This is a genomic window from Polaribacter sp. Z014, assembly GCF_023555435.1.
Taxonomy (GTDB): Bacteria; Bacteroidota; Bacteroidia; order Flavobacteriales; family Flavobacteriaceae; genus Polaribacter.
In genome coordinates, this window is sequence record NZ_JALCZP010000019.1 from 1 (window position 1) to 57,671 (window position 57,671).

The 57,671-nt window shown below is 31.4% G+C and carries 40 protein-coding genes and 2 riboswitches (1 of these 42 running past the window's edge); of the genes, 4 read left to right on the forward strand and 36 right to left on the reverse strand.

The window, feature by feature from the left end:
• Positions 1-128: 128 nt before the first annotated feature.
• The 18 genes from MPF19_RS15510 to MPF19_RS15595 all read right to left on the reverse strand — a co-directional run bounded on the left by MPF19_RS15510 (position 129) and on the right by MPF19_RS15595 (position 17,453).
• Positions 129-1,046 carry a DUF58 domain-containing protein gene (locus MPF19_RS15510; RefSeq protein WP_502925193.1) on the reverse strand — a complete coding sequence of 306 codons (918 nt, stop codon included), beginning with the start codon at positions 1,044-1,046 and terminating at the stop codon, positions 129-131.
• A 71-nt stretch (positions 1,047-1,117) separates the two neighbouring features.
• Positions 1,118-1,435: a thioredoxin gene (gene trxA, locus MPF19_RS15515; RefSeq protein WP_165733121.1), complete on the reverse strand. Its 318-nt coding sequence runs from the start codon at positions 1,433-1,435 to the stop codon at positions 1,118-1,120.
• 210 nt (positions 1,436-1,645) lie between these two features.
• Complete coding sequence (metF, locus tag MPF19_RS15520) at positions 1,646-2,602, reverse strand: methylenetetrahydrofolate reductase [NAD(P)H] (protein ID WP_203391735.1); 957 nt, start codon at positions 2,600-2,602, stop codon at positions 1,646-1,648.
• A 364-nt stretch (positions 2,603-2,966) separates the two neighbouring features.
• Positions 2,967-3,209, reverse strand: coding sequence for a hypothetical protein (locus MPF19_RS15525; protein ID WP_249989055.1), 243 nt, complete (start codon positions 3,207-3,209; stop codon positions 2,967-2,969).
• Positions 3,210-3,250: 41 nt separating this feature from the next.
• A complete protein-coding gene (gene metH, locus MPF19_RS15530; RefSeq protein ID WP_249989057.1) occupies positions 3,251-5,926 on the reverse strand; it encodes a methionine synthase in 2,676 nt (891 codons plus the stop codon).
• On the reverse strand, positions 5,923-6,195 hold the full coding sequence (locus MPF19_RS15535; RefSeq protein ID WP_249989058.1) for an antibiotic biosynthesis monooxygenase family protein: 273 nt from the start codon (positions 6,193-6,195) through the stop codon (positions 5,923-5,925). The genes metH and MPF19_RS15535 overlap by 4 nt, the downstream gene beginning before the upstream one ends.
• Before the next feature lie 63 nt (positions 6,196-6,258).
• Complete coding sequence (locus MPF19_RS15540) at positions 6,259-7,260, reverse strand: homocysteine S-methyltransferase family protein (RefSeq protein ID WP_249989067.1); 1,002 nt, start codon at positions 7,258-7,260, stop codon at positions 6,259-6,261.
• 51 nt (positions 7,261-7,311) lie between these two features.
• A riboswitch (SAM riboswitch) is annotated at positions 7,312-7,437 on the reverse strand.
• A 61-nt stretch (positions 7,438-7,498) separates the two neighbouring features.
• The gene (gene cysM / locus MPF19_RS15545) at positions 7,499-8,386 is read right to left on the reverse strand and encodes a cysteine synthase CysM (protein WP_249989069.1); all 888 of its coding nucleotides are present in this window, start codon (positions 8,384-8,386) and stop codon (positions 7,499-7,501) included.
• A gap of 1 nt (position 8,387) precedes the next feature.
• A complete protein-coding gene (gene epsC / locus MPF19_RS15550) occupies positions 8,388-9,146 on the reverse strand; it encodes a serine O-acetyltransferase EpsC (RefSeq protein WP_249989071.1) in 759 nt (252 codons plus the stop codon).
• Positions 9,147-9,155: 9 nt separating this feature from the next.
• On the reverse strand, positions 9,156-9,488 hold the full coding sequence (locus MPF19_RS15555; RefSeq protein WP_203391727.1) for a 2Fe-2S iron-sulfur cluster-binding protein: 333 nt from the start codon (positions 9,486-9,488) through the stop codon (positions 9,156-9,158).
• Between the two features lie 168 nt (positions 9,489-9,656).
• Positions 9,657-10,712 carry an NAD(P)/FAD-dependent oxidoreductase gene (locus MPF19_RS15560; RefSeq protein WP_249989073.1) on the reverse strand — a complete coding sequence of 352 codons (1,056 nt, stop codon included), beginning with the start codon at positions 10,710-10,712 and terminating at the stop codon, positions 9,657-9,659.
• A 74-nt stretch (positions 10,713-10,786) separates the two neighbouring features.
• Entirely contained in the window at positions 10,787-11,362 is a 576-nt protein-coding gene (locus MPF19_RS15565) for a precorrin-2 dehydrogenase/sirohydrochlorin ferrochelatase family protein (protein WP_249989075.1), read from the reverse strand.
• 4 nt (positions 11,363-11,366) lie between these two features.
• The gene (cobA, locus tag MPF19_RS15570; RefSeq protein ID WP_249989077.1) at positions 11,367-12,137 is read right to left on the reverse strand and encodes a uroporphyrinogen-III C-methyltransferase; all 771 of its coding nucleotides are present in this window, start codon (positions 12,135-12,137) and stop codon (positions 11,367-11,369) included.
• Positions 12,138-12,153: 16 nt separating this feature from the next.
• The gene (locus MPF19_RS15575; protein WP_249989080.1) at positions 12,154-14,247 is read right to left on the reverse strand and encodes a ferredoxin-like domain-containing protein; all 2,094 of its coding nucleotides are present in this window, start codon (positions 14,245-14,247) and stop codon (positions 12,154-12,156) included.
• A 49-nt stretch (positions 14,248-14,296) separates the two neighbouring features.
• Positions 14,297-15,544, reverse strand: coding sequence for a sulfate adenylyltransferase subunit 1 (locus MPF19_RS15580; RefSeq protein ID WP_249989081.1), 1,248 nt, complete (start codon positions 15,542-15,544; stop codon positions 14,297-14,299).
• A 115-nt stretch (positions 15,545-15,659) separates the two neighbouring features.
• Positions 15,660-16,565 (reverse strand): sulfate adenylyltransferase subunit CysD, encoded by a 906-nt coding sequence (gene cysD / locus MPF19_RS15585; RefSeq protein ID WP_249989083.1) that lies wholly within the window; start codon positions 16,563-16,565, stop codon positions 15,660-15,662.
• 10 nt (positions 16,566-16,575) lie between these two features.
• The gene (locus tag MPF19_RS15590; RefSeq protein WP_249989085.1) at positions 16,576-17,190 is read right to left on the reverse strand and encodes a phosphoadenosine phosphosulfate reductase domain-containing protein; all 615 of its coding nucleotides are present in this window, start codon (positions 17,188-17,190) and stop codon (positions 16,576-16,578) included.
• The gene (locus tag MPF19_RS15595) at positions 17,190-17,453 is read right to left on the reverse strand and encodes a DUF2061 domain-containing protein (protein WP_203391719.1); all 264 of its coding nucleotides are present in this window, start codon (positions 17,451-17,453) and stop codon (positions 17,190-17,192) included. The genes MPF19_RS15590 and MPF19_RS15595 overlap by 1 nt, the downstream gene beginning before the upstream one ends.
• Before the next feature lie 656 nt (positions 17,454-18,109).
• On the opposite strand from MPF19_RS15595, the gene MPF19_RS15600 reads away from it, so the two are divergent.
• The gene (locus MPF19_RS15600; RefSeq protein ID WP_249989087.1) at positions 18,110-20,356 is read left to right on the forward strand and encodes an FG-GAP repeat domain-containing protein; all 2,247 of its coding nucleotides are present in this window, start codon (positions 18,110-18,112) and stop codon (positions 20,354-20,356) included.
• A 254-nt stretch (positions 20,357-20,610) separates the two neighbouring features.
• Here MPF19_RS15600 and MPF19_RS15605 read toward each other — a convergent pair whose 3' ends face one another.
• A complete protein-coding gene (locus MPF19_RS15605; RefSeq protein WP_203391717.1) occupies positions 20,611-21,027 on the reverse strand; it encodes an RrF2 family transcriptional regulator in 417 nt (138 codons plus the stop codon).
• Positions 21,028-21,243: 216 nt separating this feature from the next.
• Between MPF19_RS15605 and MPF19_RS15610 the strand changes: the two genes are divergently transcribed.
• Together MPF19_RS15610 and MPF19_RS15615 are read left to right on the forward strand one after the other, a co-directional pair.
• Positions 21,244-23,163 carry a T9SS type A sorting domain-containing protein gene (locus MPF19_RS15610; protein WP_249989089.1) on the forward strand — a complete coding sequence of 640 codons (1,920 nt, stop codon included), beginning with the start codon at positions 21,244-21,246 and terminating at the stop codon, positions 23,161-23,163.
• Between the two features lie 13 nt (positions 23,164-23,176).
• The gene (locus MPF19_RS15615; protein ID WP_249989091.1) at positions 23,177-25,000 is read left to right on the forward strand and encodes a hypothetical protein; all 1,824 of its coding nucleotides are present in this window, start codon (positions 23,177-23,179) and stop codon (positions 24,998-25,000) included.
• 74 nt (positions 25,001-25,074) lie between these two features.
• On the opposite strand, the gene MPF19_RS15620 is transcribed toward MPF19_RS15615, so the two are convergent.
• From MPF19_RS15620 to MPF19_RS15635, 4 genes are all read right to left on the reverse strand, one after another.
• Complete coding sequence (locus MPF19_RS15620; protein ID WP_249989093.1) at positions 25,075-26,274, reverse strand: polysaccharide lyase family 7 protein; 1,200 nt, start codon at positions 26,272-26,274, stop codon at positions 25,075-25,077.
• A gap of 137 nt (positions 26,275-26,411) precedes the next feature.
• Complete coding sequence (locus MPF19_RS15625) at positions 26,412-27,581, reverse strand: O-succinylhomoserine sulfhydrylase (protein ID WP_249989095.1); 1,170 nt, start codon at positions 27,579-27,581, stop codon at positions 26,412-26,414.
• A 166-nt stretch (positions 27,582-27,747) separates the two neighbouring features.
• On the reverse strand, positions 27,748-31,152 hold the full coding sequence (thrA, locus tag MPF19_RS15630) for a bifunctional aspartate kinase/homoserine dehydrogenase I (protein WP_249989097.1): 3,405 nt from the start codon (positions 31,150-31,152) through the stop codon (positions 27,748-27,750).
• A 55-nt stretch (positions 31,153-31,207) separates the two neighbouring features.
• On the reverse strand, positions 31,208-32,482 hold the full coding sequence (locus tag MPF19_RS15635; RefSeq protein ID WP_249989099.1) for an O-acetylhomoserine aminocarboxypropyltransferase/cysteine synthase family protein: 1,275 nt from the start codon (positions 32,480-32,482) through the stop codon (positions 31,208-31,210).
• A 124-nt stretch (positions 32,483-32,606) separates the two neighbouring features.
• Positions 32,607-32,730: riboswitch (SAM riboswitch) on the reverse strand.
• 451 nt (positions 32,731-33,181) lie between these two features.
• Here MPF19_RS15635 and metK point away from each other — a divergent pair.
• A complete protein-coding gene (metK, locus tag MPF19_RS15640) occupies positions 33,182-34,438 on the forward strand; it encodes a methionine adenosyltransferase (protein WP_203391711.1) in 1,257 nt (418 codons plus the stop codon).
• Positions 34,439-34,647: 209 nt separating this feature from the next.
• Here metK and MPF19_RS15645 read toward each other — a convergent pair whose 3' ends face one another.
• The 13 genes from MPF19_RS15645 to MPF19_RS15710 all read right to left on the reverse strand — a co-directional run.
• Entirely contained in the window at positions 34,648-35,412 is a 765-nt protein-coding gene (locus MPF19_RS15645) for an SDR family NAD(P)-dependent oxidoreductase (protein ID WP_249989101.1), read from the reverse strand.
• A gap of 66 nt (positions 35,413-35,478) precedes the next feature.
• Complete coding sequence (locus MPF19_RS15650; protein WP_203391709.1) at positions 35,479-36,762, reverse strand: MFS transporter; 1,284 nt, start codon at positions 36,760-36,762, stop codon at positions 35,479-35,481.
• A 156-nt stretch (positions 36,763-36,918) separates the two neighbouring features.
• Positions 36,919-37,623, reverse strand: coding sequence for a FadR/GntR family transcriptional regulator (locus tag MPF19_RS15655; RefSeq protein WP_203391708.1), 705 nt, complete (start codon positions 37,621-37,623; stop codon positions 36,919-36,921).
• 162 nt (positions 37,624-37,785) lie between these two features.
• The gene (locus MPF19_RS15660) at positions 37,786-39,363 is read right to left on the reverse strand and encodes a RagB/SusD family nutrient uptake outer membrane protein (RefSeq protein WP_203391707.1); all 1,578 of its coding nucleotides are present in this window, start codon (positions 39,361-39,363) and stop codon (positions 37,786-37,788) included.
• Between the two features lie 23 nt (positions 39,364-39,386).
• A complete protein-coding gene (locus MPF19_RS15665; RefSeq protein ID WP_203391706.1) occupies positions 39,387-42,416 on the reverse strand; it encodes a SusC/RagA family TonB-linked outer membrane protein in 3,030 nt (1,009 codons plus the stop codon).
• A 662-nt stretch (positions 42,417-43,078) separates the two neighbouring features.
• Positions 43,079-44,578: a PKD domain-containing protein gene (locus MPF19_RS19355; protein ID WP_284041558.1), complete on the reverse strand. Its 1,500-nt coding sequence runs from the start codon at positions 44,576-44,578 to the stop codon at positions 43,079-43,081.
• A 21-nt stretch (positions 44,579-44,599) separates the two neighbouring features.
• Positions 44,600-45,775, reverse strand: coding sequence for a PKD domain-containing protein (locus MPF19_RS15680; RefSeq protein ID WP_249989103.1), 1,176 nt, complete (start codon positions 45,773-45,775; stop codon positions 44,600-44,602).
• A 13-nt stretch (positions 45,776-45,788) separates the two neighbouring features.
• Positions 45,789-47,360: a RagB/SusD family nutrient uptake outer membrane protein gene (locus MPF19_RS15685; RefSeq protein ID WP_249989105.1), complete on the reverse strand. Its 1,572-nt coding sequence runs from the start codon at positions 47,358-47,360 to the stop codon at positions 45,789-45,791.
• Positions 47,361-47,366: 6 nt separating this feature from the next.
• Positions 47,367-50,594, reverse strand: a complete 3,228-nt coding sequence (locus MPF19_RS15690) for a SusC/RagA family TonB-linked outer membrane protein (protein ID WP_249989107.1) — start codon at positions 50,592-50,594, stop codon at positions 47,367-47,369.
• 136 nt (positions 50,595-50,730) lie between these two features.
• Positions 50,731-51,105, reverse strand: coding sequence for a cupin domain-containing protein (locus MPF19_RS15695; RefSeq protein WP_203391702.1), 375 nt, complete (start codon positions 51,103-51,105; stop codon positions 50,731-50,733).
• Between the two features lie 23 nt (positions 51,106-51,128).
• Positions 51,129-53,396, reverse strand: coding sequence for an alginate lyase family protein (locus tag MPF19_RS15700; RefSeq protein WP_249989109.1), 2,268 nt, complete (start codon positions 53,394-53,396; stop codon positions 51,129-51,131).
• A gap of 420 nt (positions 53,397-53,816) precedes the next feature.
• The gene (locus MPF19_RS15705; protein ID WP_249989111.1) at positions 53,817-56,030 is read right to left on the reverse strand and encodes a heparinase II/III family protein; all 2,214 of its coding nucleotides are present in this window, start codon (positions 56,028-56,030) and stop codon (positions 53,817-53,819) included.
• Positions 56,031-56,115: 85 nt separating this feature from the next.
• Positions 56,116-57,671, reverse strand: partial view of a chondroitinase-B domain-containing protein gene (locus tag MPF19_RS15710; RefSeq protein ID WP_249989113.1) — the 3' portion only. 757 nt of this gene lie beyond the right edge of the window; the window shows 1,556 of its 2,313 coding nt (coding positions 758-2,313); the start codon falls outside the window, past its right edge — the gene reads right to left on this strand; the stop codon is at positions 56,116-56,118.

Consider the following 57,671-nt stretch of genomic DNA (forward strand, 5'->3'; position numbering starts at 1 on the left):
GGGACTCGAACCCGCGACCCCCTGCGTGACAGGCAGGTATTCTAACCAGCTGAACTACCAGACCGTTGCTTTAAGCGGTTGCAAATATAACATCTATTTTTAAATACACAAACATAAAATGAAAAAAATTATTTATTTTTTCTTCTACTAATTAAATAGGCGGTTAAAATGGCGTTATACCCTTTATGTATGTCTACAGGTATATAATCAATCTTATACTGTAAACATTTATTTTTCAACTCGTTAAAATAACTCCCAACTAATTCCGTGTACTTTTCTCTAATATTTTCGGCATACACATTAATCTCCTCCCCCGTTTCAACATCTACAAACTTTTTCGGAGCATTGTCAAAATTGAAGTTAAATTCTGTTTCACCATCATAAGTATGAAACAAAACAACCTCATGTTTGTTAAATTTAAGGTGTTTTAGCGCTTCAAACAGTACTTCATGATCTTTATTTGGCTGAAACATATCGGTAAAAACAAAAATTAAAGAGCGTCTGTGTATTTTCTCCGCAATTTCATGCAAATACTTATACGTCTCTGTTGTAGATTTAGAATCTGAAACCATCAATTGCTCTAATTGATGTAATAACATCTTTCTATGGCGTTCACTACCCTTTTCTGGAGCATAGTATTCATAAGTATCCGAATAAACACTTAAACCAACAGCATCTCGCTGTCTTTTTAAAATTTCCATTAAAGATGCTGCTGCAACCGCAGAGAAACCTACTTTATTTAAATTCTCTACTGTCTGCTTTTTTACTATAGGATAATGCATAGAAGCAGAATTATCTATAATAATATGGCACCTTAAATTGGTTTCTTCTTCATATTTCTTTGTGTACAACTTTTCTGTCTTTGCAAACAACTTCCAATCTATATGGCGCGTACTTTCTCCTTTATTGTATAATTTATGCTCTGAAAACTCTACCGAAAACCCATGAAACGGACTTTTATGAATTCCGGTAATAAACCCTTCTACTACTTGTTTTGCAAGTATGTCTAAGTTTTTTATTTCTGATTTAACTTCTGAAAGATCTATCATAAGTATCTAAAATAAAAAAAGGTTTGACATTAGCCAAACCTTTTACGTTATCTTTTGTAAATTGATACTTATATAGCAGCATCAATTTTACCTGTATAAACATTTTTAGGTGCAACACCTACTTGTTTGTCTACTACTTCTCCGTTTTTAAAGATTAAAACAGTTGGTATGTTACGTACCCCGTATTTTGCTGCAAATTCTTGGTTAGCATCCACATCTACTTTACCTACAACAGCTTTCCCTTCATACTCAGTATGAATTTCATCAACAATTGGTCCTACCATTCTACATGGTCCACACCAAGCTGCCCAAAAATCTACTAATACTGGTTTGTCAGATTTTAATACTAATTCGTCAAAGTTTGCGTCTGTTATTTCTAATGCCATTTTTTATATTTTTAAATTGTTATTTCTGTATTGAGTTACAAAAGTAATCATTTTATTTACTTACTTGTTTTCTAAAAAATTACTTTTTCTTATTTGTCTATAAATAGTTGTTATGCTTACAAATAAAAAAGAGGGACACTAATTTCACTGATGCTTACAAATTACAAAAAACTTCACTTCTTTTTAAACGTATATTCGTGGAATTCGTATCTAAAATAACTTCGATGCAATTGCATGTATATTATCACTCTTACCCATAGAGTAATAGTGTAAAAATGGCACACCAGCTTCTTTTAACTCTTTAGATTGCTGAATTGCAAACTCAATACCAACCTGTCTTACGGCTTTATTATCTTTACAACTTTCTACAGCATCAATTAAATCTTCTGGCAAATCTATTTTAAAAACCTGAGGTAAAATTTGTAAATGTCTTTTTACTGCAAGTGGCTTAATTCCTGGTATAATTGGCACTGTAATGCCTATTTCTCTCGCTTTTTTAACAAACTCAAAATATTTATTATTATCAAAAAACATTTGAGTTACCACATAATCTGCTCCCGCATCTACCTTTTGCTTTAAACGTTTTAAATCTGTATTTAAAGACGGTGATTCCATGTGTTTTTCTGGATATCCTGCAACACCTACACAAAAATCATAATTATGCTCTACCAGAATATCATCATGCAAGTACTTTCCTTTATTTAAATCAGATATTTGCTGTACCAAATCACTTGCAAAAGCATTACCACCTTCAGTTGCTTTAAAATAAGACTCATCTTTTCTAGCATCTCCTCTTAAGGCAACTACGTTATCCAAACCTAAATAATGACAATCTACCAAAACATATTCTGTTTCTTCTTTAGTAAAACCTCCACACAATAAATGCGGAATAGCATCTACCTGATACTTATGCATAATAGACGCACAAATACCCACGGTTCCCGGTCGCATTCTGGTAATTCTCTTGTCTAAAAGTCCGTTTCCTTTGTTTACATAAACATACTCCTCTCTAGACGTAGTAACATCTATAAAAGGCGGATTAAACTCCATTAATGGATCTATATTATTATATAAATCTTGAATGTTTTTTCCTTTCTGTGGCGGAATTACCTCAAAAGAAAATAATGTTTTTCCGTTCGCTTTTTTAATATGATCTGTAACTTTCATAGAACCTAAATCCTAAAGAGGATTTTTATTTAATTAATTATAATATTTTTTTGGGCGTTACCACAAGGGTCGCGCTTTACACTATATCTTTTTGTTGAAAAACAAAAAGGATGCCGTTTCAATCGCTAACGCAAAACCTACTCTTGCGTTAAAATAGAACTGTTAATAATACTTTTTTCTGAATATTTTCTACCCTTTTAAAGTTTGGCTAAATCCAATATTCCTTTCATTAATTTTAACACAGGCTAAAGCCCGTGCCAATTCAACAATAAAAAACAACTCATTTCTTTATCCAAATTTATTTTCACCAACACTCTTTCTAACCAATTGGCATCCATCTGAGTGTCCCTTCCCTTCGGGAAGGTTAGGATGGGCTATTTAGCTGCTTTTTTACATCTTCGTAATCTTCTTTGTATTCCCAATATATATACCTACCATCAACATAATCTGTTAAGACATATTTTTCGCTTAAAGATTTAATTCTAGAAACAGCAATTAATTTTTTACCAAATTTCTCTGCTGTAACCTGAGTCATGATCTCCTTGTTATTTTTATCATAACCATGAGAAATAACATAATTTCCTAAATGTAATTCTATAAACTCCATATATACTCTATTTGTAAGAATAGTCCTGAAAGGGTTAATTATTATTCTTCTGCTAAAATAGGATGCAACCATTTTCTAGCTTTCTCCTTTGTAATTCCTTTTCTTGTTGAATAATCTGTTACTTGATCATCTGTAATTTTACCCAAACCAAAATATTTCGATTCTTTATTAGCAAAATAATATCCAGAAACCGCAGCTCCAGGCCACATAGCCATACTTTCTGTTAAAGTAACACCTATCTTTTCTTCAACTTTAAGTAAATCCCAAATGGTTTCTTTTTCTAAATGATCTGGACACGCAGGATATCCTGGTGCAGGACGAATTCCGTTATAACTTTCCTTTATTAAATCGTCGTTTGTTAAACCTTCATTCGTATCAGACCCCCAATGCTTGGTTCTAACTTGTTTATGCAAGTATTCTGCCATAGCTTCTGCAAAACGATCTGCAATTGCTTGCGCCATAATTGCATTGTAATCGTCTTCTTTTGCTCTATAACTTTCTGCTAATTCTTGTGCTCCAAAAATACCGACACAAAATGCGCCCATATAATCTGTTCTACCAGTTTCTTTTGGGGCTATAAAATCTGCCAAAGCATGATTCGGAATCCCTTCTCTTTTCTTTAATTGCTGACGTAAAGTTCTAAAAATAAATTCTTCTCCTCCTTTTTTCTTTACAGAAATATCATCGTCATTAATAGTGTTTGCTTCAAACAAACCAAAAATTGCTTTTGGTTTTAACAATTGCTTCGCAATAATTTCTTTAATCATTGCTTGTGCTTCTTCATACATAATTGTTGCTTGCTCACCAACAACTTTATCTGTTAAAATAGCTGGAAATTTACCATGTAAATCCCAACTTCTAAAAAACGGACTCCAATCTATAAAAGGTACTAATTCTTTTAAACTTAACTGTTCTAAAGTCTGAATTCCTAATTCATTAGGTTTTACAATCTTAGAAGTTTCCCAATCAATTTTATATTTACGCTTGCGTGCCTCTTCTATAGAAATATATGATTTTTCTTTCCCTCGTTTTAAAAACTTAGTTCTAAATTCATCATAATCTTTCTTCATTTTAGCAACGTACTCATGTGATGTTTTCTTATTTAATAAATCGCCAACAACAGTTACTGCTCTAGAAGCATCATTTACATGCACAACCGCATTGGTATATTGCGTATCTATCTTAACCGCTGTATGCGCTTTAGAAGTTGTTGCACCACCAATTAACAATGGCAATACAAAATTCTGACGTTGCATTTCTTTTGCCAAATACACCATTTCATCTAAAGAAGGTGTTATTAAACCAGACAAACCAATAGCATCTACACGCTCGCTAATTGCCATTTCAATAATCTTTTCTGGCGGAACCATGACTCCTAAATCTACAATTTCGTAGTTATTACAAGCCAAAACAACGCTTACAATATTTTTACCAATATCATGCACATCTCCTTTTACAGTTGCCATTAAAATTTTACCAACAGGCTCTTGCTTGTCTCCTTTTTCGGCTTCAATAAAGGGATTTAAATAACCTACCGCTTTTTTCATTACACGTGCAGATTTTACTACTTGTGGCAAAAACATTTTTCCTGCTCCAAATAAGTCTCCAACCACATTCATACCAATCATTAAATGACCTTCAATCACTTCAATAGGTGAGGTTGCTTCTTGCCTTGCTGTTTCTATATCTTCTAAAATAAAAGCGTCGATTCCTTTTACTAAAGCATGTGTAATTCTATCTTGTAAAGGGTTTTCTCTCCAAGATAAATCTACGGTTTTTTCTACTTTAGAACCTTTTACAGTATCAGCAAAATCTAATAAACGTTCTGTTGCATCTTCTCTTCTATCAAGAATTACATCTTCTACACGTTCTAATAAATCTTTCGGAATATTATCGTACACTTCTAAAAGTGCAGGATTTACAATCCCCATATTCATACCTGCTTGAATAGCATAATACAAGAAAACTGAATGCATCGCTTCACGAACACCATCATTTCCTCTAAAAGAAAACGACACGTTACTTACACCTCCACTAACACTTGCGTTTGGTAAATTTTGTCTTACCCAACGGGTTGCTTCAATAAAATCGATAGCATTTCTTCTGTGCTCATCCATTCCTGTTGCAACAGGAAATATATTTAAATCGAAAATGATATCCTCACTAGGAAAACCAACCTCATCCACTAAAATATCATACGATTTTTTAGCAATTTCAATTCTACGATCATAGTTATCTGCCTGTCCTTCTGCATCAAAAGCCATTACAATTACAGCAGCGCCATAACGTTTTATTTGTTTTGCTTCCCAAACAAACTTTTCTTTTCCTTCTTTTAGTGAAATTGAATTTACAACGCATTTTCCTTGCACAACCTGTAGACCTGCTTCTATGATTTCCCATTTAGAGCTATCAATCATAATTGGAACTCTACAAATATCTGGCTCTGCAGCAATTAAATTTAGAAAACGCACCATGGCTTGTTTTCCATCAATTAAACCATCATCAAAATTAATGTCGATAATTTGTGCGCCGCCATCTACTTGATGTCTTGCAATGTCTAAGGCTTCATCAAATTGCTCGTTTTTTATCAATCGTAAAAACTTACGAGAACCTGCAACATTTGTACGCTCACCTACGTTTATAAAATTGCTGTTTTCATTCAAGACTAGAGGTTCTAATCCTGATAAACGCATATATTTTGTTTGTTTTACTTTCATATGTAATGTTCTACTGTAGGAAAAGGATCATAAAAATGATGTAATAATTCTTTATATTCATCAGATTTTCTAAACCCGATTTCGTGATCTTCAATTGTTTCCCAATTTACAAGTAAGATATATTTATCTTTTTGCTCTACACATTTTTTCAACTGATGAGAAACATATCCTTTTTTAGAAGAAATGATACTTTCTGCTTTCTCAAAACTAGCTTCAAAATCTTTAGACAGACCTTTCTTTATGTTTAAAACGGCTACTTCTAAAATCACCCTACTTATAATTTATTTTTAATAATTCTGCTTACGCAGGATTGATCTTTTTTTTATTTAAAACTATTTATTTACTACAAATTCTCTTGGTTTATATTTTGCTGCAATTTTAGCAATCTCGCTTATATGAGCAGGACTTGTACCACAACATCCACCAATAATATTGATTAAATCTTTCTTTAAATACTCCTCTATTTGCTCACCCATTTCTTCTGCAGTTTCATCGTACTCACCAAAAGCATTTGGCAATCCTGCATTTGGATGTGCAGAAATAGCAAAATCTGTTTTACTAGCAATAGCTTGTAAGTGCGGTTGTAATAAATTGGCTCCTAAGGCACAATTAAATCCTACAGATAATAATGGAATATGAGACACAGAGATTAAAAAAGCTTCTGCTGTTTGCCCAGATAAAGTTCTACCTGAAGCATCTGTAATCGTACCACTTAACATGGTTGGAATTTCAATATTACGTTCGTCTTTTACTTCTTCAATGGCAAATAAAGCTGCTTTTGCATTTAAAGTATCAAAAACCGTTTCTACAAGAAGTAAATCTACACCACCATCTATTAAAGCTTCTACTTGTTGTTTGTATGCAATTCTTAATTCATCAAAAGTAACGGCTCTATAACCAGGATCATTTACATCTGGAGACATGCTTGCCGTTCTATTTGTTGGACCAATAGAACCTGCTACAAAACGAGGTTTGTGTGGTTCTTTTGCTGTAAACTCATCGGCAACTTCTTTGGCAATTTTTGCAGATTGATAATTTAGTTCATAGACCAAATCTTCCATCTGATAATCTGCCATGGCAATTGTAGTACCAGAAAAAGTATTGGTTTCTATAATATCTGCACCAGCCTCAAAATATTTACCATGAATGGTTTTAATAGCTTCTGGTTGCGTAATAGATAATAAGTCGTTATTACCTTGTAAAGGTGTTGGATAGTCTTTAAAACGTTCTCCTCTAAAATCTTCTTCTGTAAATTTATAGGCTTGTAGCATGGTACCCATTGCACCATCTAAAACCAAAATTCTTTCTTGTAAAGCTTTATATATATTTGACATTCCTGAAAATTATTTTTTGCGTTATCAGGAAAAGAAGAATTGATACTTTTTCCGTTATCTCTCTGAGAGGTTCTGAAACTAGTTCAGAAAGAATCAGTAGAAATTAGCACCTTCTTTAAAGTTAAAGGGTTGCCAAGGCTTCCTCGGGTCTAATCCCTCAACCTTTCTTGATAACAATATTAAATAAATGAACTAAATTACGTTACAAAGTAACGAACTTTTTTCTTGTTTTTATAATTTATTCGTAGATATCTGATGATAAATAACGGTCTCCCCTATCGCAAATAATAGCAACAATAACACCTTTATCTATAGAATTAGCTACTTTTAAAGCGGTTGCAACAGATCCTCCAGAACTCATTCCTGCAAAGATGCCTTCTTCTTTTGCTAAACGAATGGTCATTTCTTTTGCTTCTTCTTCACTTACTTCAAATATTTGATCTATTTTTTTTCGTTTAAAAATAGCTGGCATATATTCTTCAGACCATTTTCTAATTCCAGGTATTTTAGCACCATCTTTAGGTTGTGCTCCTATAATGGTGATGTTTTCGTTTTGTGATTTTAAATAATCAGAAACTCCTGTAATGGTTCCAGTAGTTCCCATGGCAGAAACAAAATGAGTTACTTCCCCTTCTGTATCTCTCCAAATTTCTGGTCCCGTTGTATTAAAATGTGCTTTCGGATTATCAAAATTATCAAATTGATTTAAGCGAAAATATCCTTTTTTATATTTCAATTTTAACGCATAGTCAATAGCTCCTTCCATCCCTTTATCCGCAGGAGTTAGAATTACTTTTGCACCATAAGCACGCATTGTTTTAACTCTTTCTATTGTAGAATTTTCTGGCATTGTAAGCACCATATTTACACCTAAAACTTTTGCCATTAAAGCCAATGCAATACCAGTGTTACCACTAGTTGCTTCTACCAAAGTATCTCCTTTTCTTATATTTTTTCTTTTGATAGCCTCAGAAATCATATAATAAGCAGCTCTATCTTTTACACTTCCACCAGGATTATTACCTTCTAGCTTTAACAATAAAGTTACCCCTTCTTTTTTAAAGATGTTTTGCACTTCTACAAGTGGTGTGTTTCCAACAAAATCTATGATACTTTTGGTCTTCATCTTAATTTCTTTTTTGAAAAATATTATTTTCTGATTGCACGGTTACCACCGAATTTTCTGGAACTGATTCCATAATACAAACATTGGCTCCAATTACAGAGTTTTTTCCTATTACCACGTCTCCACCTAATATGGTAGCATTTGCGTAAATAACAACACCACTTTCTATAGTGGGATGTCTTTTGGTAGATGCTAAACTTTTCTTTACTTGAATTCCGCCTAAAGTTACTCCTTGAAAAATCTGAACATTATCTTTAATAACAGTCGTTTCTCCAATAACAATACCCGTTGCGTGATCTATAAAAAACGAATCTCCAATTTCTGCTCCTGGGTGAATATCTGTACCGGTTTTACTGTGTGCAAATTCACTCATTATTCTTGGAAAAACAGGAATACCTTGCTTTAATAATTGGTGACTTAAACGATATACAGCAATTGCGTAAAAACCTGGATATGCTAAGTAAATTTCTTCTAAACTTTTAGCAGCAGGATCATTTTTTTCTGCAGCAGTAGCATCTAAATCTAATTTCTGACGGATAGTAACAAAAGAACTTTCAAAATCATTCCAAAAATCTTCTCCATTTTCAACAGATAATCTTTCTAAAATTTTTAAAAACTTCAATCTTGTTTCTGCTCCACTTTCAGACAAATGACGTTCATCAAACAAGTTATTAATTAACTGTTTGGTGAAAATTTCTACGGCATCTCTTAAACACATGCTGTAGTTTTTAAATGTAACTATTTGTGCTGTTTCTTTCATTCTTGCCTTTTACATTTCTGGTGCTAAAGTAACTTCTAACCCTTCCATTGCTGGCGTCATTTGTATCTGACAACCCAATCTACTATTATCTTCTACATTAAATGCCTCTGCTAACATAGCGTCTTCATCATCTGACATTTCTGGTAATTCGTTATCTGAATTTACATAACACTGACAAGAAGCACACATAGCCATTCCGCCACAAATACCAATAGTTCCTTCTTCTGCTAATTCGTAAGAACGAACTACTTCCATAAGGTTCATTGCCATGTCTGTAGGTGCTACAACTTCATGCATTACACCATTTCTATCAGTTATTTTAATGTTTATATCTACGCTCATTTTACATTTTTTACCAACGCCAAAAGTAATGAATTTGGTTGATTAGACCTCAAAGGTTTTAAAAAGCTTTGAGGTCTTTGTTAATCTCTTTATTAATATTGTCTGCTAAATTAAGTAAACCTAACAATTATCTCTCTACAAGGTTTTTAAAATCCTGCCGATGAATGATTAATTTATCGCTTTTACAACTGCTTTTGGAGCTTCTTTTTTAGTTCCGTCAAATCCTTCTACACCACCAACGGTTGTGTATTTCATTACATATTTTTTATCTGGAAAAATTCTTTGATATGCACTCTGGCACATTAAAGTAGCTTCGTGGAACCCACATAAAATCAATTTTAATTTTCCTGGATAGGTGTTTACATCACCAATAGCATAGATTCCTGGAATATTTGTTTGATAGTCTAAAGCGTTATTTACTTTAATTGCATTTTTTTCAATCTCTAATCCCCAATTACCAATTGGACCTAATTTTGGAGACAAACCAAATAAAGGAATAAAATGATCTGTATCTACAATAAAAGCATCTTCACCTTTTTTCTCAACAGCAACACCTATTACTTTATCTGTACCGATAATTCCTTTTACTTCCGCAGGAGTTATCATTCTAATTTTTCCTAAATTCTTTAATTCTTGTACTTTTTCTACAGAATCTAAAGCGCCTCTAAATTCATTTCTTCTGTGAATTAAAGTTACTTCAGACGCTACGTCTGATAAGAAAACAGCCCAATCTAAAGCAGAATCTCCACCTCCAGAAATTACTACTTTTTTGTCTCTGTAAAATTCTGGTTCTTTTATAATATACTCAACACCTTTATCTTCAAAATCTGCGATGTTAGGTATCAATGGTTTTCTTGGTTCAAAAGAACCTAAACCACCTGCAATAGCAACAATTTTAGCATGGTGTTTTGTTCCTTTATTTGTAGTAACAATAAAAGTACCATCATCTTGCTTATCTATCGTTTCCGCTCTTTCACCTAAGGTAAAACCAGGCTCAAATTGCTTTGTTTGTTCTATTAATTTATGTGTTAAATCTCCTGCTAAAATTTCTGGATATGCAGGAATATCATAAATTGGTTTCTTAGGATAAATCTCAGAACATTGCCCACCAGGTTGTGGTAATGCATCAATTAAATGACATTTTAATTTTAATAAACCAGCTTCAAAAACTGTGAATAACCCCGTTGGTCCTGCTCCAATAATAAGTATGTCTGTTGTAATCATAATTTAAAATTTGCTTTTTACTCTTGGCTTTTAGCTTTTCGCTAAAAGCGAATTGCCAAAGGCTAATAGCCCTTTTATTTCTCTACCAAACTCTTTGTAAATTCGTTTAGCTTTTCTACTTTTTCCTCAAAGTTTCCTTTGATTGTTTTTCTATATTCGTTTAAATTCTTAACTAAATCATCTACGTTTTCAGGAATTACATCCTCAAAAAACTGACGTAATCTTTTGGCTGTTGTTGGCGATTTTCCGTTGGTAGAAATGGCTACTTTTACATTTCCTTTGGTAACAATGCCACCCATATAAAAATCGCAATATGGCGGATTATCAGCTACATTAACCAATTTAGCTTCTGCTCTGCAATCTTTCCATACCTGCACATTAACTTCAGGAACATCTGTTGTGGCCACCACCATATGTCTTCCATGTAAATAACGTTTATCATACACGTCTTTAACAAGGGTTACACATCCTTTTTTTGCCAGTTTTACAGTACCTTCTCTAAACATCGGAGACACCATAGTAACATGTGCATCTGGACTCGATTTTAATAAGAAAGTCAATTTTTCTTCTGCAACTAAACCACCTCCAACAATTAATACTTGTAAGTTTTTCGTTTTTAAAAAAATAGGGTATAAATTATTTCTTTCCATAAACCTATCCTTTTAACACGTTTGCATACTGTTCTTGAATATCTAAGATTCTTTGACGATGTTTTACAACTTCACCTAAAACAATAATTGCAGGATTTTTTAAATCATTTTCTTCTACTATTTTTTCTATGGTATCAACCGTACCAATTCCTAATTTTTCTCTTGGTGTAGTTCCTCTTTGAATAATAGCAACAGGTAAATTATTTTTACCTTCTGCTTGAAATAATTTTACAATTTGAGGCAGTTTACTCATCCCCATTAAAACCACAATAGTTGCGTTAGACTTTGCAGCCAACTCAATATCATTAGAAATTTTATGATCTTTTGTGGTTCCTGTAATTACCCAAAAACTTTCTGCACTACCGCGTTTTGTTAATGGAATATTTTGATAAGCAGCTACTGCCAACGAAGATGAAATTCCTGGAACAACAGCTGTTTCTATACCAAAACTAGCAGCATATTCCATTTCCTCTGCACCTCTACCAAAAATAAATGGATCTCCACCTTTTAAGCGTACTACATGTCCGTTAGATTTTGCTCGCTCAACAATTAACTCATTAATTTGTTCTTGCTGATAAGTATAACACCCTCTACGTTTTCCTACAAAAACTTGTTCAGCTTCTGGGTTTATATACTCTAATAATTCTTCATTCACCAAAGCATCGTATAATACTACATCAGCAGCTTTTAAAACCTTAATAGCTTTTACTGTGATTAAGTCTATGTCTCCAGGACCGGCACCTACAACCGTTAATTTTGGTGTTTTTAAACTCATTTTATTCTTTTATAACTTACTCTGCAACTGCAGTTTCAGCATTTCTATAAGCTCTTACTTTCTGTAAAAACGTATTTGCATCGCTAATATACTTCTTTGCAAATTCTTCTGTTGGAGCAAACTTATTAATTTGATAAATTAAATCTGCAAAAGAACCTCCTAAATCTATTTTTTCTGAAGAAATAAATACTTCATCAAATTGAGAGATGATACTTGCATGCGTATTTGTTTTCTTATCTGCCGCTAATAATGATGCTTTAGCTGAGTTTACAATAGATTGGTATGCATAGTAAATAGCTCCTGAATATACTTTGTTTTCAAAAGCTTCATTTGCATTTTCAATTTTTTCATCACTTTCTAAAAATAAAGTCGCAATTAAATCGATAACAACACCTGCACATTCTCCAATACCAATTTCTTTTAGATACTTCTCTTCTTCTCCCCAATCGATAAAATCTTCTTGAGTTAAATTAGTAACATCTTGCAAATCGTTTAATAAATCATAAAAATAACGTTCTCCGGTAACTTTATAATATTCTACAAAAGATTTTCCATTAGCATTTGCTTCAAAATCATTAAAGATTCTGCGTAATGCTTCTGGACCTCTTTTACTTGGCACTTTTACTACTTTATCTGCAAATAATGCATTTCCGTTTCCTAAATTTCCTCCACCTAATAAAACTTGTAACGCTGGCGCCACTAATTTATCTGGAGTTCTAACCGTCATTCCTTGAAAACCAATGTTTGCCATATTGTGCTGCCCACAAGCATTCATACAACCACTAATTTTTATAACTAGATCTTCGTTTTTTAAATACTGAGGATATTCTGCTTTTATAACTCGCTCTAATTCGTCTGCAATACCAGTACTACTTGCAATACCTAAGTTACATGTGTCAGTTCCAGGACAAGCAGTAATATCTACTGCCTTATTATAACCTGCTTCTACAAAACCTAATTTTTCTAATTCTTGATAGAAAAATGGTACTAAATCTTCTTTTACAAAAGGAATAACAATATTCTGACGCAAGGTTAAACGAACTTCACCTGCTGCATATGCATCAACTAAATCTGCTAATAAACGAGCTTTATCTGTATAAAAATCTCCTAATAAAACTTTAATTCCAATTGCAACATAACCTGCTTGCTTCTGAGGAATTAAGTTGGTAGATTTCCATAAATCAAATGCTTCTTGATTTTTTATTGCTACTTGTGGAGCATCAACTGAAACTGGAGTTGACGCAACATAACCATCAGCATCTATTGCAATCGATTTAAATTCAATGGCATTTTGTTCTTCTTCAATTAAATTTTTAAAAGCTTCTAAACCGATATCTTTTAGTAAGAATTTCATTCTTGCTTTGGCTCTACTTTTACGTTCACCATAACGATCAAAAACTCTTAAAATACCTTCCATTACTGGAATAATTTTATCTGAAGGCAAAAACTCATATAAAGTTTCTGCATGTCTAGGCTGAGAACCTAATCCTCCTGCAACCATCACTTTAAAACCTCTAACTCCGTTTTCTATTTTAGCAATATATCCGATATCATGTAAATAGGATAGGCCTGTATCTTCATCCGAAGAAGAAAAAGAAACCTTAAATTTACGTCCCATTTCTTGACAAATAGGGTTACGTAAAAAGAATTTAAAAACAGCATCTGCGTACGGAGAAACATCAAAAGGCTCGTTTACATCAATACCAGCAGTTTCTGAGGCAGTTACATTTCTTACAACATTACCACATGCTTCACGTATAGTAACTTCATCTTTTTCTAATTCTGCCCATAATTCTGGCGTTCTCTGTAAATCTACATAGTGAATTTGAATATCTTGACGCGTTGTAATATGTAATCTTCCTCTAGAATACTCGTCTGAAACTTCAGAAATTCTGCGTAATTGATTACTCATTACTTTACCATAAGGCAATTTAATACGAATCATTTGTACGCCTTCTTGACGCTGACCGTAAACACCTCTTGCTAAACGTAAACTTCTAAATTTCTCTTCGTCTATTTCTAGATTATTGAATTTTGCAATTTTATCTGCTAAATCAATAATATCTCTTTCTACAACTTGGTTTTCTATTTCTGTTCTAAAACTTTGCATGATTTAATATTGATGGTTGGTAATGGCTGCTAGTTGGTTGGTAATTGGTTTATTTTATAAAACCTACACCTACTGTATTGTTGCTTTTTGGATCTATTAAAATAAATGATCCATTTGATTTGTTATTCTTATAAGAGTCAAAAGCTAATGGTTTACTTAACTTTAATTGTATGTCTCCTATTTGATTTAATACCAATTCTGATGGATTTTCTTCAATACCAGAAAAATCAGTTTTTATAATACTAGACAATTGTGTAATTTTTGCTTGTGCATCATTTACACCATGTTTTATATAATATTTTTGTGAAGCTTTTAAAGGCTCTTTATCCATCCAACAGATAGTTGCTGTTAATTCTTTAGCAATTGTTGGTTCTTCATTTACTTTTACCAACATATCTCCTCTACTTACATTTACGTTATCTTCTAACGTAATTGTAACAGAACTTCCTCTTTTTGCTTCTTGAAATTCTTTATCGAAAAAATTAATTGTTTTAATCTTAGATTTTGTTTGCGATGGTAACACAGCAACTTCATCTCCAACCGCTAAATCTCCTCCGTAAAGTTTACCCGCATATCCTCTAAAATCATGGTATTCTTCTGTTTTAGGTCTGATAACTGTTTGCACAGGAAAACGAGTTTGAGAAGCATCATTTATATCTTCTACATCTAATCTTTCTAAGTGATGCATTAAAGTTTCTCCTTTATACCAAGGTGTATTTTCAGATTTATGTACAACATTATCTCCCTGTAAAGCAGACATTGGTATAAATGTTAAATTCTGACCTTTATATTCACTTTTACTTGCTAAATATTCAATCTCAGCTTTAATGGTGTTGTATTTTTCTTCAGAAAAATCAACTAAATCCATTTTATTAATAGCAATTACAACGTCTTTAATTCTCAATAAATTATTGATAAAAAAGTGTCTGTATGTTTGTTCTATAACTCCGTTTCTTGCATCAATTAAAACAATAGAAGCTTGTGCGGTTGAAGCACCAGTAACCATGTTTCTTGTATATTCTATATGCCCTGGAGTATCTGCTATAATAAAACTTTTACTTGGTGTAGAAAAATAGATATGTGCTACATCAATAGTAATTCCTTGTTCACGTTCTGCAACTAAACCATCGGTTGCTAAAGAAAAATCTAAATAGTCAAAACCACGTTGTCTACTTTTTTCTTCTATTGCTTCTAACTTATCGTCTGTTAATGATTTTGTATCGTATAAAATACGACCAATTAAGGTACTCTTACCATCATCTACACTACCTGCTGTTGCTATTTTTAGTACTTTCATTTTTTTTGAGCTGTTGGCTTTTCGCTTATTCGCTTTTCGCCGAGTTTTACATTCTTTTATCTATACTTATGGCTAATTGCCAAAAGCGAAATGCGGAAAATTGTTTTACAATTTTCTAAAAATACCCTTGTTGTTTACGTTTCTCCATTGCTGCTTCAGAACGTTTATCATCTATTCTTGCACCTCTTTCTGAAATGGAAGAATCTCTAATTTCTTCTACAACTTTTGCAATATCGACTGCGTCGGATAAAACTGCCGCTGTACAACTCATATCTCCTACAGTTCTAAAACGAACCATTCTTTCTTCTACAACTTCTTCTTCATCTCTAAAAACAACAGCATCATCTGCAGACCAGATCATTCCGTCTCTTACAAATATTTTTCTTTTATGTGCAAAATAGATAGAAGGAATTTCGATATCTTCTTGCTCTATATAAGACCAAACATCTAATTCTGTCCAGTTAGAAATTGGAAAAACACGTACATTCTGTCCTAAATCTATACGTCCGTTTAACATATCGAAAACTTCTGGACGTTGGTTTTTTTCATCCCACTGACCAAAATCATCTCTTACAGAAAAAATTCTTTCTTTAGCTCTTGCTTTTTCTTCATCTCTTCTTGCTCCACCAATACATGCATCAAAACCAAACTCTTCTATGGCATCTAATAAAGTTTCTGTTTGCAACATATTTCTACTGGCATATCTACCAGTTTCTTCTTTTACTCTACCAGAATCTATATTGTCTTGTACATTTCTTACAATTAACTCAACACCTAATTCTTTAGCCAAACGATCTCTAAACTCTATCGTTTCAGGAAAATTATGACCTGTATCGATGTGCATTAAAGGGAAAGGAATTTTTGCTGGATAAAATGCTTTTTGCGCTAAACGCACTAAAGTTATACTATCTTTTCCTCCAGAGAATAATAAAACAGGCTTTTCGAACTGCGCTACTACTTCTCTAAAAATATAAATTGCTTCACTTTCTAAAGCATCTACTTGTATTGTTGTATTACTCATAATTATCTTTTTAGATGTGTAAACCACATTCTCTGTTACTTTCTACTTTTGTTGGATCGAAATATGTAAACTCGTTTGGTAAATTTTGTTCTACTAAATAAGCATCTAATTGTTCATCTGTCCAATTATAAAAAGGACTCACTTTTACAATTCCATCCTTACTTACAGAAACAACATCGATACTATTTCTAAATGCAGTTTGACCTTTTCTTAAGTTTGTAAACCAAACATCTGGTTGATGCTCTTTCATAGCTCTAGAAAATGGCTCTAACTTAACTTGCTCTGTAAACAAAACATGTTTTGGATCCTCTACCGAAGGAACTCCTAAAACAACATTTCTGTGAGCAGCAGTTTGTTTTGGTGTATATAAATGAATGTTTAAATTCAGTTTTTTAATGATTTCTTCCGCATGTTTATACGTCTGCATCGTATTGTAACCAGTGTCGCACCAAATTACTTTAATGTCTTTTTGCACATCCGTAACCGCTTTTAAAATTGCAACTTCATATGGTCTGAAGTTGGTAGTAATTACTGGATTTTTTGCAAAAGAAATAGCCCAAGCTATAATTTCTGCTGGACTTTTACCTTTTAATTCTCCGTTTATTTGTTCTAAGTCTAAACTCATTACTTTCCCCATTTTACTTTATTCCATACTCGCTCGTGTAAGAAGTATAAAACTAATTTTGTTAAAAAATCTACCGAAGCAATTGATGCTGCTAACGTAAACTCACCAGTTACATAATAAGATACCACTAAAGTATCTACAGTACCAACAACCCTCCAGCTTAGTGCTTTTAGCACACTTCGTAAAGGTTTTTCAGAAGACTTATCTTCTTCAAAACCTTTACTCTGTGCTTTTTTGCTAAAAATGATTTGGTCTAAAATCATAAAAAAAATTAATTCAAATAATTATCCTACTGCTTTAGTAGGGTATGCAAACATACTTCAAAACTTTCTAATAGGTCGAGAAAAATTGTTAATAATTTCTAAAACCCTACATAATTAGTAGATTAATAAAAAAAAGGTAAAAAATTTAAAGATATTTCACTACTACAAGGTTGTAGTACTAATATATTTTTAAAACACTTTAAAAACATATCATTTACCAAGTGAATTTTAAAATTATAATTATCCCATAAACCTTAAAAAGTAATGAATCACAGTATCAATTATAAAAAAACCAAGAAACCTATTTAGAATTTAAAAAACTGTTATAAGCAGTAAGAGTAACAGCATAATATATCATCCTATACATCTACAAAAAACAGTTGGCATTCATTGAGGAAAACCAATAATCGAATAAACTCTACAGATAATTAAATGACACTTTATAAACATTTACTAAAAAATACATTTGAATAAGCAGGGGAAAAACTTATTAAAAAAGGAGGAAAACACCGTTGTTATAAATTTAAAATAATCTTTAATTAGCAACTATGAAAAATCAAAATACTTCCAAATTGAAAAAACTGTTTTCTATCATCACCTTATGTTTTATGTTTTTTAATCAACATTCATTTGCACAAGACATTAAAGTGCAGCTCATGAGAGTAACTAACAGCAAAAATAATGATCACAGTAAACTACCTTATTGGAGAGATTCTGGTGTTAGCAAAACTGGCAGACAAGATACCTATATCTCAATAATAAGTGAACCTGCAAAAGACAAGGTTAAGAGAGTTGTTTTTATCGCTGCTGGTCAACAAAGCGATGACCCAACGGGTAGTGATGGATTAACCACGGGTAATTACGGAAATGGATACACAAATGTACTTACAGGACAACCAAACAATTATAAAGAAGGTCTTAGACATAGCGATAACTTAGAAACTACAAGTAACTTAAATAACTTATCATTAGCTTCTAAACTCATCAAATCAGGAGAATTCCCAGAAGAATCAACACTTTTTGTATTAGCTTTTGACGCAAGACTTGGTTACTTCCAATCCGAGAATGAAACAAAGCGCAGAGAGACTGCGTTCTTTAATTTACTAACTTCAAAATTTAACCCTTCAAATGTGGAAGTCATTGTCTTGTCGGGGCAAAGTAGAGGTGGTGCACTTGCATTTCGACTTGGCAGCCGTTTAAGAAGTAATTCCACCTACACTAATATACCATTAATTGTGCAAGGTTATGATCCTGTAGCCGCAAACCCCGTATTGGCAAAAACTCCAAATTTACTATTCAAACTTCCTAACCTGATATTTAAAAGACAAATTGAAGAATATCTTCCTATTAATAGCAAAAATGACAAACTTAAAAACCCTAACGATTATAACAATAAATATTGTTGGAAAGTAAATATGGATGTAACATTTCCAACAGAAAAAAGAGATAATTTAAAAGTGTATATTGTTCATTCTGGAGACAAAGTTAGTGGAATTATAAGCGAAAGTATTCGTGCATTTGCATGGAAAGAAGAAAATACAGATCTTGGTTGGTACAAACAACATTGGCTAAATTTTGGGCACGAAGAAATGGGTGGATGTAATTTTTTTAATAATAGTGATTGTCTCTTTAAAACTGTAGAGTCGGGTTATCAGCATATTATTTATTCAATACCTACATTTAAATATGAGTTAAAAGAGAAAATTTATTCCTATCATTCTAAGCCAGTAGTTGGATATTTTAATACTGATTTGGAAGAATTAAAACCCATAAAGAAAATTGAGGGTTTAAAATCTGCTAAAAAAACCACAATCAAAAATGTTCAAAATAGAACAATATCAACGAATAATAAAACAAAATTAAAAAGCCTTAAAAGTAACACTATTACCCAAACAAAACCACATAGTTTAACAAGAAAAAAATATTTAGATATTATCTATTACGGTAAATGCGGTAATGGTAGTGATTGTTGGAGGACACATTTAAACGATAAAAACGGGAAATTTAATATAACTTCTTATGGTGATGATATGTGGTTTCAAGGAGATAAACCAGTTAATGCACCAGTTGCTGGTGATTTCAATAAAGACGGCTATACTGATATTGCTTATTATGGTAAGTGTAATAATGGTAGTGATTGTTGGAGAGTACATTTAAATGATAAAAACGGAAAATTTACTGTTACTTCTTACGGCGGTGATATTTGGTTCAAAGGAGACAAACCTGTTAGTGCTCCAGTTGCTGGTGATTTCAATAAAGATGGCTATACTGATATTGCTTATTATGGTAAGTGTAATAATGGTGATGATTGTTGGAGAGTACATTTAAATAATAAAAATGGAAAATTTACTGTTACTTCTTACGGTGGTGATATGTGGTTTCAAGACAACAAACCTGTTAGTGCACCAGTTGCTGGTGATTTCAATAAAGATGGCTATACTGATATTGCTTACTATGGAAAATGCGGTAATGGTGATGATTGCTGGAGAGTACATTTAAATGATAAAAACGGAAAATTTACTGTTACTTCTTACGGTGGTGATATGTGGTTTAAAGATGACAAACCAATCAACGCTCCAGTAGCAGGTGATTTCAATAGAGATGGTTATACCGATATTGCTTACTATGGAAAATGCGGTAATGGTGATGATTGTTGGAGAGTAAATTTAAATGATAAAAACGGGAAATTTACTGTCACTTCTTATGGTAGTGATATGTGGTTTAAAGGAGAAGATCCTGTTAGTGCTCCAGTTGCTGGTGACTTTAACAGAGATGGTTATACTGACATTGCTTATTATGGAAAGTGTGGTAATGGTGATGATTGCTGGAGAGTACATTTAAATGATAAAAACGGGAAATTCACTATTACTTCTTACGGCGGTGATTTGTGGTTTAAAGAATGAAATAATTATATATAACCTAAGTAAAAAAAGTTATTCAGAATTGAAATTTAATAAAAAATCTCAGATCATTTATTGACCTGGGATTTTAATTATTTAACAGACCATATAAATATCAAAAACAAACTTAAGCCGTATATCATTAATAACAAATCTTCGTCTACTTACAAAAATACAGTTGAAATAGGTATTCTTGTTTCGATAAACAGAGAAAAATTAAGCGTTAACAAAAATAAAATAGCAAGAATTTACTTGTTTTATTTGAAGTTGCATAAATCTGCAAGTGTTGTATTTTTAAAAATCTGTAAAGAACTATCTCTTACTTTAGCCATTAATTTATGAACAGCACAAGCATTTTCATCAGGACAATCAGCACACTTTTCATAAAAATTTAAACTAACACAGGGAACCATAGAAATAGGACCATCTAAAATTCTCATAACTGTAGTCATTTGTATTTCTGCAGGTTCTTGTAGAAGATAATAACCTCCACCTTTTCCTTTTTTAGAGGCTAACAATCCGTTTTTACGTAGAATTAACAAAATACTTTCTAAAAATTTTAAAGAAATACTTTCACTTTTAGAAATTGTGGCAATAGAAACAGGTGTTTTATCTTCTTGTCTTGCCAAATAGGTAAGCGCCTTAATTCCGTATTTTGTTTTCTTTGATAGCATATAACAAAAATACATAATTTAATGTAATTACCATACTAAAATAGTAGGATAAACTTCTAAGAGTAAAAAAAAAGGATGAATTCAATAAATAAAATTACACAAATCTTTAATTGTTTTAATTTATTAAATGTTCATATGTATTCTCAAAGAGAACATTTGTTCCCCTAAAAACAGTTTAAGATATAGATATTTACATAAATCCAAAATTCTAAACGTATGATTAAAAAAATTACAATTCTTTTTTTTATTTCCTTTCTTATTTTAATAGGAACCAATAAAACAAATGCCCAAAGTAATATTAAATATGGAGATGATTATATCGTTTTTGAGGCAGAAGACACAAATACACCTCTTGGAAATAACTGGAAAGTTATAAAAGAAGGAGACACCAATTATTTAGATGAAGATTTTTACAATGTAAAAGCAAGTTCTCCTTCACCAATGAACAAAACTTATTTTCAATATACTGGACCTTGGCAAGGCGCTAATAGCGAATTAGAATATAATTTTACATGTCCTAAGACAGGAACATATCAACTAGCTATGCGCATGAGTTCTCCTTTAGAAGAATATACCGGAACTGGCAAAAAGTTTACAATACGTACACTTCCAGATGGAACTGAAGTAAAGTGGGAGCTAGCTGATGCCAGAAATGATATTTACGTAAAGATGGAAGGAAACTTTACCAGTGGTAATGCTAAACATACAGAATCTGATTTAAGAACTTTTCATAAAATGTTTGGTAGAGGACCTAATAGATGGGGTACTTGTATAAACCTAGAACACAATGGTAGTAATGGTGCTTTTTATAATTTTATTGAAGGAGAAACATATACTTTTTATTTAAAAGGAAGGTCTAATTCAACTATTATAGATTACATCGCTTTTTATGACACTTCATATTTAGCGCACAATATCAATAATCAAGGTCCGGATTTAGCCATTCAACTGCCAGAAGAAATTCGTCCTTACGAAACTCTTACAGCTTTAAGTTTAACCCCAAATCCAGGAAACGTTAGAGCCGGTACAAACACAACAAAATTAAACGTAATTACAACCCCTACAAATGCAAACAATAACGCAACATGGTCTTCTTCGAATGCTGCAATTATTTCTATTGATGCTAATGGAATATTAACTGCTAAAGGCAACGTAGGCGAAAAAGCTACAATAACTGCAACTAGCTTAGTTAACAATACATTAATAGCAACAAGTGAAATAACAATTATAGACTTTTTTGACGTAGATGTAGCATCGGTTAATGTTACACCATCAGCAGCTAATATTGTTGTTGGAGGAACTATAACTTTTACAACAGAAGTTCTACCAAATAATGCAGATGATAAGTCTATTACTTGGTCTAGTTTAAGTGAAGAAATAGCAAAAGTAGATCAAAATGGAGTAATTACAGCTCTTTTAGCTGGTATTGTAACTATTAGAGCAACTTCTAATGAGAATACTTCTATTTACGGAGAAGCTACGTTACAAATAGGAGAGAACATTCCGCAATCAATTGCTTTTGATGATATTGATAAATATAGAAATGGGTCTTATACAAGCGAAGGAACTATGGAGGTTACGCTAAACTATCATGCAGGTTCATTTAAAACAATTAAAGACCCTATAATTCTTAAATTAAGACATATTCATAAAGATAACGGGTGGAATGTAGTGAAAGATGTTACCTTAAATTTAGAAGAAGCAGTAGGTCAAGAATCTGGAACAATAACAGTTGATATTCCTTTAACTGGGGTTACACCAACAGCCGATTTGCCAACTGAAGACTTCTATTATCTATTTGCAAAAGCAACTAATAGTAATAATGAAAGTAAAAGTCAGGGAATAGAACCAATTATTATATTAGAAAAAACACTTTCAACTAAAGATGTTTTATCAAGTACAATATTTAGAACATACCCTAACCCTACTAAAAATGCTGTGTTTATTGAAACTAATTTTGCTGAAAATTTATTTGCAAATATTTATAATATCAATTCTAAACTTGTAAAATCTAAAGAAATTTCAAAAATAGACAACAAGATAAATACATCTAACTTTAGACCTGGAGTCTACTTTATTCAATTAAAAAGCAAAAATAAAACGATTGCAACTAAAAAATTAATTATTTTAAAATAACCATCGCTTAAAAATGAAACATACAATAAATATCTTTTTCATCGTTTTTACATTCTATTTTTCTCCAATTTTTGGACAATCAAAAATTACAATAGATTATAAAACTAAACGATTTGTAGGAGAATCATCAAGCTTTAATAGAGACAAATATTTTAATATTCACTCTAAATTTAATAAACCAGACAAAGAACTTTCTGAATTTATTAGTACATATAATATTAGATCTGATTATAGAGGTTCTAGGGGATTAGGAAATCCTATTGCAAGAATAAAAAAGGGGAAGTTTCCGAAAATTAAAAAATTGCATAGCGGAATTAGAGATGTAAATGGCCATGTAGATTCTGGTAGAGCTAAATATGTTTTTTATCAAAAAGAAATAGATTATAGCCTTACGGATGTTACAGAATTTTCTAATAAAGCCGCAGATTTTGCAGTTGATTATTATCGCTATCAGGAAGATAATCTACCTAAGTATTTTGAACCTTTTAATGAGCCAATGGTGCATGCAAATGATTTTTATCCAAAGAAAAACAATAAAAAATATGATAAAGAAAAGATTGATAAGATCATTACCAAAATGTGCGAATTTCATAGAGATTTAGGTAAAAAGGTACATGCTGCATCAGAATTAAAAAACATGAAAATAATGGGTTATGCTTCGGCTTTTCCCGAATTTGAAAGCAAAGACTTTTATGTTTGGAATACGCGTTACAAAAAGTTTATTGACATAGCAGGTGAAGAAATGGACTTATTTTCTGTGCATCTTTATGATGGAAGTGGAAATGTTAACAATGCTGGTGGTCGTAGATCTGGCTCTAATTCAGAGGCAATTTTAGATCTAATTGAAGCATATAGTTATAAAAAACTACATGTTGTAAAACCAATTGCGGTAACAGAATTTGGACGTTTGGTGCAAGATCAACCAAATTTTCCAGATACACGTAATTTTGAACCTGTAGAAAATTCGCAAGCGGTACGTTCTCAAATTCACATGCTTATGAATTTTATTGAAAGAGGTGATGATATTGAACTTACCATACCTTTTTCTACTGGTAAAGTAAAACCTACTTTCCGTTTTTCTAAAGCTTCTTTATGGAATAAAACAGAATCTGGTGAGTGGGAATTTACCCCAAGAAAATACTATTTTGAAATATGGAAAGACGTAAAAGGAGATAGAGTTGCCTTTAATTCTGCAAATATTGATGTACAAACGCAAGCTTTTGTAGATGGAAAAAATTTATATGTGGTTTTAAATAATTTAAATGATGAAACGCAACAAGTAAATTTAGAAGTAGTGAATTCTAAAAATTTAAAAAATACGGAAATTAAGAGGTTAAATATTTTTAGAGATAAAGTACCAGAATTAACTATTGAAAAGCAAAAAGAGGCTCCAAAGAACATTGAGATTGCTTATGGAGAAACCATAGTTATTACCTATAACTTTAAAAAGAAAATTAAATTTGAGAATACGATACATAGTAAAAAATACTATACAGATACTTATTTAACAACTATTAAAGCAAATACATTTTCTAATTTTACTTTTAAGAATGTAAAAAAAGGTAAAGGAAAAGCTACATTAAGAATTAGTATTGGAAGAGATAAAAATGCATCGTTAATGCCAATTGTAGAGGTTAATGAAATACCAGTAACTATAAATATGGATATTATTAGAGGCTACAATCAACATAATAGAAAACAGTTTTTTGGAACTTTAGAAATACCTGTTGATATTAATATCTTAAAAGAAGGTGAGAATAAAATTGCTGTAAAATTTACAGATAATGGTGGGCAAATTAGTTCTGCTATTCTTCAAGTTCAAACTTTAGAAAAGTAAATCTTTAAACGAATAAAGTCAAACTCAAATTTTTATTACTGAGTTTGACTTTTTGTTTTTATTCAGCAAAAATATTAATCTGTAGTGTGCGATTTTTCTAAAGCATAAAAAGTAGCTTGTACATAATCATCTGCATCTCCAGTGTTATTCTGATTATAAACTCCTGCTTTAAAATACATGTATTGTCCACCATTATTATAACCGCTATTTAACATATTTACGGTTTTAACAACATCTGCTTTACCTTCTCTAGTTATTGTAACTGTTAAAGTATCTCCAACAACTTTAATATTGTAGCTAAATTTTTCATCAAGTGCTATTCCATCTGAAGGATTTGAAGTAGAACTATCTTTAGAACCAATCATTTCATGCCATTGTTCACTTCCAGTAATAGGTTCATGAGCAAAATAAATTGACCCTAAGGGATTATCTTTTAATTTTCTATAATAAAGACGAATTGGTTCATCATCATTTGCATGAATTTGTCCTACAATAACACGTCCTTGTTGACTAGAATCTCCGGTAGTAGTTACATGATTTACAGAAAGTGTTGCAGACATTTCTCCGTCAAAAGCCGCTGCAGCTGTTTTATCCGCTTGCGGAGCAGTGCCAAAAACCCAATTATTTTTATTAACTCCTTTGGTATCTATACTAGTATTGGTTCCTCTTAACATTTCACGAAACTCAACTCTAGTATAACTTGTACCTGTAGATGTTTTAAATCCATCAACTGGACATTTAAAAACCATTCCGCCATCATCTGCAGTATAAAAATATTTACTATTTTCATATTCGCTATTAATTTCGCTTACCGTAATTGTTTTTGCAGTTCCATTGCCTTTATTCTCTGGGATACTTAAATTCCAAGTAGCTAAATCAAAATTTTGTGAAGGTGCTTTACTTGCGTCTAATTCCCCTGAAGCTTCTTCTCTTGCAGCTTGTGTAACTGTTAAAGATTCTGATAAATCACCACCAATAACTGTGATTATTCCTGTACGTTTATTATACTCTGAATTTGCTTTTACAGAAATATCTATGGTTCTATTATTTGTTCCGTTTGTAGGCGTAATGGTAATCCAACTATTATTATTACTCGTGTACCAATAGGCATTCGCAGTTACCTCAACGGTTTGTGTTTCTTGATTTGCAGAAAATTCAGAAAGCGTAGATAACGACAAAACATCTAATACCTCCTCTTTGGAATCTGCGGAGCTGCAAGAAAAAAAAGATAAAAATAATGAACCAAGAAACAATAATCTGAAAGAAATTTTCATAAAAATAATGACATTAATAATTGAATTTTTAAAAGTACAAAATTGGTTAACCAATTTACTGTAATTTTAAATAAAATTATTATTTAATTAAATAAAGAGATTAAAACCAACTCTTTAAACAACCAAAATATCTATTATTAATTATTATTTAAAGCTTGTTTTAAATCAGCAATAATATCATCTGCATGTTCTAAACCAACAGAAACTCTTACCAAACCATTTGTAATACCAACTTCTAATCTATCTTCTTCAGACAAACGTCCGTGAGTTGTAGAAGATGGATGCGTAACAATAGTTCTTGTATCTCCTAAATTAGCAGACAATGAACACATTTTTATGGCATCTAAAAATTTTCTTCCAGCTTCAATTCCTCCTTTAATTTCGAAAGCAACAATGTTTCCACCTAATTTCATTTGGTTTTTAGCTACTTTATACTGAGGATGTGATTTTAAAAACGGATATTTTACAAACTCTACATTTTCATTATCTTCTAAAAACTGAGCAACTTTTAAAGCATTTTCACAATGTTTTTCTACTCTTATAGATAAAGTTTCTAAACTTTTAGATAAAACCCAAGCGTTAAACGGAGACATTGCTGGCCCTGTATTTCTTGCAAACAAATAGATTTCTCTTAACAAATCTGCTCTACCAACCGTTACACCACCTAAGACTCTTCCTTGACCGTCAATTAATTTTGTTGCAGAATGAATTACTAAATCTGCACCAAATTTAACTGGCTGTTGTATATAAGGTGTAGCAAAGCAATTATCAACAATAAAAATAAGATTGTGTTTTTTAGCAATTTTACCAATCAACTCTAAATCTAAAATATCAACTGCAGGATTTGTTGGTGTTTCTATATAAAGAATTTTTGTATTTTCTTTAATTAAACTCTCAATCAAATCTACCTCATCAACTTTAAAATAAGAAGTTTCAATATTCCATTTTGGTAAATAATTAGTAAACATACCATGTGTAGAACCAAATACAGATCTACAAGAAACAATATGATCTCCAGCACTCAACAAAGCCGCAAATGATGAAAATATAGCTGCCATTCCCGTTGCAAAAGCATACCCTGCCTCTGCTCCTTCCATTGCCACAATTTTATCTACAAATTCTGTTGTGTTAGGATTTGTAAAACGACTATATAAATTACGTTCTTTTTCTTCTGCGAAGGATGAACGCATGTCTTCTGCATCGTCAAAAACAAAACTAGAGGTTAAATATAAAGGTGTAGAATGTTCAGAAAACTGACTTCTTTCTGTTTGACTTCTAATTGCTGCTGTTTCGAAATGTTTGCTCATTGTAATTATTAGATTGTTAGACCGCTTTCGCTTTTAGAATCAAGAGCCAAGACAAAAATTGATAATTCTCTTATTTTTTCGTCTTGATTCTTGTCTCTTTTTAATCTTGTTTCTTTTTTTAAATCGTGATTGACTGAAATACTGCCAACCAAAAACTGACTATTATTTAATTATTATGTTTTGCTAATCTTAATATATCTCCAAAAACCCCTCTTGCAGTTACACTTGCTCCCGCTCCTGCTCCTTGAATTACAATTGGCTGTTCTCCGTAAGATTCTGTATAAATTTCAAAAATTGCATCAGAACCTTTTAAAGAACCTAAAGGAGTACTTTTATCTGTAGAAACTAATTTTACTTCTAATTTCCCTTTATTTTGAGATAAATCTCCACTTAATTCACCAATATAACGTAAAACATGGTTTTCCTCTTGATTTTCTTTTAATTTTTGATATTCGTCATTCAATAATTCTAAATTCCCTAAGAAATCTTTAACAGAACCGTTTCTTAAATTCTCTGGAATTAAATTCTTAATTTCAACCTCATCAAACTCATTTTCTAATTCTAGTTCTCTTGCTAAAATTAATAATTTTCTAGCAACATCATTTCCTCCTAAATCTTCACGAGGATCTGGCTCTGTAAATCCTTTATCAATTGCTTCTTGCAAGGTTTTAGAAAAAGGAACATTTTCCGCAGAAAAAGTATTGAATAAATAACTCAAACTTCCAGAAAACACCCCTCTAATTTTGGTGATATTCTCTCCTGATTCATGTAATAAACGAATCGTATCAATTAATGGTAAACCTGCACCAACATTGGTTTCGTACAGATATTGTTTTTTATATTCTTTTAACTTCGCTCTTACTTCTTTGTAAAAATCGAACGATAATGTATTGGCTATTTTATTACAAGAAACCAAATCGAAACCAGCTTCTATAAACGGAATGTAATTACTTACAAAATTGACACTTGCGGTATTATCTACTGCAATTAGATTTTCGAAATGATTTGCTTTTGCAAAAGCGATGATATCATCTACAGTTACATTTTCTTCTCCGTTTTCTAATAGATTTTGTTTCCAATTTTTAGAAACCCCGTTTTTATTTAGCAATACTTTTTTAGAATTTGCTACGGCAAAAACATTCAGTTGAATTTTTCTACGTTCTAAAACAGATTGTGTATTTTCTATAATTTGATCAATTAACGTTCCGCCAACCAAACCTTTCCCGAAAACAGCAATGTTTATTTTTTTAGTAACTCCAAAAACCTGACCATGAATTACATTTACGGCTTTGTGTAATTCGGTTTTTTTAACCACCAAACTCACATTTTTCCCAGTAACCGTGTTATTAAATAAGAGTGGTACTATTTGGTTTTTGATTAATGCATTATAAGGATGATGAAATTCACTTAAATCTTGACCGATAATAGAAATTACAGCAACATTACTTACTATAGAAATATGATTTACATCTTGTGAATAAAAATCATTTTCAAACTCTTTTTCTAAAGCAGAAACTGCTTCAACCGCTCTATCTGCATCAATAATAAAACCGATTCCTCTTTCTGACGAACCTTGTGCAATAATACTTACACTAATATCACGATCACTTAAAACCTTAAAAATACGTGCATCAACACCTACTTTACCCAACAAACCTCTACCTTCAAAATTTAGTAAAGCAACATTGTCTATAGTTGCAATGGATTTAATTCCTTTTGCTGATGAAGATTCTGAGGTGATTAAAGTTCCTTTATCTTCTTTATGGAATGTGTTTAAAATTCTAAGATTGATATTTTTCTCTAATAACGGAATAATGGTTTTTGCATGTAAAATAGTTGCTCCAAAATTGGCCATTTCATTCGCTTCTGAGAACGATAATTGCTCAATCTTTTTAGCATCTGCCACTAAGTCTGGATTTGCTGTAAAAATTCCGCTTACATGTGTATAATTCTGTAATTCATCTGCATCTAAATAATTAGCCAATAAAGCTGCAGTATAATTACTACCATTTCTACCTAAAGTAGTGGTTTCTCCTTTTTTGTTAGCTGCAATAAAACCAGAAACAACATTTATGGTATCGTTATTTTCTTTAAAATAGGTAATTACATTTTCTTTAGAAACCGCAGTAATAGGTTGTGCATTTCCAAAGTTTTCATCCGTAATAATTAAAGATCTAGAATCTACAGCATTTGCAGCAATATTTTCTTTCTCTAACAAACTTGCTACCATTTTTACTGATAATAATTCGCCTTGTGCTAAAACCTCATCTTTAATTTTATGACTATAATCTCCCAATAAAGAAACACCCTCAAAAATAGTTTTTAATTTAGAAAATTCATCGGAAAAATCTACAGAATTATTTGGTTCTAATTGATATGTTTTAAACTTTTCAAACTTGGTTTTATACTCCTTTTTTGACGCTGCCTTTTCTAAAATAGCTTCTAGCTCGTTTGTAGAATTCCCTCTTGCAGAAGCTACAACCGTTACTTTTATTCCGGCTTTATATTTACTTGCAATAATTTCTATTGCATTTTCTAATCCTTCACCATTGGCTAAAGATTTTCCTCCAAATTTTAAAACTTTCATCTTCTTTTCTCTATAATCTTTATTAAAAATAGGCTCAATAATTTTTTGCAACTGGTCATACTCCATCAAAAAAGCATCATGACCATGCACAGAGTTAATTTCATTATAGGTAACATTGTCTTTTGTTAATGCTAACTTTTTATGCGTTTCTCTGTTTTCTTCCGCAGTAAAAAACAAATCTGAATCCACACCTATAATATGAATATTGGCATTAATTTTATCTAAAATCTCAATATCTTTTTGTCCTCCAATAGTAACATCAATCGTTTTTAATAATTGATTCATTAACTTATAAGAAGATAATTGATACCGTTCTTGCAATGATTTTCCGTGATGCAACAACCAACTTTCTACATCAAAAATATCTGAATCTTCTTTTTTAGAACGATGAAAACGTTCTTTAAAACTTTCTGGCGTTCTGTAACACAACATAGCGTGCATTCTTGCATCATGAACAGGATTGCTAGAATTCACCAAAAATTGTTCTTGAATTTGACAATTAGCAATTAACCAATCTGTAGATTTCCAATCGGTTGCAATTGGTAAAAAATGTTGCGTTAAATTGTTGTTTAACACCATCATTTCCCAGGCAATTCCTCCACCTAAAGAACCTGCAATTAATGCAAATAATTTATCAATTTTCAAAATTGATAAACCTTCTAAAAATATCTTTGCAACATCTCTAGCAATAAAGTCTTTATAGTTATCAATTAAAATTCCATCGAAACCATTACCAGGAATATTAAAGGATAAAATGGTATAGGTTTTAGTATTAATCGCCTTTTCATCTCCAACAATATCTCGCCACCAACCTTCTTTACCCGCAACATAAGAGTTACCTGTAAGTGCATGGTTTACCAAAATGATAGGAGCTGTCCCTAAATCTTGACCAAAAACTTGATAGCTTAAATTCATTTCTGAGATTAAGGCACCCGATTCTGTAGTAAAATCTTTTATTTTGATATGTTGTAATGGATGTTCCAATTATAATTAAAATTAAACCTAGAAGGTTTTAAAAACCTTGCAGGATTTTGTGTTATTATATTTTTGAAAAAGCTGCTGTTAAATCTGCTTTTAAATCTTCTAAATCTTCAATACCTACAGACAATCTAATTAGATCTTGACTTACACCTGCACTAGCTTGTGCTGCTTCATCTAATTGTTGATGTGTTGTACTTGCTGGGTGAATAATTAATGATTTTGTATCACCAATATTTGCTAATAAAGAGAATAATTTGGTATTATCAGCGATTGTTTTTGCTGCTTCAAAACCACCTTTTACTCCAAAAGTTACCAAACCACTTTGTCCTTTAGGCAAGTATTTATCTGCTAACGTTTTGTATTTATTACTTTCTAAACCAGGGTAGTTTACCCAAGTAACCTCTTCTTGCGCCTCTAACCAAGTTGCCAAAGCCAATGCATTTTTAGAATGCTGCTTAATTCTAACTGGTAAAGTCTCTAAACCTTGAATAATATTAAATGCGTTTGTTGGACTTAAAGCTGCACCGAAATCACGTAATCCTTCTAAAATCAATTTAAAAGTAAACGCCGCTGCACCTAAAGCTTCATGATATTTTAAACCATGATACCCTGCAGAAGGCTCTGTAAATTCAGGGAATTTTCCGTTTGCCCAGTTAAAAGTTCCAGCATCAATAATTGCACCTCCTAGAGAAGTTCCTTGTCCGCCTATGTATTTTGTTAAAGAATGAATTACAAGATTTGCTCCATGCTTAATAGGATTCAATAATGCCGGTGTTGCCACTGTATTATCAACTATAAAAGGAACTTCTGCTGCTTTTGCATGTTCAGAAATAGCCTCTAAATCTAACACATCTAACTTCGGGTTCCCTAAAGATTCTACAAAAAATGCTCTAGTGTTCTCTTGAACTGCAGCTGCAAAATTATCTGGATTATCAGCATCAACAAACGTAGTTGTAATACCTAATCTTGGTAAAGTTACACTTAATAAATTATAGGTTCCACCGTATAAACTACTTGAGGCCACAATATGATCTCCTGCTTTTAAAAGCGTTAATAAACCCGTTGCAATTGCTCCTGTACCAGAGGCAAAAACTACGGCTCCAATTCCGCCTTCTACAGCCGCTAAACGATCTTGTAAAATTTGGTTTGTTGGGTTGTTTAATCGGGTATAAATAAAACCTAATTCTTTTAATGAAAAAAGGTTTGCAGCATGTTCTGAGTTGTTAAAAACGTATGATGATGTTTGGTAAATAGGAACTGCTCTTGTTCCTCCATTTTGTGTTACATCATGCCCTGCGTGTAGTGCGTTTGTTGCTAATTTGTGCGTACTCATTTTTCTATTTTTTTTGAGTTAATAAATGATTAAACCAAAAGTCGAATGCATCAAAAATTTGATGTACTTACTAGAAAAATGTTATTAAGAATTTTACAAATACACGGAAGTATAGTTGTTTTTTGGGTTATCTATCCAATTTCTGATAAATGAATCTGAAATTAAGTAGAATTTAGCACCTTCTTTTCCTCACGAAAAGGGTTGCTAAGGTTTCAACGGGTCTTTCCCTCCACCTTTCTTGATAACATTTCGATAAGTTATTGAACTTTCTGAATGCAAATATATGTTTAGAAAAATTTAATATCAAAGAAAAAAGCCATTTATTTTTTAGAAATATAAATATCATACTAAAAAGCCTTTGTTTAATAATTATCAAACAAATAGTAAACGGTAGTTTTACTTTTATTGATGATACCATAATAAAATATTATGCTGAAAAATTATGTTATTAGAATTTAAGCTGTAACTTTGCAAAGAATTTTAGAGGAAAAATTTGAACTGATTGCAACCTCTGACGCTGATTTATTTTTCAGCTGAAACAAAAAATGCTAAAGCAGTAATTTTCTACTACTTTTAGCGACTCATGCAATCTCTTTTTATTTTTCTTTAACCCTGTATTTACAGGAAAGACAAATTTTAAAGAAACCTTTTTACCTTGTATCAAGGAATCATTTTTAATATTATAAAAAAAGATTTATTATGTCATATTTATTTACCTCAGAAAGTGTTTCTGAAGGACACCCAGACAAAATTGCCGATCAAATTTCTGATGCTTTAATCGATAACTTTTTAGCATTCGACAAATCTAGTAAAGTTGCTTGTGAGACCATGGTAACAACCGGTCAAGTATTTTTAGCAGGAGAAGTAAAATCTAAAACGTATTTAGATGTACAGAAAATTGCTAGAGATGTAATTAACAAAATTGGTTATACCAAAGGAGCTTATATGTTTGATGGAAACTCTTGTGGCGTTTTATCTGCAATCCACGAACAATCTCCAGATATTAACCAAGGTGTTGATAGAGCAAACCCAGAAGAACAAGGTGCAGGAGACCAAGGAATGATGTTTGGTTATGCTACTGATGAAACTGAAAACTACATGCCTTTGGCGTTAGAACTTTCTCATAGATTGTTAATTGAATTAGCAGCTTTACGTAGAGAAAATAAAGATATTCCTTATTTACGTCCAGATGCTAAATCTCAAGTAACTATTGAGTATTCTGATGATAATGTACCGCAAAGAATTGATGCTATTGTAATTTCTACTCAGCATGATGATTTTGACAAGTCTGATGACGTAATGTTAGCAAAAATTAAAAAAGATATTGTTGAAATTTTAATTCCTAGAGTGGTTGCAAAATTACCTGAGCATCTTCAGAAATTATTTACAGACAACATTACCTATCACATTAACCCAACAGGTGTTTTTGTAATTGGTGGGCCTCACGGTGATACTGGTTTAACAGGTAGAAAAATTATTGTAGACACCTACGGTGGAAAAGGAGCTCATGGTGGTGGTGCTTTCTCTGGAAAAGATCCTTCTAAAGTTGATAGATCTGGAGCGTATGCTACAAGACATATTGCTAAAAACTTAGTTGCTGCCGGACTTTGTAAAGAAGTTTTGGTACAAGTTTCTTATGCAATTGGTGTTGCAAAACCAACAAGTATAAATGTTGAAACGTATGGTACAGCTACTGTTGATTTAACTGATGGAGAAATCAGCAAAAAAGTAGAAGCTATTTTTGATATGCGTCCTTATTTTATAGAAAAACGTTTAAAATTAAGAACACCTATTTATTCTGAAACCGCTGCTTATGGTCACATGGGAAGAACCCCAGAAGTAAAAACAGTTACATTTACAAATCCTATGGGAGAAACTACGAGCGAAGAGGTAGAAACTTTTACTTGGGAAAAATTAGACTATGTAGATGCAATTAAAGAAGCTTTCAAGTTGTAAAAACTTCTAAATAATAATTTAAAAAGCCTTTAGAATTTATTTTCTAAAGGCTTTTTTTATGCCCGTTTTATACCAAATAAACATCAAAATAACTGATTAAATTCATTTGGTATTACATGAACTATTTAAACTAAAAATAAAAAAAACCGCCTTGTAAATATTACAAAACGGTTTTATTAAAAAATATAAAATATAATTGAAAAAACTTTTTAGATACCTAATGCCTGACCACCACCAACTTGGATAGTTTCTGCAGTAATAAAAGCAGCATCTTTACTTGCTAAGAAAGCAACAACACCAGCAACATCTTCTGGCTGACCTAATCTTCCTAACATAATACTATTTGCCCAAGAAGCAAAAACTTCTGGCTTAGTAGCTTTAATTTGCGCATGGAAAGGAGTATCAATTGTACCCGGAGATACTGCGTTTACTCTAATACCATATTCTGCTAAATCTTTAGCTAATGCTCTTGTAATTGCATGAACTCCAGCTTTAGAAGTACCGTAGATTCCAGCTCCTGGTCCACCAGCGTTCCAAGCTGCATTAGACGTATAGTTAATAATAGAAGCATTATCACTTTTCTTAAGAAAAGGAATTGCTGCTCTAGAAGCAAAAAATGCTGAATCTAAGTTTAAAGCCATCACAAATCTGTAAAATTCAGTTGTCATTTCTTCAAATCTAGATCTACCACCTAAACCACCTGCATTATTAACTAACACATCTATGTGACCATATTTTTCACCAATTTTAGTGATGTTTGCTGTTACCTCTTCATCTTTTGTAACATCAAAACCGTAGTACTCAGCAGTAATCCCTTCAGCCGATAATTCCTTAACTCTTTGTGCACCTGCTTCATCTTCTATACCGTTTAATATTACAGTATAACCATCTTTTCCTAATCTTTTTGCTACTGCAAAACCAATTCCTCCTGTTGCTCCAGTAATTACAGCAACCTTATTGTTTAATGTGCTCATTTTTTATTATTTTTAATTATTTTTTTATTTTTAATCTTTACTTATTAACACTTAGAAATATTGTCTTTATTCTACAGATTTAATTTCTTTAGCGAAGTAATAGATTGCGCCTACTCCTAATGGAACAAAAATTGCAATCCCAACAAATACAGGTGTATAAGAAACTTTAGTTACTAAAGGAACAAGAAAGTTCATAATAATAACAGAAAATACACCAACCATACCACCTAATCCGGCTAACGAACCAACGTTTTTACCATTAAAGAAATCACTTGGTAAAGTTTGCACATTACCAATTGCAAATTGGAAACCAAATAATACTACAAATACAATACCTACAAAACGTTCTGGTGTATTACCAAATAATATGGTTGCTACTAAACCTAAGAACATTATTACACCACCAATTAAAATGGTATACTTTCTACCTTTATCTAAAGAGTTTGTTCTAGAAATAATTTGCCCAGAAACATATCCTCCGGCAATACTACCAATAGCAGCACCCACATAAGGTACCCAAGCAAACATACCTACTTCTTTTACATCAAAACCGTAAACATCGAATAAATAGATAGGCATCCAACCTACAAATAACCACCATATTGGCTCTAAAAAGAAACGACCAACAACGATAGACCAAGCTTCTTTATGAGATAAAATTTCTTTTAACGTTAATCCTTTATCATCTTCCTTTGCATCACGATCTGCTTGACTTTGACCATCTAAAATGTATTTTTGCTCTTCTTTAGTTATCCAAGGGTGTTTCTTTGGTCCTGCTTTATTAATAAGAAACCAAGGAATAATCCATAAAAGACCAAAAGATCCAACCACCATAAATGTAGTTCTCCAACCATAAGCTACAAAAATCATTGCAATAAATGGCGGTGCAATAACAGAACCAATAGAGGCGCCTGCATTAAACAAACCTTGTGCAATTGCACGTTCTTTAATAGGAAACCATTCTGCGTTACTTTTAACTCCACCTGGCCAGTTCCCTGCCTCAGACAAACCTAATGTACTTCTAAAAAATGCAAGACCTATAAAACCTCTAACTGTAGAATGCAAGAAAGAAGAAAGTCCCCAAATACCAATACTAATAACATAACCAATACGCGTACCTACTTTATCAAACAATTTACCAGAAAACAATTGCCCTAAAGCGTATGCTACCATAAAAATGTTAAGAATGTAACCGTAATGTTCTTTTGTTAAGCCTAAATCGTAAGAGATTGAACCTGGTAAATTTTCGTTTCCCCACATTACAGCTAATGCACTTCTGTCAATGTAGTTAATTACCGAGGCTAAAAATATCAACCCAATAATAAACCACCTTAATCCTTTTACTTTCATATTTAATTATTTTAAGGTTAATCTCATTTAATTTTGGTTAACCAGTTTGGTTTACCAAAATTAACGCTTTTATACTAAAATCCTACTATTTAAACATTTATTTTTAAAACAAACACCTAAACAGTCTATTATCAAATCATTAAGAGCAAAAAAATACTACTCTATATTATAACAATACATGTAGAGTTCTCTAAAGTGCTCTTTCATTTTTTGTTTTGCTAGTTGCGGGTTCTTGTCTTTGATTGCATCAAAAATAGCTTGATGATCCGTTATACCTCTTTGTGATAAGTTTGCATCACAGACATGATGTTTCTTAAAATTAGTAATAATCTCTGGAGTAATAATTAGCATAAAGGTATTCATTGTACTGTTACCACTGGCTTTTGCTATTGCCAAATGAAATAATAAATCCTCCTGAACAGCTTCTTCCCCATTATCTACTTTATTTTTATATGCTTGAAGCGCTTCATTTAACTGAAGTAAATCATCATCTGTTCTTCTTAAAGCAGCTAATCTTGCTGTTTTTAATTCTAATAATATTCTTGTTTCTACTAGTGATTTAAAATCTGATTTTTCTAAACGTAAGATATCATCTATCATTCCGTTCATTGCTACAACACCAATGTTTGCTACAAAGGTTCCACTTTGTGGAATTGACTTAAGAAGACCATAAAACTCTAGTTTTTGAATTGCTTCTCTTACATTACTTCTACTTACTTCAAATTTTTCTGAAAGCATTCTTTCTGAAGGCAACTTATCTCCAGGTTCTAAATTTTTATAATTAATAAGCTCTTTGATTCCTTTAATTATTAAATTTTGAACTTTTTGATTTTCATTTTTAGTAAGTACATCTAATTTCATTAATTGCTAATTTTATAGGTATATATGATTTTGAAATGTTAAATTAAAGAAAATTAATTCTAAATATTGATTTTTTGCGAAATTAAGATTTTATCCGAACTAATAACAGTTCGGATAAAACTTTAATTATATATTAACTTAATTACTATTTGAATACAAATATTAGTAACCAGGGTTCTGAGTTAAATTAGGCATTCTTTCTAATTCATCTCCAGGTAAAGGCATTAAGTAATCGTCTGCAGAAAAAGCAGCCTTAGCACCTTCTAAACCAGAAGCACTAAATGTAGTGGTACCAATTTTTCTTCTAGCAATGTCGTACCATCTTTTACACTCAAATGCTAATTCAAGTCTACGTTCTTCTAAAACATTATCAACGGTAACAGTTCCAGTAATATCTGCTGGTACAGAACTTGCTGCTACAGTAACAGCTGGTAAACCACCATATTCGGCTATACTTCCACCAGATCTTGCTCTAGCTCTAACTTCATTTAAATATGTAGTTGCTGAAGAGTTATCATTTATTTCTACAGCTGCTTCAGCAGCAATTAATAATACTTCTGCATAACGCATCATAGAATAGTTATGACTTGTTGCTCTACCGTTACCACGAGCAAAGGCTCCAGGAAAACGACCGTATTTTGCAATGTAAGGACGCTGTTTAGCGAATTTGTGAAGAGAACCAGGAGCAATACCAAATTGAGTATAATCATATTGCATTTCTGTATCGGCTGTATCTGGATTATCATCATGATCTCCTTTAAAGACAGCCTTGTCTTCCATACTTACAGCTCTTCTGTAATCATTTGCATCCCAAGTATCATAAACCTTTAAAGCAGGAACTGCAACAGACCAACCTCCACCGTTTAAGATATTACCTCTAATACCTACCATTGGTGCTATTTGATCATATCCATTATTTGGAGCTTCAAAGTTATTGTAATCTAAAGCAAATATTGGTTCTTTTGAAGCATCTATTTTAGTAGCATCGAATAAGTCTTGAAAATTTGGTTCTAAATCTAATCCATAAGTTCCTTTCTTATTTATAACATCCTTAGCTTCTGTAAAAGCTTTTTGGTATTCACCAATTGTTAAATAAACTAAAGCTAAGTATGAACTTGCTGCAGATTTGGCAGGTATTGCTCTAGAAGCTTGTGTATTTGGTAACCATTGTTTTGCATATTCTAAATCAGAAATAATATTAGTATATACTTCAGAAACTGGAGTTCTACTTAAAGCAGTTGCGGCAGCTGCATCTGAAATAGGTGCGTCAATATAAGGAATGGCCCCAAATTGTCTTACTAAATGAAAGTAATAAAAAGCTCTAATAAAATATGCTTGAGCAGTAACAGGGTTTTTAAGTTCATCAGCAACATCTACATAAGAAGCTCCGTCAATTGCTAAATTAGCAGCTGCAATTCCTTGATATGTTTTTAACCAAAATTCACTAATCATTCCATTATCGGTTAAAGTAGTCATTTCATTATGCTCTCTTCTTCTTGATTCATCAGAAGCAAGATCTACCATATCAGAACGTAACATTAAGGCTATAGACAATTTTCTACCCCAAAACTTTTCATTAATAGCGTGAGTAAATGCACCGTCTACGGCTGTTTGTATATCTTTTGGTGTTTGAAAGAAACCATCTGGAGCTAATACTCCTACGGGTTCTTCAATTAAATCTGAACAACTTACTATTGATAAACTCATCAATAACAAGAATAAATATTTATATGTTTTCATATTCTATGTTTTTAAGTGATTGATTAAAATTTAATATTAAGACTAAAGTTTACAGATTTTACTGTTGGATAGTTTCCAAAATCAAATCCTGAAACTGTATTAGCAGACTGATTTGCGTTTCCAGAAGAAGAACCTGCGTAGTTGACTTCAGGATCTAAACCAGAATAGTCTGTAATAGTTAATAAGTTTTGTGCACTTACTGACAATCTTAAATTATCTATACCTAAATTTTCAATAACTTCACTAGGGAAATTATATCCTAAAGCAATATTTTTTAATCTTATATAACTACCGTCTTCAACAAAACGAGAAGAGAATTCTCTATTACTATTGTTACCAATACGTGGTATATTTGTATCTGTATTTGTTGGTGTCCAAGCATTATTTAAGTTGTCTCTTGTAGTATTTGCATCACCATTATACAGTACAACATTTGTCATATTAAAAATTTCACCACCTTGAGAACCTTGGAAAAAGATACTCAAATCGAAATTTTTATAGCTAAAGTTGTTTGTAATACCAAAAGTAAAATCTGCGTTAGGGTTTCCAATAATAGTTCTATCTTCTGCATTAATAACACCATCTGCCTCTACATCTCTAAACAATGGGTCTCCTGCAACACTTCCGGCAGTTACTGCTGTACCTTCTGGCAAAGCACCACCTTGGTAAACACCTGCATAATCATAACCATAAAACAACCCAACTTCTTCACCTTCTCTTAAAACATTTGTTCTTGTAGTTCCTGAACTACTTAAATAACTAGGCGCACCGTTGTTAAATACATCTGCTCCTTTTACTAATTTAATTACTTTATTCTTGTTAGCAGATAAGTTAAAATCAGTATTCCAGCTAAAGTTATCGTTAGAAATATTTCTAGTATTTAAAGCTATTTCAATACCACTATTATTAATTTCTCCTAAATTAGCTAAACTTGCAGTATTTGTATTTCCAAAAATTTCTGGGATACCAGCATTGGTTAAAATTAAATCTTTAGTATCAATATTATAATAATCTAAAGATAGTTTTATTCTATTATTTACTAAACCTAAATCTACCCCTAAATTTGTTTGGTAAGAAGATTCCCATTTTAAATCTGGGTTTGCAGCTTGATCTGTAGAAATTGCATTTACAGTTTGTCCGTTACTAGAAGCATACAAACTAGATAATTTTGCTAAAGACCCATAAGGAGGAATTGATGGATTACCAGTAATACCATAACTAGCTCTTAATTTTAAATTAGAAATTGTTTCATTTTCTTTTAAAAAGTTTTCATTAGAAACTTTCCAACCTAAAGCAGCAGAAGGAAATATTGCATATTTATGATTTGCAGCAAAGTTAGAAGCACCATCTCTTCTTACAGTTGCAGTAATTAAATATTTATCATCATAATCATAATTTACCCTACCAAATTGAGATTGAATCTCGTATTCCTGTAAATAAGAATCTGGTTGTAATAATGTAGTTGCTTTATCTAAAGCATAGTAAGAAAAACTATCAGAGATAAAACCATTACCTGCAGCTCTAAAATATTCTGCAACATTTTTTTGGTAAGAAATACCTGCTAATAAAGTTAAGTCACCTTTTCCTATTTCTTTCTTATAGGTTAAATAGTTTTCATTTAAAAAGTTTGTTGTTCTTGTATTAGCTAAACTAGCTTTTCCACCTTCATTAGATGCTGTAATAATTAATGATGACGGCTGATAAATACCTCTAGTAGCATTTTTAGTACTTAAACCAAATGTTGATTTAAATGCAAGATTTTCTAAAATATCATAATTCCCATAAAAATTTATTCTAAAATTATCTGTTTTAGTTTCATCTTGTCTTTCTGTTGCTACTGCATATGGATTATCTACAGGGTCACCAACACTATTTGTTGTAAATACACCTTGTGAATCTGTTACTCCTAAATCTGGAGCAAATCTCATTGCTAAAGAAATCACATCATCTCCACCAACTGTAACAGAACCATCAGATTGAGTTGCAACACCATTTTTAGTACCTCTACTTCCAAAAAGATTCATTCCTAATTTTAATTTATCAGAAATCTGAGCATCAATATTAGATAAGAAAGTCATTTTTTCAAAACCAGAGTTTACAATAATTCCATCTTGTTTAAAATAGTTACCAGAAGCGTAAAAATTTATTTTATCTGAACCTCCTGAAAAAGAAAATTGATGATTCTGAGTAGCACCTGTAGTGTAAATTAAATCTTGCCAATCTGTATCAGCAGTACCTTGAGTATATAAAGGGTCAATGATTTTTTGGTATGTTGCAAATTCATCAGCATTTAAAAGATCTAATCTATTTGCAGTGGTTTGTACAGCAAATGTAGAGTTGAACTCTACAACCATTTTACCATTTCTACCTTTTTTAGTTGTAACCATTATTACCCCATTAGAACCTCTAGAACCATAAATTGCTGTTGCAGATGCATCTTTTAAAATTTCTAAAGATTTAATGTCATTTGCTTGAGGCATACTAGCTCCAATAAAACCATCAACAACAATAAGTGGATCACTACTTGCACCAATAGAAGTGTTACCTCTAATTTTAATACTAATAGGAGCTCCTGGCTCACCACCATTATTAGATTGTACAACAACACCAGCTGCACGACCTTGCATTGCTTGTGCTGCGTCTAACACAGGAAAAGCATTTAATTCATCTGCTGTAACTGATGATACTGAACCAGTAATATCGCTCTTTTTTCTAGCACCATACCCTACAACCACAATCTCTTCTAACAAACTAGCATCTTCATCTAACGCTACGTTTATTGTTTTTTGATTTGTAAATGTCACTGATTTTGAAGCAAAACCTACATAAGAAAATTGTAAAACGTCTCCACTTTTTACTTTTAATTGATAATTACCATCAAAATCTGTACTAGTTCCTGTTGTGGTACCAGCAATGATAATATTGGCCCCTAAAATAGGTTGTTGATCTACTTTGGAAGTTACACTTCCGGTTACTGTTACACTTTCTTGTGCATAATTAACTGCACTTACAAAAAGCATTAACATGAGTACTAACTTAATTTTTAAGTTCATCGTTAATTGTTTTGAATTATTAGACTTAATTTAAATATTAAATTTTAGAGAAAACTAATAGCTCAATTCTTAGGTTAAAATACTGCTATATTTAATTCTTAAAATTTCACTGCCCTAAAGCATCTCTAAAACAAACACATTCTGGTCACCCAAACTGGTTTACCAAATTGGTTTACCAAAGATATGTTTTTTTCTCACATAAAAAAATTGTTTGTTAATTATTTCCTAAAAAAAACGTTTCGGCTACCTGAAGTTTCTTAAAAAAGCTCATTATAGTACAAATAACCTCACATATAAACATTGATTAACTTCCTGATATTTAATAAACATCACAAAAAAAACGTTGTTTATTCTAAATAAAAAGAACTGCTTTTACAAATTTAGAATGAAAGAAAATGAATGAGGCACTAATAAATATGATATAAATCATTTTTTGTGAATCTTTAAGATAAATCCTAAAACAGCTTTCTCATTCTTGCTAGTGGACTTAAAAGTTGTACCTAATAAGAATGTAGTGGGCATAAAAAAAATTACACACATTATTTAAAAATATAATGTGTGTAATCTATTTTATTATAAACTTTTTTAAAAATGTCTATATATAATATATCATTTGAAAGAAAATTATTACTTCAAATAGTAATCCTCTATCTTGTGTTATATTAAAACCCAGGAGTAATAATATCTATATTATCTATAAATACTTCATTATTCTTATCTACGGCTTTTAATGCTCTTGCATAAATCACAACAATATTTGAAGTAGCTTTAAAAGTAAATGTGCTCGTTGTAAATGTATTATCACTTGCAGATCCTTTACTAGAATTATAATCATTTGTAATATTTAAATAAGCGTCTACATTACTATTATTTGCAGGATCTGTATTGATATCTTCTTCTGAAGTAATTTCATTATTTAAAATAAATACCTCGGTATTTATTCCTTCTGCTTCAGAACGAGTATCAATTGTAAAAGAATACACAACACCTGCTTCGACTTTTACTAGTTGATATAGACGTCTAGAATCATTAGCAAGTTTAACTGACCTTGTTTTTTCTCCATTCACATAAGAACCATCACTAGATGAACCTGGTTGCTCATTTGTTCCAAAAGCTGTGTCTATATAACTATTTAAATCTGAATTATTCCATAATGCTCTATAAGGGCTATCTGATTCTACACCATTATCTGCATCTAATTTCACTTTACTATTTGGGGTCATATCCCACGCATCAGCATTATCACCAGTTTCTCCCTGAAAATCATCTGCAGTACCGTTTTGAACAATTGCTTTAAAAGTAGGTTTTACAGCCCCTACAGGAACCGCTTTAGTTTCAGATTTAGAAACACCTGCTTCATTGGTTGTTGTTAAAGTTACGTCATAAGTAGCTTCAGCCGGAAAAGTATGCATTGGACTAACTTCTGTAGATGTAGTTCCATCTCCAAAATCCCAAGTATGTGTAGTTGCTAAAAGCGAAGCATCTGTAAACTGAACAGTAAGACCGTTTACATCAAAAGTAAAATCTGGCACTGTAGATAAAACCAATCCTTCTATATTTTTTGAAACAGAAACCTGAACATCTAAAAAGTTAGTTGCTGTTAAAGTAGCTCCAAAAGTATCTGCCGTTTTATATATGTGAGATGGATTAAAACTTGGATCTAACTCTGTATCTTTTTCAGAGTCCCATGTTAAAGTTTCTCCGTCTCCAAAATACCAAACTAATGATTTTGCACCAGAAGTTAAGTTTTCGAAAGTAACTTTAGAGTCTATATTTGAAAAATTAAAATCTACAGAAATAGGTGATACTATTACTGAATCTATTGCTTTTAACCCATCTGAACTCGTAGTAGTTAATTTTACATTATACTTACCACCTATAGTGTATTTATAATCTGGATTTGCCTCTTCTGAAGTTGTTCCATCACCAAAATCCCACAAGTAAGAAGCAGCATCTGTAGAATAACTTCTAAATACAATAGACATATTATCATCTGCACTTGTACTTGTAGTAAAAAGTGTACTAGGTTGTATGTTATTTACATTACCTGTTGGCGGTACAAAAGCTTCGTATCCATTATCAACACAAGATACAAGCCCTAAAAGGATAAAAGGTATTATAAAAATACTTTTATTGATTTTTTTAATTAATTTATAAATCATAATATTTAATTTTAAAATCTGTTATTGTTTAACTATTATATCAAATGCATCAAGTCTACATTCCGTATTCGAATTTGTAAGTAAAATAATTACAGACTCATTTACACCTGCTTCAAAAGTAATAGCATGTTTTTTAAATACATCATCTACACGCCCAACACTACTGTCTGTTCTAGATGCAATAATATTAGCTTCTAATTTAGACTCTGCAAGTGTTTTAGCATTTGTACTAATTAAAGAAACCGTTACGTCTCCTACATTATTAGTATCTAACTCACTAAAATACGTTAACACATACGTTGCTCCAGGAGTAACCTCAATTTCTTGATACCCAACTCTAGATCCATCTGCAGGAAATTTAGCTGCCTGTAAGCCAGAAGGTAAAACCCCTAACTCAGATTTAGAATTGATTTGAAAGACCCCACCCCAATCACTATTATTTGGTGATCTCCAAGAATCTCTACCATCTCCTGTACCATCAAATAAAGTACCATCATCAAAACCTGGTTCTCCAATTTCTGGAGTTGCTATTGTAGGTATTGCTTGGTTTACCGTTACCGTTTTTTCTGTATAAGCAGATTTACCAAGGTTATCTGTTACTGTTAAACCAACAGTATACGTCCCTGGAGCAGGAAAAGAAAAAATTAATTCTCGATCTTGTAAAGTTGCAGCTGGTAATTCTGAAATTTGTGTATTTAAAGCAGCTACATTTTGCGTAACCTCTTCTGACACCTCATCTTTAGCAGTCTGTAATTGCACTTGTAAATCTGCAAGAGTTGCTTCTAAAACTGTTTTTTTATCTTGGTTTGATTCACAAGGTAATTTAAACTCAATTTTAGCAATCTCTTTTTCTAACGCCACAACAGTTGCCAATTCTCCGTCTATAGATTGCTCTAGTATTGGCAAATCTTTATTAATAAAAGTGACTCCTTCAGCTGGTGTTACTTCCCAATCGTATTGCGTACCATTTACAGCCAAATTAGAACCTGCCTGAAAATTATACTCATATTTTGCCCATAATTCTACATCATTACAATCAAATTCTGAAGATGTAACGTCTGTAAAACTGTAAAATGGTGTTGGACTCGTAAAGTCTTCTAAATCACCAACTCCTGGTAAATCATTACTGACACAAGAGCTTAGAGTAATCATTGACCCTAAAACAATATATTTTAAATTAAACAAATATTTTTTCATAATTAGGTGTTTTTTAGTATCCATCATTTTGATTATAAAAATTAGGCAAATTATCTCTTTCTCTCTGAGGGAATGGTAGGTATTTCTTTCCGCTAGAATAGTTTAAACTATTATCTGTAGAAAACTTAGATAAAACATTATCCGCTTCTCCAAATCTTACTAAATCATATAATCGTTGGTTTTCATATACAAACTCAACTCTTCTTTCCTCTAACAACCCTTGTTTTGTTAATACAACAACTTCTTCTAAACCAGCTCTTCGTCTCACTTTATTAAATGCTTCAATAGCTCTTGTGTCTGTTGTAGAATCTCCACCAGCTAAAATTGCTTCTGAATACAATAATAATACATCTGCATATCTTAAAACAATCCAATCGGTATCACCAATCTCTCCATCATTTGGAAATTTAGCATTAAAAACATCTATGGTATTATTAGATAAAAAAGCATTGTAATCTAAAGCCATCACAGAAGCAGGAAATCTTACCGGTTGTAATTCTGGTGTCATTACTTTTAAGAAATCTAATGTTGCAATATTTACACCATTAGAAGGTCCTTGTAAGGTCATGGCAAAACTATGAGATTCTGAGTCTGTTTCTACTTGGTCATTTAAACCACTATCACTAGTTACATAATTATCACTACTAACTAAATCGTAAGCAATTGAAAAAATAACTTCGTCGTTAATTTCTAAACCTGAGTTATTAGACCAATCTCCATCTAACACAGGATCTGATGCTAAATCTGATTCTGAAAAACTACCTGTAAACTGATTACCAAATACATGTCCATAATCTATTGATAAAGTAGCAAAATAATCACGATCTGATAAACCAGCAGCTCTATCTGTAGATAACAAGTCATAATTATATGCTCCATTATTTTCTACAACAGAAGCTAATAATAATTCTGCTTCTACATAATTAGGATTTGGTTGACTTAAATATGCTTTTGCAGCTAAACAAATTGCAGCTCCTTTAGAAGGACGATATCTATTTATTGCCGCATCATTTAAATAAGCTATTGAGGTTTTAAAATCTTCAATAATTTTTGCATACACTTCTGCTTCCGGTAATTGAGGATAATCTAACGCTTCCTTTTGGGTAACATCTAAAACTTTGTCTATAAAAGGAATATTTTGATACGCTCTCACCAAATTAAAATGACTTAGAGCTCTCATAAAATAAGCTTCTCCAACTGTGTATTGTTGGTTTTTTGGTGCTAAGAACCTATTATCTATAATGGTATTTGCATGTTTAATTACATGCATATTATTAGAATAATAAGTTGCTACATCTCCATTATTAGGATCTACGTTATAGGAATTTATTGCTGGAAAATTTCCGTTCTCTGAATTTGCTCTAACATTATCTGATCTTAATTCTGTTAATAAAAATTCATTTGCCGGAATTTTTTGATACGCATCTAAAACTCCATTTGATAACGCTAAAAAACCATCATTTGTTTGCAACAACTCTTCTAAAGAAAGCGCTGTTGGGTTACTAAGGTCTAGTTCTGTTTCACAACTTGATAATAAAGCTACGAAAGAAAAACCAACGATTATACTTTTATATATATTTTTCATAATTTATTAAAATTGAAAGTTAATACCTGCAGAAATTGTTTTCACAACAGGACCATCTCCTCTTTGATAACCAGCTGTTAACGGTGTGTTCGCATTGTCTGAAGTTTGACCTGCTGCTTCTGGATTAAATCCTTCATACCCTTTAGCGGTAAGAAATACTAAATTTTCTCCTGTTACATAAAGTCTTAATTTATCAAATTTATATTTTGTTGTAAAAGACTCTGGTAATGTATACCCTAAAGTTAAATTTCTTAAAGCTACAAAAGATGCATCTTGTATATGGTCATCTGTATATCTTCTATGAACTGTCATATCTTTATCTGGAAAATTAGACATTTCATTTACCGCAGACTCACTTGCATAATACAATTGATCTAAATCTGCAACTCTAACTTCTGCGCCGTGAGAACCTTGTAATTGAAAAGAAAAATCAAAATCATATAAGGTGAAATCTGAATTAAAACCCCATTCGAAATCTGGATACGGACTTCCTAATTCTGTTCTATCATCTCCATCAATAATTCCATCTCCATTTAAATCTTTTACATAAACGTCTGCATAATCATTATTAAATCTATTAAAAGGATTATCTACCCATTCTAATGGAATTTCTTTATCATATACCCATCCGTAAAAAGAAGTAATTGGCTGCCCTACTTTTGCAATAAATTCTGTTGGTCTTGTGTCTTGATCAATTCTAGAAATAATTTGTTCATTATTACCTAAATCTGTTACTGTATTTCTATTCATAGAAAACTGACCAGAAACACTCCAACGGAAGTTTTCTTTAGACATAACTCTAGAAGTTAATTCTAATTCTACACCTTCATTTTTTACGGCTCCAAGGTTTTGTAACCAGTTATCTGTACCATAAGCTGCAGCTGACGGTGCAAAAAGCAATAAATCTTCACTTGTTCTAATATAGTAATCTGCTGTTAAACTTAAAAGACCTCTACCAAATGTAACATCTACTCCTGGATTAAATTCTTTTAATTTTTCCCAACCTAAAATTTGATTTGCTAAAGTAGTTGCCTTAACTCCGGTTGTTCCGTTATAGCTAATAGTGCTGTATGCTTCTTCAAATCTATAAAGAGATTCGAATATATTACTAGATATTTGGTTAGAACCAGAAAGACCATAACTTGCTCTTACTTTTAAAAATGATATTAAATTACTATCTGATAAGAATTTTTCATTAGACATTACCCAACCAACAGATGCCGCTGGGAAAAATCCATTTTTAGAATCTGGTCCAAATCTGGTACTTGCATCATTACGAACAGATAATTGAAATAAGTATTTTTCATCATAATTATAATCTAACCTTCCAAAAAACGAAACTAATTTTTCACTGGCATTATCTGTATACGTTGTTCCTCCGTCTGCTAATGCAATGTTGTTATTAAAATCATTAGAATAACCAACAGCCTCAGATTCTTGTCTGTAGTTATCACTTTGCATATACTCAAAACCTAATACTGTGTTAAAGTTATGTTTTTTATATTCTTTATTATATTTAATTAATGACTCAAAAGTATATTGATTTAATTCATCTCTTCTTTCTAATCGATACGATTCTGAATCTCTATTTTCCTGACCTAAAAGATAGTCTGCTTCATTACTTTTATTATGTCTAAAAACACCAGAAACCGTTTGTTTAAAATTAAGTCCTTTTGCTAATTTAAAATCTATATAAGATGAAGCATTTAAACTTAACTTCTTTTTAGTTCTAGATCTTTCTAAATAATGTACTAAAGGGTGTACGTTTTTAGTAGTAGATAAAGTTAACCCACCTGAAGTTAAACCACTAGCTACTGGAACTCCATTTGCATCTCTAAGTATATCTCTTGGGTTATCTGGATCTTGCGTAAATGTATGATCAAAAGCTCTTGAAAATCCGTAACTACCTACACCAAGATTTTCAAATAATTTACCTGCATCTGTAGAAACGCCTACGTCTGTAGAAAATTGAGTTACATATTTTAAATGCTCTTCGTTTAAGTATAATGGCACATGCCCCATTTGTCTTAATGGATCTGTAAACCTTGCAGGTACTTTAACTTGGTCGTTATAATTTACACGAATACTTGCACCGTATTTAATTTTTTTGTTTTTAGATTTACTATCAATTTTAACTCTGGCATTGTATTTCTTAAACTCATCACTTAAAATAATCCCATCATCTTCTAAATACCCTAAAGACGCCGAGTAACTTGTTAACTCTGTACCACCTCTTACTGCAAAAGAGTGACTTTGAATAAAACCTCCTTCAAAAATTTCATCTTGCCAATTTGTTTCACCACCTCCTAAGGAAGCTATAAAATCCATTGCTTCTAACTCTGCATAAGCAGTATTGTAATCACCTATAATTCTATCATAGTTTGTACTACCTAGAGATATTGCATCAACTTGACTTTTTAAACCATCTAATCTTGCTCTTTCTTGCGCTATAGTAGTATTAAAATTATCATTATTGTCTGCATATTTATACCCCGTAAATGTGTTATAAGAGAATTTTGTTTGACCAGAAATTCCTTCTTTAAGGGTAACTAAAATAACTCCATTTGCTCCACGAGAACCGTAAATAGCAACAGAAGAAGCATCTTTTAAAACACTAATAGATTTAATATTATTATTATCAATAGAACCTAAAATATCTGTGTCTGTACCTAGAATTACACCATCTACAACGATTAAAGGAGAAGACGATCCGGTAACAGAACCAGGTCCCCTTAACGTAATTTTTGGATCTCCACCTGCTTCAGAAGAAGTTACTTGAATTCTTAAACCCGCTACTCTACCTTTAAGTGCATCCTCTACACGAGCAACTGCTTGGTTCTGAATTTTTTCACCAGCCACTTTAGTTAAAGCACTTGTTACGTTTTTTTGTTTTTGATTTCCATAACCTACAACCACAATTTCATCTAAAGTATTAGAATCTTCGTCTAAAGCTACGTTAATTGTTTTTTGATTTGTAAAGGATATTGTTTTCGTTTTGAATCCTAAGTAAGAAAACTGAAGCACATCTCCAGACTTAACTTGTATTTTATAATTACCATCAAAATCTGTACTTGTTCCTTTTGTTGTTCCTACAATAATAATATTAGCCCCTAAAATAGGCTCATTATCTGCTATAGACTTAACATTCCCGGTTACTGTAACACTTTCTTGTGCAAAACCGATTGCACTAAAAAGAAGCATTGCAATAAATACTAACTTAATTTTTAAGTTCATTGTTAATTGTTTTGAATTGTTTTTCTTTAAAAAATATGTAACCTTACGATACTTTTAAGATTAAATACTGCTATATTTATGGAGTAATAACAAGGTTTATTACTCCATAAAATCTTTTCTAAGGGCTTTCTTATTTTTACTTCTTATCTCCAAAATAAGATGGTCCATCACCAGTTAAGAAATCTTCTCTTACAGGACTAAAGGTATCTATCAATTGGCCTTCTTCTAAACATATGGCACTATGTAATAAATTAGGCTCTATATACACACCATCTCCTGCTTCTACAATTTGCTTTATACCATCAATTTCAAATTCAAATTTACCTGAAACACAATAGGTAGCTTGCGTGTGAAAATGTTGATGTGGAGAACCTAATGCTCCTTCTTCAAATTTTACGCTTACCATCATAATTTGATTATCATACCCTAAAAACTTTCTTGATACTCCTCCACCAAGTTGCTCCCATTCCATGTCTTTAGAAATAATGTACTTTTCGCTAAGTCTATTCATTTTTTTATTTTTTTATAATTAATTTATTTATAATAATAAGAACCTTTCCAATTATACTCCTTATTATCTATTTTAACTGTATGCTTACTCTCTGCAGAATTATCTTTATTAGAGATAATTAAAATTTTGGTTGTATCCTTCTTTGTTTTAATTTCTACAGCTGTATAACTTTCTGTATCTAAAACTATTTTTACGTTTGCAACACTACTATAGGCATTTAAAGCCAATTCTGTAACATAACTATAACTTCCGTGAGATTCTATTACAGAGGCAAAAGTGGTGTTTTGTGTGTTTTTTCTTCTTACAATAAAAGAAGGTTCTTTACGCAAATTATAATCTGGATCCTGTGCTCCTATTCTGGCTAAAATTAACTCATCTGTAGTATTAGAAGTGGTTGTTAACGTATAAAACTTGTTGTTATTCTTCCAAGAAAACACCGTATTATCTGTAGATGGTTTCCCTGCAGCCTCTTTCCATAAATGTTGATACCCATTTTTGGCACCTAAAGCATTTAATTGAGGGTATGATTTATAATCAAAATTAGTTTTCATAATATGACCTAAATAATAATAAGGCAAATCGTATTGATTTTTTTTATTAGATTTTATTTTAAAAAGGTCTATTGTAAATGGTCTTTGAAAATCTTTGTCTTTTATTAAGGCAAAAGTTCTAAGCATTTCTGTACCTGGATATGCGTTTGTTTCTGTAGCACTTATTATTTGAACATTAGGATTTTTATCATCATAAAAATACAATTCTGGATGATGCTTACTACCTATATCAAATTTACCTTCATAATGATTCTCTCCATTTACAGAAAGTGTATTATGAGCAATCGTTTGTTTTGCCCAAGTTTTATTTTCTTTTAAATAATTACCACCACCTTTTTGTTCAATATTTACAAAACGAGCTAAACCATAATCTTGAATAACTTCATTTCCGTCTTCATATAAAGAAAAAGATAATTTATCATAATGCCCATGACTAGAGCCTTGTGAGGCATATTTATAAACCAATTCTATGTTTTCATTTCTTAAAATCCCTACGCCTCCTTCATCTCCATTCTTACCATCAGATAAATTAATAGATTTTTTTGTAAATGGTTTTTCTAAACCTTCCTTAAGACCTATTGCAATTGCCAAACCAGTGTCGTCTAAAACAACTCTATCTTGTTTTTTTGAAATACTTAATAATTCTGGATTTTCACCTCCATATTGATAAGCAATATCTACTGCAGAAACTAACGCTGCTGTATAATAAGACATTCCTTTTTGACCGTCATTCAAAGGAAAAAAATCTCCTTTTGCATCCGTTAAGTTTATCAATGCATCCACTGCTTTTAACAAAATACCGTCTTTATATTCAAATATCTTTAATTCTGGTTTTACATTGTGCAATGCTTCTGCAAAAATTAAAAAAGGATACATTGCATAACGCTGGTAATATGGTCCTTCGTTATAATAACCATCAGGAGAAAAAGGTTCATCTAAATTACCAAAAAAACCTAATCTTTGTCCTTTAACTTGAATAAGACCTCCATCGTTATCTTTCATCCCTTCCTTTAAATCATCTATTTTTAAACCATTTAAAGCATTTTCTAATAACTCATCATTATCCATTACCAAGGCAATCATACCAACGGCAACATTACCCCAAGTACTATGGTTATGAACTCTATTAAAAAATTGTGGATTTTCTACAGATATAAAATTTGCAAAAGGAATAAACAAATCTTTTTCTAACGTATCTCTTTCTTCTTTTGATAACCAATCATAAACACAATCATACGCTTGTGCAGAATACACTAACCAATTAGAATCGTTTAAACATTGCCAAAATAATTTACCTCTAGCATAAGATCTGGTTTGTGGATGTACCGGTAATGTTGGGTATAATTTGGCATAAGCAAACAACATATCTTTAACATAGTTTGCATATTTTTCATCATTTAAAATCTGAAATAAAACTCCTGCTTTTTGAAGCATTATAAAGTTTTTTTTATGACGCTCATGCGTGTAACCGCCAGATAAATCTTTAGGAATAGGAACTAAAATACCTAACTCTATTTCTGCATCTACCTCTGCTTTTGTATCCGCTAAAGTTTTATCAAAAACAGGCACATTGCCTAAATTTTGTCTTATTTTATCTACACCTTTTTTTGTTAAAATTAATTTAGGGTGTGAACCTTCCGTTTTTGTGTTATTCTTTTCGCTTTCTACAGAATTGTTACAAGAGACGGCAATAAAACTAATAAAAAAAATAGCTATTAATTGAATGTAAGATTTCTTCATATTTTAAATTAAACACTGGTTAACCAGATTGGTCTACCAAATATATGGTTATTTAGGATTTTAACAAAATAATAGCATATAAAATAGTAATTTTAACACAACTACTTTATTAAAAACAGTATTTTTTATACAAATCGCATTAATTACAGTGTTTTTTTAACAAGAAAAAACCCATTTAAAAAGAAAATGGGTTTTTAAAGTAATAATTCAAAAAACTACTCAATAATTATTTTACTAGAACCTAATTGTTCTTAATTTTAAAGTTATACCATCCTTTAGATAAATCAAAAACATCTAATTTTTAAAACTAAAAACAAATTGGTTTACCAAACTGGTAAACCAAAAATACAATAAAATTTTAATACTAAAAAATTACTAGACCTGTTTTTTAAGTATTTGGTTATTAATTTATTAAAAAAACTATTTTTCAATGTAAAACCCTAATGGTTTTATTAATATTTGTTCTGAATTACTAGAGGTATTAATGTAAAATAATTTGTAAAACAACGATTGTATGGTAAATTTACCTTCATTTTTAGTAACTACAACATCAACTTTCTCAGAAAAATTAATTACTGTTTTGTGAAGAGTTATTTCTTTTACACCGAATAACAAATGTTTATCTTTTTTAGACAATACACTTTCTGCATCCGATTTTATTATTGTTTCCGTAGACCAACCTTTAAAAGTTGGATTTTCTTTTTCTTCATCAATTCTAGCATCATATGTAGAAAAAGGGAAAAGAATAGTTATAAAATTAAAGTTTTTTTCATTTATTTTAGAAGCAACACTCCATTGTTTTCCTCTTGCCCCATCTGTGGTTATTTCATCTATATTTTTAAGTTGATAAATATCTAATCCAGATCCATTTTGAAAACTAGAACGCAATAAGTTCGGCGAATTCTCTAAACTATAATGTCCTTGCCAAACTTGTTTATAAATATGATTTTTATCTGATGAAAAATTATCTTTCACTATCCAAAAATCGTTTTCTACATTTATAACCTGACGCGCATATTTTACACCAATATTTTCGAAACCGTCATGAGAACCTATAAAAACTTCTAAATCTTTATTTAGTTGATAACCTATTACGGTAGGTTTGGCTATTTTTTTAAACTTACCAAAGCCACTACCTCCTTTATTAGAACTGTATTTTTTTCCGAGTACTTCATTATCTACTAAAGCAACATTTTTAGTCATTGAGTTTTTAAATAATTCTAAGTCTTTTAAAGAATACCTAACTTGATAATTAGGTAGTATTACATTTTCATTTGCAAAAATCTGAATTCCTAATATATCCCCATGTTGGTGGTCTGGTTTTTTTGCATCTAATCCTGCAGATATCGCCAATACTTTATCTTTACGCTCCCAACCTTCTCTCATTAAATAATATCCTGTTTCAGAAAAAAAGACAGAATTAAAAGTAGGCTGTTCTTCTTTTATGTTTTGCAACTTTTTAAGCTGGTTTTCGCTAACGTACCAATACATTTTAGCGCTTAATTTAGTATTTGCAAAATAACCAAAACTAGGGTTTTCAAATAATAAATACCCTAAAGTTAAAGCATCTGAAATATCATTTTTTTCTGCCCAAGGCGTATCTGTATCATCAGAAAAAACAGGAGCAGATTTGTCCGGAAAAGCCGTTTTTGTTAACGTTGTAAATAAAGATTCCAACTTATTCTTCCAAAAATCATCAACCCTTAAATTGCTATTTTTAGCTAATTGATATACATAAAAATAATTACCAATATCACTTTTATGATAATGTATTGTTCTTTCAAACTGAAAACCATCATTATTAATTTCTTTACTTAAATGTTCTGCCAACAATTTCATAGCATGCGTATACCAAACATCTGTATCTACAAAATCTCGTAACATAATAGAAACCATTGCTAAAGCGGATAAACCTCTTGTTTGATGATTACCTGATGCAAATTTTTGATTAACCTCATATAAGTAAGAAGCATGTTGCAATAATGTAGCTATTGTGTTTAACTGATCTTTATCTGAATATGCTTCTTCACCTAAAAAAAGGTTATGAATTTGCATCCAATTTAAAATTCTATATCCAGATCTAAAAGATTCATAAACACCATTTCCATCTTCAATAGTTTCGAACTTATTTTGTTCTAAAGCAGTGTTTAATGATTGCATCTGCGCCGTAAAATAATCGATATACCTAGCATCTTTTTCTTTATAAAAATAGTACAAAGCAATATCTACCATTTTATGCTGACGTGCCAAATGTCTTAAAGCATAGGCATTAACTGGATTTCCGTTTTGGTAATTAAAAGGAAGTTTCCATGATGGTTTTGAAGAAAACTTGGCTAAATGATCTAAACTTCTTTCAGTATGACTTTCTATGGCTTTCGGATATAAGTTAGCATATTCTGTAAAGCGATTATCAACAGTTTTATAATTATAAAAATAACGTTCAGAAAATTTTTCTCTAAAATAACTAGCCAACTTTTTTACTGTTATTTTTCCATCTTTAGAAAAATAATTTTTTACATCATCATTTAACAAATTGGCCAATTCAGTTATTCTAATACTCTTTTTTGAAGGTATTTTTTGTCCGTAAACGGATATTGAAAAAAACACTAAAAATAAAATTTTGAATAGTTTCATTTTAAAAATAAATTTGATTTATACAAAAAAATCCTACAAAGTTTTTAAGCCTTATAGGATTTGTCTTTTATCAGAATAAATTTGATTAATACATCAATTTCATAACTAAGTTCTCTTCAGTTTTTATTTTTCCTGAATTACTTAAAGTATTGTTAGATTCAACATTATTTTTTGCTCCCCATAAAATAGCAACAAACTGAACTTTATTGTTTTTAAATACATTTTTGGTAATGTTTACGTATACAATACCTCTATGATTTAACAACATTCTGTTTTTTTCTTTGCTTCCACAGTTTGTAAAAGTACTATTCGCTACTAATAAGTTTCCACCAATAGTAGACTCATCATAACCACCTCTATAGTAATCTATCACATTTTGATTTACGTTTGTAAACTGACAGTTATCTACCGTTAAATATTCTGTGTTATAATCGCCTCTATCATTTGTTTCTTCAGATAATTCTATTCCATTTTCACAGTCTGTAAACGTGCTATTTTTAAAATTTATTTCTTCTGAAAAGGTTTCCTTGTAAGCTTTTAGCACATAATTAAAATTATTAATATCACAACCAGAAACGTTTAGTCCAAAATGATTAGACATGTTTTCTTTTAAACTTGCAAAAGCTTGATTTTTTCCATTACCAGAAAGAATAATGTTCTTTATGTTTAAAATACCATAAGGATTCAATTCAAAAACAGGTGTATTGTCTGATCCTGCAAAAATAATTTCTGCTTTTTCAGTGTCCTTAGATTTAATTGTAATTGTTTTATTAATTACAATAGATGTAGAAACATTGTATTTCCCAGCACTTAAAGCAATAATATCTCCTGCATTTGCCGCTGCTATTTTTGCTTCTAAATCTCCTTTAGTATTAGTAACCGTAAAAATAGTAGGCTCTTTTGCTTCTACTACATTAGAATACCAATCTGCACCATATTTGGTTTTATCTAAAATAGATGGATCTTTTAAGTTAACTCCTTGTACGGTTGCCCCAATAGAATTAGAGTTTACTCTAGAATTTCCAAAAAGATCTTCTTTTATCGTTTCGAATCCAAAACCAGGATAGACTTCAAAATTATTTGTTAATTTAGGAATAAAAATATTGTCACTTACTTTTGTTAATTCAAATGAATTTGCTGCAATTCTATCACTATTATCAAATGCGACTCCTTGGTTGTTAATAATGTTATCTTTAAACGTTACACCATCTGCTTTATCATGTTCAATAATAGGATTTTTATCTCCAACTTTATTATAAATGACATTGTTAGCTACTATAGTTCTTAAAGCTCTTGCAGAACGTATTTCTGATTTAGGCAATACAGCCGCCTGCGCAATATTTGTACCAACACCAAATTGCCATGGCGATTTACAATTTACATACGTATTAAATGCCACTACCACATCGGTTACCTGATTGTATCTATTTAATGGAGATTTAGGAATTCCGTTCATCATTGCTAAAGGACTTCTAAAATTTTCTCCTATAATATTATAGAAATAGTTATTAATAATCCAATGTCCTGTATTTACAATTCTAATTCCTCCAAATTGTTTATTTACACCATCACCAATAAAATAATTACCATCTATTGTTGCGTAGTTTCCGTGACGTGTAACTACAGATCCTTCACTTTTAT

Excerpts from the sequence above, each read along its gene's own strand:
- metF (WP_203391735.1), bottom strand. The coding sequence starts at position 2,602 with ATGAAAGTTACAGATCATATTAAAAAAGCGAACGGAAAAACATTATTT.
- cobA (WP_249989077.1), bottom strand. The coding sequence starts at position 12,137 with ATGAGTTTAAAAACACCAAAATTAACGGTTGTAGGTGCCGGTCCTGGA.
- cysM (WP_249989069.1), bottom strand. The coding sequence starts at position 8,386 with ATGAAGACCAAAAGTATCATAGATTTTGTTGGAAACACACCACTTGTA.
- MPF19_RS15655 (WP_203391708.1), bottom strand. The coding sequence starts at position 37,623 with ATGAAATTAGATGTACTTACTAAAAATGAAAATCAAAAAGTTCAAAAT.
- MPF19_RS15540 (WP_249989067.1), bottom strand. The coding sequence starts at position 7,260 with ATGTCAAATATATATAAAGCTTTACAAGAAAGAATTTTGGTTTTAGAT.
- MPF19_RS15660 (WP_203391707.1), bottom strand. The coding sequence starts at position 39,363 with ATGAAAACATATAAATATTTATTCTTGTTATTGATGAGTTTATCAATA.
- trxA (WP_165733121.1), bottom strand. The coding sequence starts at position 1,435 with ATGGCATTAGAAATAACAGACGCAAACTTTGACGAATTAGTATTAAAA.
- metH (WP_249989057.1), bottom strand. The coding sequence starts at position 5,926 with ATGAAAGTAAAACAAACAAAATATATGCGTTTATCAGGATTAGAACCT.
- MPF19_RS15695 (WP_203391702.1), bottom strand. The coding sequence starts at position 51,105 with ATGAATAGACTTAGCGAAAAGTACATTATTTCTAAAGACATGGAATGG.
- MPF19_RS15575 (WP_249989080.1), bottom strand. The coding sequence starts at position 14,247 with ATGCAAAGTTTTAGAACAGAAATAGAAAACCAAGTTGTAGAAAGAGAT.
- MPF19_RS15635 (WP_249989099.1), bottom strand. The coding sequence starts at position 32,482 with ATGAGTACGCACAAATTAGCAACAAACGCACTACACGCAGGGCATGAT.
- MPF19_RS15700 (WP_249989109.1), bottom strand. The coding sequence starts at position 53,396 with ATGAAGAAATCTTACATTCAATTAATAGCTATTTTTTTTATTAGTTTT.
- epsC (WP_249989071.1), bottom strand. The coding sequence starts at position 9,146 with ATGAAAGAAACAGCACAAATAGTTACATTTAAAAACTACAGCATGTGT.
- MPF19_RS15620 (WP_249989093.1), bottom strand. The coding sequence starts at position 26,274 with ATGAAAATTTCTTTCAGATTATTGTTTCTTGGTTCATTATTTTTATCT.
- MPF19_RS15565 (WP_249989075.1), bottom strand. The coding sequence starts at position 11,362 with ATGGAAAGAAATAATTTATACCCTATTTTTTTAAAAACGAAAAACTTA.
- MPF19_RS15625 (WP_249989095.1), bottom strand. The coding sequence starts at position 27,581 with ATGAGCAAACATTTCGAAACAGCAGCAATTAGAAGTCAAACAGAAAGA.
- MPF19_RS15615 (WP_249989091.1), top strand. The coding sequence starts at position 23,177 with ATGAAACATACAATAAATATCTTTTTCATCGTTTTTACATTCTATTTT.
- MPF19_RS15685 (WP_249989105.1), bottom strand. The coding sequence starts at position 47,360 with ATGAAAAATATATATAAAAGTATAATCGTTGGTTTTTCTTTCGTAGCT.
- MPF19_RS15590 (WP_249989085.1), bottom strand. The coding sequence starts at position 17,190 with ATGAGTTTAGACTTAGAACAAATAAACGGAGAATTAAAAGGTAAAAGT.
- MPF19_RS15650 (WP_203391709.1), bottom strand. The coding sequence starts at position 36,762 with ATGAAAGTAAAAGGATTAAGGTGGTTTATTATTGGGTTGATATTTTTA.
- MPF19_RS15555 (WP_203391727.1), bottom strand. The coding sequence starts at position 9,488 with ATGAGCGTAGATATAAACATTAAAATAACTGATAGAAATGGTGTAATG.
- MPF19_RS15600 (WP_249989087.1), top strand. The coding sequence starts at position 18,110 with ATGAGAGTAACTAACAGCAAAAATAATGATCACAGTAAACTACCTTAT.
- MPF19_RS15690 (WP_249989107.1), bottom strand. The coding sequence starts at position 50,594 with ATGAACTTAAAAATTAAGTTAGTATTTATTGCAATGCTTCTTTTTAGT.
- MPF19_RS15605 (WP_203391717.1), bottom strand. The coding sequence starts at position 21,027 with ATGCTATCAAAGAAAACAAAATACGGAATTAAGGCGCTTACCTATTTG.
- MPF19_RS15705 (WP_249989111.1), bottom strand. The coding sequence starts at position 56,030 with ATGAAACTATTCAAAATTTTATTTTTAGTGTTTTTTTCAATATCCGTT.
- MPF19_RS19355 (WP_284041558.1), bottom strand. The coding sequence starts at position 44,578 with ATGATTTATAAATTAATTAAAAAAATCAATAAAAGTATTTTTATAATA.
- MPF19_RS15580 (WP_249989081.1), bottom strand. The coding sequence starts at position 15,544 with ATGAAAGTACTAAAAATAGCAACAGCAGGTAGTGTAGATGATGGTAAG.
- MPF19_RS15560 (WP_249989073.1), bottom strand. The coding sequence starts at position 10,712 with ATGATTACAACAGACATACTTATTATTGGAGCAGGACCAACGGGGTTA.
- MPF19_RS15610 (WP_249989089.1), top strand. The coding sequence starts at position 21,244 with ATGATTAAAAAAATTACAATTCTTTTTTTTATTTCCTTTCTTATTTTA.
- MPF19_RS15645 (WP_249989101.1), bottom strand. The coding sequence starts at position 35,412 with ATGAGCACATTAAACAATAAGGTTGCTGTAATTACTGGAGCAACAGGA.
- metK (WP_203391711.1), top strand. The coding sequence starts at position 33,182 with ATGTCATATTTATTTACCTCAGAAAGTGTTTCTGAAGGACACCCAGAC.
- MPF19_RS15595 (WP_203391719.1), bottom strand. The coding sequence starts at position 17,453 with ATGATTTTAGACCAAATCATTTTTAGCAAAAAAGCACAGAGTAAAGGT.
- MPF19_RS15525 (WP_249989055.1), bottom strand. The coding sequence starts at position 3,209 with ATGGAGTTTATAGAATTACATTTAGGAAATTATGTTATTTCTCATGGT.
- MPF19_RS15680 (WP_249989103.1), bottom strand. The coding sequence starts at position 45,775 with ATGAAAAAATATTTGTTTAATTTAAAATATATTGTTTTAGGGTCAATG.
- MPF19_RS15665 (WP_203391706.1), bottom strand. The coding sequence starts at position 42,416 with ATGAACTTAAAAATTAAGTTAGTACTCATGTTAATGCTTTTTGTAAGT.
- cysD (WP_249989083.1), bottom strand. The coding sequence starts at position 16,565 with ATGAGTAATACAACAATACAAGTAGATGCTTTAGAAAGTGAAGCAATT.